Below are 56876 nucleotides of genomic sequence, written 5' to 3'. Positions count from 1 at the left end.
CGTCAACCACTACGACATGCTCCAGCCCGGACCCTTGGCGCAGATCATGCGCATTGTCGCGGAAAAACTCAGGAAGGACTGAAGAGATGACCAATCCCTTCGACAACGAGAACGGCACCTTCATGGTCCTGGTGAATGACGAAGGCCAATACTCGCTCTGGCCGAATTTCGCGGAAATACCCGAGGGATGGACCGTCGCGCACGGTGAGGCCACCCGCCAGGAATGCCTCACCTTCATCGAGGAGAACTGGACGGACATGCGACCCAAGAGCCTGGTAGAGGAAATGCGCTGAGCGCGGATGGACACCGAGTCCATCGCGGCCGTCGCCATCGGCGACGTCGCCGTCATCGTCGTCGCCTCACGGCTCCTCGGCGGCCTGGCCCGGCGCTGCGGTCAGCCCGAGGTCATCGGGCAGATCATCGCCGGGATCGCGCTCGGGCCCACCCTGCTCGGGCGGCTGCCCGGCAACCCGACGGACCGTCTCTTCCCGGAAGAGGTCCTGCCGTTCCTCACGGTGCTGTCCCAGGTCGCCGTCGTGCTCTTCATGTTCGTCGTGGGGTACGAGATGGACCCACGGCAGCTGCGCCGGGGCGGCAGAGCCTCGACGACAGTGGCGCTGTGCGCGTTCCTGGTCCCGGCGAGCCTCGGGGCGGGCCTCGCGGGAGGCTTCCCCGGGGTGTTCGCCGCGGTCCGGCCGGACGGCGGCGACGGCGCGGCCGGCCGGCCGTTCTGGATGTTCATGGCGGTCGCCCTGTCCGTCACCGCGCTGCCCGTCCTCGCCGCCATCGTCCGTGAGCGCGGACTGGCGGGCACCCCGGCGGGCAGCGTGGCCACCGCGGCCGCCGGGCTCATGGACGTGGTGGCCTGGCTGGTGCTGGCCGTCGCGCTGGTCGGCACCGGGCACGCGACCGGGCCCGCCTGGCCGATGACCCTGCTGCTCAGCGCGGTGTTCGTGGCGGTCCTGTTCCTTGTCGTACGGCCACTGCTGGCACGGTGGCTGAAACGGTCGGGCGCGCTGCAGGCCAACCAGCGCACCCTCGCCCTGGCCCTCGCCCTCGGCAGCGGCTGGGTCACCGCGGAACTCGGCCTGCACGCCGTCTTCGGCGGCCTGCTCGCCGGCATCGCCATGCCCCGCAGGAACGGCGTGCCGGACGCCGACGTGCTCAGGCCCATGGAGGAGAGCGCCGGCCTGCTGCTGCCGCTGTTCTTCGTGACGACGGGCCTGTCCTTCGACATCGGCTCCGTCGACGGCGGCGGCGCCGGGCTGCTGGCCCTCGTCCTCGCCGTGGCCATCCTCGGCAAACTCCTGCCCGCCTACGGCGCGGCACGTGTCAGCGGCATGGACCGGCACGAGTCGGCGCTCGTCGCCGCGCTCGTGAACACCCGCGGCCTGACGGAACTGATCGTCCTCAACGTCGCCCTGGACGCCGGGATCATCGGCGACGAACTCTTCACCATCCTCGTACTGATGGCGCTGGTGACCACGTTCCTGACGGGGCCGCTGATCTCACTCGTCGAGCGGTCCCAAGGGAAATGGACACGCTTGACGGTCGAACGCGGTAATTACGAAACTCATTCAAGAAGTCGGAATTCCACGGCCGGGCGGGACGATTCCCCGGTGCGTGAAAACGCGAACAAACCTGAAGGGGGATGACCTTGGCGGAATCCGAGGAATTCGACGTCGTGGTCGTGGGCGGAGGACCCGCCGGATCGACCCTGGCCGCACTCGTGGCCATGCAGGGACACCGAGTACTGGTCCTGGAGAAGGAGTTCTTCCCCCGCCACCAGATCGGCGAGTCCCTCCTGCCGTCCACCGTGCACGGCGTGTGCCGGATGACCGGGGTCGCGGAGGAGCTCGCCAAGGCGGGCTTCCCGCGCAAGCGCGGCGGCACCTTCCGCTGGGGCGCCAACCCGGAGCCGTGGACGTTCTCCTTCTCCGTCTCCCCGCGCATGTCCGGACCGACGTCCTACGCGTACCAGGTGGAGCGGTCCCGCTTCGACGAGATCCTGCTGAACAACGCCCGCCGGGTGGGCGCCGACGTTCGCGAGGGCTGCGCCGTCGTCGACGTCGTCGCCGACGACGAGCGGGTCCGCGGCGTGCGGTACACCGACGCCGGCGGAGCCGAACGCCGGGCCCTCGCCTCGTTCGTCGTGGACGCCTCCGGCAACAAGAGCCGGGTGTACCAGCGGGTGGGCGGCACGCGCGAGTACTCCGAGTTCTTCCGCAGCCTCGCCCTGTACGGCTACTTCGAGGGCGGCAAGCGACTGCCCGAACCCAACTCGGGCAACATCCTGTCCGTCGCGTTCCCGAGCGGCTGGTTCTGGTACATCCCGCTCAGCGACACCCTGACCAGCGTCGGCGCGGTCGTACGGCGCGAGATGGCGGACAAGATCCAGGGCGACCGGCACAAGGCGCTCATGGCCCTGGTCGACGAATGCCCCCTCATCGGCGAGTACCTCGCGGACGCCCGGCGCGTGACGAGCGGCCCGTACGGCGAACTCCGGGTCCGCAAGGACTACTCGTACCACCACACCACGTTCTCCCGCCCCGGCATGGTGCTGGTCGGCGACGCCGCCTGCTTCGTCGACCCGGTGTTCTCCTCCGGCGTCCACCTCGCCACGTACAGCGCGCTCCTCGCGGCCCGCTCCATCAACAGCGTGCTCGCCGGACTTGTCGACGAGCCCCGGGCGATGCGGGAGTTCGAGGCCCGCTACCGGCGTGAGTACGGCGTCTTCTACGAGTTCCTGCTCTCCTTCTACGAGATGCACCACGACGAGGACTCCTACTTCTGGCAGGCCAAGAAGGTCACCCGGACCGACCGGCCCGAGCTGCAGTCCTTCGTCGAACTCATCGGCGGGGTCTCCTCGGGCGACCAGGTCCTCACCGACGCCGACGTCGTCGCCAAGCGCCTCGCGGCGGGCTCCGCGGAGTTCGCCGACGCGGTCGGCACGCTCGCCGGGGACGCCGACGACAGCATGGTGCCGCTGATGAAGTCGTCGGTCGTGCGCGAGGTGATGCAGGAGGGCGGCCAGGTCCAGATGCGCGCGCTCCTCGGCGCCGACGCCGAACCGGAGGCGCCCCTGTTCAGCGGGGGTCTGGTGCCGTCCGCGGACGGCATGTTCTGGCAGGAGACGAGCCGGGCCGCGCGCACCGCCGACGGCGCGGGCGAGTGAGGGGGACACGCGCATGGCGCGGCCGACGGACCTCTCGATGCACAACCGGCGCGACCGTCTCGACCCCCTGCCCGAACTCACCCGGCTGAGCGCCACGGCACCGCTGACCCGGACCGGCCTGACGGAGGACCCGTCGGCCGACACCGGCTGGCTCGTCACCGGGCACGACGAGGTGCGCGCGGTCCTGGGCGACACGGAACGGTTCAGCACCCAGCTGCCCGGCGACAGCGGGCGGCCCGCCCAGGTGGGCAACCTCGTGCAGTACGACCCGCCCGAGCACACCCGGCTGCGGCAACTGCTCGCACCCGAGTTCACCGTCCGGCGGATGCGGGGCCTGGAACCGGCCGTCGACCGGATCGTCGAGGACTGTCTGGACTCCCTGGAGAAGGCCGGACGGCCCGCCGACTTCATGCGCCACGTCGCCTGGTCCGTCCCGGGCATGGTGATGTGCGAGCTGTTCGGCGTACCGCGCGACGACCGCGACGAGCTGGCCCGGCTGCTCAAGGTGGGCCGCCCGGCGTTCCGGGGCCGGCGCACGCAGGTGACCGCGGGTGGCGCCTACCTCGCGTACATGGGCCGGCTCGTGGCGCGCAAACGCCGCGAACCCGGCGACGACCTCCTCGGCAGGGTGGTGCGCGAGCACGGCGCGGAGGTCAGCGACGAGGAGCTCCTCGGTCTCGGCGCGTTCGTCATGGGCTCGGGCGTCGAGAACGTGGCGGCGATGCTGGGCCTCGGCGTCCTCACCCTCCTGGAACACCCGGCACAACTCGAACTGCTGCGCGCCCGACCGGAGTTGACCGACCGCGCGGTGGAGGAGCTCATCCGCTACCTCTCCGTGATCCCGACCGCCAGCCCCCGGATCGCACGCGAGGACGTCACGCTCGGCGGACAGGTGATCAAGGCAGGTGACCGGGTCGCCTGTTCACTGATCGCCGCCAACCGCGGCACCCCGGAGGGCACCTCGGACGGCCTCGACATCACCCGGGACGCCACCACCCACGTGGCGCTCGGCCACGGCATCCACTATTGCATCGGCGCGTCCCTCGTCCGCATGGAACTGCGCAGCGCCTACCCGGCGGTGCTGCGCCGCTTCCCCGAGCTGCGGCTCGCCGCACCTGCGGCGGAGATCCAGTTCCGGCCGCAGGCCCCGTACGGCGTGGAAACACTGCCCGTCACCTGGTAGCCCGTCACCTGGCAGGAGGAGCCATGTCCCAGGCAGCCACACCCCGCGCGGAGACACCGGCCGCGTCCCGGGCGGCCGGCCGCGGCGCCACCGAACCCCAGCTCGTCTACGCACGCCGCGACCGATACGCCCCGGCGACCGCCCTGCGCGAGCTCGCCGCCCACGGCCCGGTCACCAGGGTCGAGGTCGGGCCGGGCACCGACGGCAGGTCCGTCTGGCTGGTCACCGGCTACGCCGAGGTCCGTCAGGTCCTCGCCGACCACGTGCGCTTCTCCACCCGCCGCCGCTTCGGGTCGAGGACCGCGACCGGCCGCGCCGCCGGGGTCCGGCCCGACCCGATGGTGGGCCAGCTCATGGACTACGACCCACCCGAGCACACCCGGCTGCGGCACCTCCTCACCCCCGAGTTCACCCTCCGCCGCATCCGCAGGCTCCGGCCGTGCATCGACACGATCGTCGGCGAACGCCTCGACGCCCTCGCGGCGGCCGGCCCGCCCGCCGACCTGGTGCCGGCGTTCGCGCTGCCCGTGCCCGGCGCCGTGCTCTGCGAGCTCATCGGGGTGCCCCGCGACGACCGCGACGAGTTCCTGCGCCGCGCCCATGGCTTCCTCGCCGCCGGCCAGGGACGCGGCCGGCGGGCAGCGGTGGGGGAACTCCTGTCCCGGTACATCGCCGCGATGGTGGAACGGCAGCGCCGCGACCCCGACGACGGCTTCCTCGGCATGCTGGTGCGCGAGCACGGCGACGAGATCACCGACAAGGAACTGCGGGGCGTGTGCGTCCTGCTGGTGCTGGCGAGCCTCGACAACCTCTCCGGCATGCTGGGCCTCGGCACGCTGCTGCTCCTCGAACACCCCGACCAACTGGCGGCCGTACGCGACGACCCCGGCGCTGTGGATGGCGCGGTCGACGAACTGCTCCGCCACCTCACGGTGCCGCACGCGCCGACTCCCCGGATCGCCCTCACAGACGTCACCGTCGGAGGACAACTCATCAAGGAGGGCGAGTACGTCCTGTGCTCGCTGCCGATGGCCAACCGGGATCCCGCCCTGCTGTCCGAGCCCGACCGCTTCGACATCACCCGGGAGCCCGCCTCCCACGTCACCTTCGGGCACGGCATCCACCACTGCCTGGGCGCGCCCCTCGCCCGCATGCTGCTCGGCGTCTGCTATCCGGCCCTGTTCGGGCGCTTCCCGGGGCTGCGGCTCGCCGAGCCCGCGGCCACGGTCCCGTTCCGGGTGCACGCGCTCGCCCATGGCGTGGACCGGCTGCCCGTCACCTGGTGAGAGGGGATGAGGGACATGAACGAGACGGGAGTCCGAACGGCCGGGCCGCGCGTCGAGGTCGACCGCAACCTCTGTGTGGCCTCCGGTCTGTGCCTGGCCCACCTACCCGCCGTCTTCGACCAGTCGGACCGGGACGGCAGGGTCCTGCTCGTCGATCCGGCACCCCGGGCCGGCCTGGTGCCGGCGGTGCGGGCGGCCGCGGACCGCTGCCCGTCCGGCGCGATCACCCTGCACGAGCCCGGCCGACCGGGCCATGACCTGGAGGAGGAGTGATGGAACGAGGTGCCGTGAGCACCGAGGAGGCGACCGTGACGGCGGTACGGGACGTCGTCGCGCCCCTGTGGTGCGAGGCCTTACAGGTGCCCGAAGTGGCCGACGAGGACGACTTCTTCGCACTCGGCGGCCATTCACTGGCGGCCCTGCACGTGATGACCACGATCGAGCAGACGTACCAGGTGGAGCTGGGCGGCGTCCGCGACATCTGGGAGAACCCGACCCTCGGTGAGTTCGTCGCGGCGGTCGCGGCGCTCGTCACCGGCACCGCCGAGTAGGCCCGGCCGTGCGGGCGGAAGGCGCGCAAGACATGGGGGGCGGCTGTACGCCGGCACTGCTGCCGGCGCTGCGGGAGGGCCGGGCCCGCATCGACGTGGCCGGGCGGCGCCTCGAAGGAGACGAACTGACGGGCGCCGTCGGCGCGCTCGCCGGGTCCGTGGCCGGCGCCCGCAGGGTCGCGGTCGTGGCCCACCCGAGCATCGCCACAGTCGTCGCCGTCGCCGGTGTCCTGACGGCCGGGGCCACCGCCGTCCCGCTGCACCCGGAGGCCGGCGGGCGCGAACGCGCCCACGTCCTGCGTGACGCAGGGGCCGACCTCGTCCTGGACGAGCCCGACCTCACCGCCCGCGCCGCGCCGCCCCCCGAACCACCTCCGGACGAGACACCCGCCCTCATCCTCTACACCTCGGGATCCACCGGGCCCCCCAAGGGCGTCGTCGTCCCGCGCCGCGCGATCGCCGCGAGCCTCGACGCCCTCGCCGACCTGTGGCGGTGGACCCCGGACGACGTACTCGCCCACGCGCTGCCGCTGTCCCATGTGCACGGCCTCGTCTTCGGTTCCCTCGGCCCCCTGCGCATCGGCTCCCCGCTCGTGCACACCGGCCGCTACCTCACGCCCGTACCGCACGCCTCGGTCTACTTCGGGGTGCCCGCCCTGTGGGGGTCGATGGGCGCGGCCGACCTGCGGGAACTGAGCTCGGCGCGGCTGCTGGTGTCCGGCGCGGACCGGCTGCGCCGGGCGGTCACCGAGCGCGTGCACCGGCTCTCCGGACACCGCATCCTCAACCGGTACGCCATGACGGAGACCCTCGCCATCGCCTCCCCCCGGGCGGCGGACCTGCACACGGACTCACCGGCGGGCTCCGTGGGACACCCGGTCCCGGGGATGGAGGTGCGGCTCGACGGCACGGACGTGGTGGGCTCGGGCGGCGAGGTCCGGGTGCGCGGCAGCGGGCTGTTCTCCGGCTATCTGGGGCGCGACCCCGCCGTCGACGACGACGGCTGGTTCGGCACCGGAGACCTCGGTGAGTGGCTGCCGGACGGATCGCTGAGGCTGCTCGGCCGCAAGGACACCGACCTGATCAAGAGCGGCGGCTACCGGATCGGCGCGGGCGAGGTCGAGGACGCGCTCCTCGCCCACCCGGCCGTCGTGGAGGCGGCCGTGATCGGCGTGCCCGACGACCGGCTCGGGCAGCGCGTCGCCGCGTGGATCGTGGCGGACGACCCCGACCGCGCCCACCTCATCTCCTTCCTCGCCGCCCGACTCGCCCCGTACAAGCTGCCGCAGGAGATCCACGTGGTGGACGCCCTGCCACGCACCGCCCTGGGCAAGGTGCACAAGAGCCTGCTCGCGACGGAGTCCCGACCCCGATAAGTACCGGACCACCCAATGGAGTTGGCAGGCCATGCCGCAGTCCTTCACATCGCGGTCCCTGACGCCGCAGTCCTGTACGCCGCCGGCCGCGCACCGTCCGCTGGAGCTGCCGGTGCGCGAGCCCAAGCCCCGCACCCGCGGGCGGACCATGGTCATCGACACCGGGGCACCGCTCCGCTGGTTCGAGGACGTCGTGGAGAGTGCCGGAGACCTCATCGACCTGGTCAAGTTCGGCTGGGGGACGGCGCTCGTCACCACCGGCATCAAACACAAGACGGAGGTGCTGCGGCAGCACGGCATCTCCTACATGTTCGGTGGCACCCTCTTTGAGAAGTACGTGCTGCGGGGCCGGTTCGAGGACTACCGGGGCCTGTGTCTGGAACACGGCTGCGACCGCGTGGAGGTGTCCGACGGCACCATCGACCTCGCCCCGGTGGACAAGAGCCGGTACATCACCCGGCTCGCCGCGGATTTCGAGGTGGTCTCCGAAGTGGGGTTCAAGGACCCGCACCGCTCCGAACTGTTCGCGCCGAGCCAGTGGATCGCCGGGATCCGACGCGACCTGGACGCCGGGGCACGCTCAGTGATCCTGGAGGCCCGCGAGAGCGGCACCAGCGGCATCTGCCGGGCCGACGGAGAGCTGCGGTTCGGACTCGTCGAGGACGTACTCGACGCCGGGCTCGACACCGACCTGCTCGTCTTCGAGGCGCCCACGAAAAAGCTCCAGACCTATTTCGTGAAGCGGGTCGGCAGCGACGTGAATCTCGGCAACGTCGCCTTGTCCGACATCATCGCCCTGGAAACACTGCGGCTCGGACTGCGCGCCGACACATTGCTGGACATGGAAGAGTCGAAGGTGACCCGGTGAGGAATTCCGCGGACGCATTTCATATCGCGGTGCCGACCCGCGATCTGGACGCCGCCGCACGGTTCTACAATGAGCTGCTCGGCTGTCCGGTCGCCCGCCGCTATGCCGACCGAGTCACATTCGACTTCTTCGGCGACCAACTCGTCTGCCATTACTCACCTGACGAACCGGTCCCGGACCGTCCACAGCTGTATCCACGGCATTTCGGGGTGACGTTCCGGGAGCCCGCCGACTTCGACGCGCTGCTGCGCCTGGTCGAGGTGCGGAAGGTGCCGGTCTTCCAGGAGGTGCGGTCCCGGTTCGGGGGAACCGTCGAGGAGCACCGCACTCTGGTCCTGATCGACCCGACCGGCAACCTCCTGGAGTTCAAGCACTACACCGACCCGCGGATGATGTACTGACTCACGGCAGCCGCACCGCCCGCACCTCCTGCGCCCCGGCCGGCGAGGCACAGCCGGCCAGTCCCAGCGCGTCGCGCAACTCCTCCGCCAGCAGGTCGAGCACCCGCCGCGCCCCGGCTTGCCCGCCCGCGGCGAGCCCCCACACCGGCGGCCGGCCCACCAGCACCCCGGAGGCACCCAGGGCCAGCGCCTTGAGCACGTCCGTGCCGCTGCGGACCCCGCCGTCCACCAGCACCTCGCACGACTCCCCGACCGCCTCGGCCACGGCGGGCAGCGCCTCGACAGCGGGCAGCGCGCCGTCGAGCTGACGCCCGCCGTGGTTCGAGACCACCACCGCTTGAATCCCGAGTCGGGCCGCCCGAACCGCGTCCTGCGGCGCGAGGACCCCCTTCAGGACGATCGGCAGCCGCGTCACCGACCGCAGTGCCTCCACGTCCGACCAGGTCAGACCGGGGGAGAACGCAGCCGCCGTGTGCGCGGCCACCGCGGAGCCGTGCGTGGCGGTGCGGTGGGCCGCCGACGGGGCACCGGAGTCCAGATGCGCGGCCCGCACATGACGAGGCAGGGCGAACCGGTTGCGCACATCGCGCGGGCGGCGCCCCATCCACGGCACGTCCACCGTGAGCACCAGCGCCTCGCAGCCCGCGTCCTCGGCACGACGGGCCAGGTCCAGGGACCGCCCACGCTCGCGCAGCCAGTACAGCTGGAACCACACCCGCCCGCCGGCCGCCGTCACCTCCTCCACGGGCACGCTGCTCAGCGTCGCGACGGTGAAGGGCACCCCCGCGTCCCGCGCGGCCCGGCCGGCGGCCAGCTCCCCGTCGGGGTGCACCAGCCGCTGGTAGGCGACCGGCGCCACCACCACCGGCATCCGCGCCGGCCGCCCCAGCAGCGTCGCGTCCGTCGTGCACCCGGAGACGTCCCGCAGCACCCGCGAGGTGAGGAAGACCCGGTCGAAGGCGGCGCGGTTGGCCGTGAGGGTCAGCTCACGGCCACTGCCGCCGGCGATGAAGTCCCACACCTCCCGGGGCAATACGGCCGCCGCGGCCCGCTCGACGTCGTCCAGGTCACGCAACTCCTGCGGGCCGGACGGGGCGTCGAGCGCGCGGGACGTCCCCGCGGCGTGCGCCCCGCCCGGCCCGCCCCCGTCAGTACTCGGCACGCCGCCCCGCCCGCTCCAGCTCCACGGCCTCGTACAGGGCCTTGATGTTGGAGCTGCCGAACGTCCGCGCCCCCTTGCGCTCGATGACCTCGTGGAAGAGGGTGCGGCGCGGGTGCGTGGAGGCGGTGAAGACCTGGAACAGCTGGCCGCCGTGGTCCTCGTCGACCAGCAGGTTCGTCGACCGCAGGTCCTCCAGGGTGTGCGCCTGCAGGCCGATCCGCTCGCCCAGCAGGTCGTAGTACGTCCCCGGAGTGCTGAGGAACTTCACACCGCGCCCCGACAGCGCCCGCACCGAGCGGACCGCGTCCTCGCTGGAGAACGCCAGGTGCTGGACGCCGGGACCGTGATGGCTCTTCAGGAACTCGTCGATCTGCCCCGGCTGTGCCTCGGGGTCGGGCTCGATGAGCGTGAGGGTGACCGCCTCGGACACGGCGCTCTGCACGACCTTGGACTCCATCGCCTGGGCGCCGACGACGATGCGCTCCTGGTAGCTCTCCCGGAAGCCGAGGGCGCGTTGGTAGAAGCGGGCCGTCCTGTCGAGCTCACCCGCGTCGAGGCACACCGCGAGGTGGTCGATGTCCAGGAGCCCCACCTCGCCGCCGGTGGTGTCCCGCGCGCCAGGGACCGGCACGAACCCGGCCGGCAGCCCGGGGCCCTCACCAGGGGCCCGCTCCACGAGCGTGTGTACCACGTCGCCGAAGCCCGACACGACGGCCGTGACGCGCGGCCCGTCGCCCTCGTGCCGGGTGGGCGGGCGGACCGGTTCCGCACCGCCCGCCACCGCGGCGGCGAAGGCCGCGGACACGTCGGCGGTGCGCAGGGCGATGTCGGCGACGCCGTCGCCGTGCGTGGCGACGTACGCGGACGCGGGATGCCGCGCCGAGGCCGCCTCGGTGAGCGCCAGGGTCGTCCGCCCCTGGCGCAGGGCGATGCCGCGGTGCTCGGCGAAGTCCCCGGTACCGACGACCGTGAAGGCGTAGCCGTCGACCCAGGCGTTCACCGCCCGGTCGAGGTCGTCGACATACAACTCGACGTAATCGATGGTGAGATCGGTCAGTAAATCCGTCATGAGAGTCCTCGCGCGGAGAGGGTGCGGATTTGAATTCCTCGGACCACCGCCCGAACACGCCACGCGGACTTGGCTGTTCCATTTCCCTGGGCGCCTTTACCGCCGGACGGCGAGGTCGAATACTTCTGATGCGGACCCGATCGTACGGAGGTCGGCTGAATACCGCAGCTGTCAAAGATGAAGGACTCAAGGATGAAGGACTCAGGTGATGGAAATCCTGAATTCCGAGATCATTAGGGCAGAGTTGCCCGCGACCACCTTGCACGCCTCGCTCGGCGACGCGTCGATGGCGTCCATGACACTCCTCAACGAGATCGCCGGCACCTATCCGGACGCGATCTCCTTCGCGGCGGGCCGCCCCTACGAGGGCTTCTACGACGTGTCGCTGGTCCACGAATACCTGCGGACCTTCTGTGACCACCTGCGCACCGAACGGGGGATGAGCGAGCCGGAGGTCGCCCGTACGCTCTTCCAGTACGGCGACACCAAGGGGATCATCCGCGACCTCGTGGCGCGCAGCCTCGCCGAGGACGAGGGCATCGAGGCCGACCCGGCGTCCGTGGTCGTCACCGTCGGCTGCCAGGAGGCGATGTTCCTGGTGCTGCGCGCGCTGCGGGCGAGCGACCGGGACCTGCTGCTCGCGCCGAGCCCGACCTACGTCGGGCTGACCGGCGCCGCGCTCCTCGCCGACCTGCCCGTCCTGCCCGTGCGCACCGGCACGGACGGCATCGACCTCGACGACCTCGCGGACCGGCTGCGCGAGGCGCGTGCCGCGGGCCACCGCGTCCGCGCCTGCTACGTCACGCCCGACTTCGCCAACCCGGTCGGCGTCAGCATGTCCCTCGCCGACCGTCGGCGGCTCCTCGAACTCGCCGCCACCGAGGACCTGTTGCTCCTGGAGGACAACGCCTACGGATTACTGAACAGCGCGGCCGAGCGGCCGCCCACCCTGAAGTCGCTCGACCGGCGCCAACGCGTCGTCTACCTGGGGTCGTTCGCCAAGACCGGCATGCCCGGCGCCCGCGTCGGCTACGTCGTGGCCGGGCAGCGGGTCAGCGGGGCCACCGGGGGCGACTCGCTCCTCGCCGACGAGCTGTCGAAGATCAAGAGCATGCTCACGGTCAACACGGCGCCCATCGCCCAGGCCGTCGTCGGCGGCAAACTCCTCGCCCACGACTACAGCATGGCCCGCGCCAACCGCCGGGAGGCGGAGGTCTACGGCCGCAACCTGCGACAGGTGCTCGACGGCCTCGACCGGCGCCTCGGCGGACGCACCGACATCTCCTGGAACGCCCCCACGGGCGGCTTCTTCGTCGTGCTCACCGTCCCGTTCACCGTCGACGACGAACTGCTCGCCCACGCGGCCCGCAAGCACGGCGTGCTCTTCACACCCATGCACCACTTCTACGGCTCCACCGCCGGCCACCGTCAACTGCGCCTGTCCATCAGCACGTTGACACCCGACCGGATCGAGGAAGGCCTGGACCGGCTGGCCGCGCTGATCGGCGAGCGGCTGTCCGAGGAAGAGCGCGCGGGGGAGACCCTCCCGAGTGGTGCGTCGTGACCATCCGCACGCTGGCAGTCGTCGGCACCGGCCTCATCGGCACCTCCGTGGCGCTCGCGGCGAGCAGGCACCGGGTGACCGTCTATCTCTCCGACCGGGACGAGACCGCCCTGCGCGCCGCCGCGGCCCGGGGCGCCGGCCGGCCCGAACCCCCGCCCCACCCGGTGGACCTGGCGGTCCTCGCCGTGCCGCCCAGCCAGATCGCCCCGGTCCTGGCGCAGGAACAGGCGCGGGGCCTCGCCCGCAGCTACACCGACGTGGCGAGTGTGAAGGCGCGCCCCGAACGCGAGATCCTCGCGACCGCTCCCGATCCGTCCTCCTACGTCGGCGGTCACCCCATGGCCGGCCGTGAGCGGTCGGGGCCCCTCGCGGCCCGCGCCGAGCTATTCAGGGACCGCCCCTGGGTGCTCACCCCCACGCGGTTCACCACCAAACTCGCCTTCGACCGGGCCGTCGGGCTGATCGCGCTGTGCGGCGGGGTGCCCCGTGTGATGCGAGCCCGTGCGCACGACGACGCGGTCGCCCTGACCTCCCACGCGCCGCACCTGCTGGCCAGCCTGATGGCGGCGCGACTTCGGGACGGCCCGGTGCCCGCGGCCCGCCTCGCCGGGCAGGGGCTGCGCGACGTGACCCGGATCGCCCGAGGCGACTCGCGGCTGTGGGGCGACATCGTGGAGTCCAACGCGGGGGCGGTCGCGGACGTACTCACCCGGCTCCAGGAGGAGTTGGCCGGCGTGGTGGCGGCCCTGTACGACCTCGCCGCACCGGACGGCGACGGGCCGGGCCCGGAGACCCGCGGCAAGAGCAGGCACACCCTGGTGGACCTGCTGGAGCGGGGCATCGCCGGGGTGGGGGAACTGTCCGAGGACCGGGCCGACGGCGGGGAGCGCTGACGGCCATGACACGGGGCGGCAGTCGGCCGGCATGTACACGGGTGCGCAAGGAGCCTGTATCCGAGGCGTCTGTTGTGTCCGCGCTGTGACCGCCGCCCCCGTAGAACTTGGCCCATGCCCACTACTCACAAGCGAACCGCTTCCACCCTGCTCGCGGTGTCCGCGCTGCTCACCGGCGCGTTCCTCACCGCCTGTTCCGACGACGGCTCGTCGTCCAACGAGGCCAAGGCGCCCGCCGGGGCCGAGGCCTCACCCACCAGCCCCGAGGACCAGGCCCTGGCCTTCTCGAAGTGCATGCGGGACAACGGCGTGGCCGCCTTCCCCGATCCGGAGCCCGGCGGCGGTCTGGCGCTCAGCCCGGACAGTGGTATCGACCCCAACTCCGCCGAGTTCCAGCAGGCGTTGCAGGCCTGCCGCGACAAGATGCCCCAGGGCCAGGTCGGCGGCGGGCCCGGCGGCGGGGAACTCGACTCCACGAAGGTCGCCGCCTGGGCGAAGTGCATGCGGGAAAACGGCCTGCCGGAGCTTCCCGACCCGGAGATCAACGGCGGCAGCATGAGCATCGACTTCGCGGCCAGCGGCATCAATCCCGGCGGCGAGAAGTGGAACAAGGCGCGGACAGCCTGCCAGGACAGGTGGCCCGGCGGTGCTCTCACCGGCTCGGGCGGTGGCCAGTGACCGCACCCGACGAGACCCGCGAGCGGGAGCACGGGACGGACCCCGAAGCGTCGGTGCCGCACCCACCCGGCGACGACACCTCCGGCCCGCCGGGCGCCGCGGGCAACGGCGGCGCCCCGGACCCCTCCGCGGAGCTGGAACTGCGCAAACCGGGCGAGGTGTCGCCGCCCGGCACGGGGGACCTGGAGACGAGGACCACGGCGGCACCGGACGTCGCCACCCGCCCCGGCACGGACGTCGACACCGCGACCACGCAAACCGCGCCCGACGGGGCGGGTGGTGACGAGGCGTCGGCCCCGGCGGCCTCCCGTCGGCGCCGCCCCTGGCGCACCGCGGGCCTCGTCGCCCTCGCGATCGCGGTCGTCGCCGGAGCCGGGGCCGCGAGCGCCGGCGTCCTCGGCGGCGACGGCTCCGGCGCGGACGTGTCCGCGCCCGACGCCCCGCCCAGCACCACCGAGGTGAAACGCACGACGCTCACCCGCAACGAAACCGTGGACGGCAGCCTGGGCCACGGCGACGTGTCGGCCGTACAGGCACCGTCCGGTCAGCAGGGCGGCTCAGGAGTCGTCACATGGGTGCCCGCCGACGGCGACGTCATCAAGCGGGGCGATGCCGTCTACCGGGTCGCCGAGCAGGAGGTACCGCTCCTGTACGGCTCGATCCCCCTCTACCGGCAGATGCAGGAGGGCAGTGAGGGCGCCGACGTGCGGATGCTGGAGAAGAACCTCGCCGCACTCGGCTACACCGGCTTCGACGTCGACGACGAGTACACGTCCGGCACCGCGGACGCCGTACGCGACTGGCAGGACGACCTCGGCCGCGAGGAGACCGGCACCGTACGGCCCGGCGACGCCGTGATCGCCGAGGGCGCCCGGCGCGTCGCGGACGTGAAGGCGCTGCCCGGGGCCCCGCTCGGCGGCACCGTGCTGACCTGGACCGGCACCGAGCGCGTGGTCAGTGTGGACCTCGACGCGCAGTACGAGGACCTGGTCCGCAAGGGCACCAAGGCCACGGTCACCCTGCCCGACGACACCACCGTGCAGGCCGAGGTCACCGACATCGGCACCCCGACCACCGGCCAGGACGGCGCCCCGTCCGGCGCGGGCTCGGACGACGGCGGCGACTCCGACAAGGCCACGCTGCCCGTCGAGTTGAAGGTGGCGGACCAGAAGAAGCTCGGCAGCTACCAGGCCGCCGCCGTCGACGTCTCCCTGAAGGCGGAGACCCGGGAGAACGTCCTTGTGGTGCCCATCAACGCCCTCGTGGCACGGCAGGGCGGAGGCTACGCCGTTGACGTCGTCGAACCCGACGGCGAGGTGCGGCGCACGCCCGTCGAGGTCGGCATGTTCGCCGACAGCATGGTCGAGATCTCCGGCAAGGGCCTCGCCGACGGCACGGTCGTGGGGGTGCCCAAGTGACCCTGACACCGGGCCCGGTGGTCGAACTCGCCGGGGTCTCCAAGACGTACGGTGACGTCCGCGCCCTGAAGGACGCCGACGTTGTCATCCACCGCGGTGAACTGCTCGCCGTCGTGGGCCCGTCCGGCTCCGGCAAGTCCACCATGCTCAACATCATGGGCACCCTCGACAGACCCACCACCGGCACCGTGCGCATCGACGGGCACGACGTGGCCCGCCTGACCGACCGGGAGCTGTCCGCGCTGCGCGCCCAGGCGATCGGGTTCGTCTTCCAGCAGTTCCATCTCGCCCCCGGCGTACCGGCGCTGGACTCCGTCGCCGACGGGCTGCTCTACAGCGGCCGTACCCGCGCCGAGCGGCGCGGGCTTGCCGAACGCGCCCTGCGCAGGGTCGGATTGGGCCACCGGCTGCACCACCAGCCGCACCAGCTCTCCGGCGGCGAGAAACAGCGGGTGGCCATCGCCCGCGCGGTGCTCGGCGATCCACCGCTGCTGCTCGCCGACGAGCCCACCGGCGCGCTCGACTCGCGCTCCGGCGCCGTCGTGATCGACCTGCTCCACGAACTGCACCGGGCGGGCACCACCGTCGTCGTGATCACCCACGACCGGGACATCGCCGCCGCACTCCCGCGCGAGGTGCGGATCAAGGACGGCGGCATCGAGTACGACACGGCGCGCGGGCACACCGGAGCGGTTCCCACGACCCCGGTCCTGGAGGAGGCCACGCGATGAGCCAGACGACACAAGGCCCGCCCCGGTCCCGGCCGGACACCACCGCCCGCCCCCGCCCCAAGCCCGCCCGGCTCCGCCCCGCCGACGTGCTGCGGGTCGGCGGATCCGGACTGCGGTCCAGGCCGCTGCGGGTGTTCCTGTCGGCCCTCGGCATCGCCATCGGCATCGCCGCCATGGTCGGCGTGGTCGGCATCTCCACATCCAGCACGGAGGACCTCGACCGGCGGCTCGCGGCGCTGGGCACCAATCTGCTCACGGTCACCGCGGGCCAGTCGTTCACCGGCGGCCCCGCCCATCTCCCGGACGAGTCGGTCGACATGATCGGGAACATCGACGGCGTCACCGCGGTGTCCGCCGTCGGCAGGACCGACGCCAAGGTCTACCGCAACGACCGCGTCCCGAAGCAGGAGACCGGCGGCCTCACGGTGTCCGCGGCCCGCACGGACCTGCCGAGCAGCGCGGGCGTCGAGGTCGTCGACGGCCGCTGGCTGAACGCCGCCAACGCGCGGTACCCCGCCGTCGTCCTCGGCCCCAAGGCCGCCCAGCAGCTCGGCGTCTTCCAGGCCGGCGCCGACAGCCGGGTGTGGCTCGGCGACCAGTGGTTCACCGTCGTGGGCCTGCTCGCCCCCAACGACCTGGTGCCCGAGCTGGACTCCGCCGCGCTCGTCGGCTGGCCGGTCGCGGAGGAGGAGCTGGGCTTCGACGGCTACCCGACGACCGTCTACACCCGCACCGAGGAATCGGCCGTGACCGACGTCCAGTCCGTCCTCGGCCCCACCGCCAACCCGGAGAACCCCAGCGAGGCCAACGTGTCGCGGCCCTCCGACGCCCTGGAGGCCAAGCAGGCCACCGACGACACACTGAGCGGCCTGCTGCTCGGGCTCGGCGCGGTCGCCCTGCTCGTCGGCGGGGTGGGCGTGGCCAACACGATGGTCATCTCCGTACTGGAACGCCGCTCCGAGATCGGCCTGCGCCGCTCCCTCGGCGCGACGCGCGGACAGATCCGCACCCAGTTCCTCTGCGAGGCCCTGCTGTTGTCCGCGCTCGGCGGCCTGGGCGGCGTCCTCCTCGGCATCGCCGTCACCTCCGGATACGCCGCCTACCAGGGCTGGCCGTCGGTGGTGCCGACCTGGGCGATGGCGGGCGGCGTCGGGGCGACCCTCGTCATCGGCGGCCTGGCCGGGTTCTACCCCGCCGTCCGCGCCGCCCGCCTGCCGCCCACGGAGGCGCTGGCCACCACCTGACCCCCGGTACCGCGGTGCCCCCGCCGCCTCCATCCCCCGTCGGCGGCGAGGGCACCGCTCGGCCATGCCCGAGCACCTGGGCGGGCGCGTTCGTGTCCCCCTGGACAGCGACCTGCTCCCGTACGCTCGCCGCATGACAGAGCGATCAGCGAAGCCCGGCGACGAGGCCCTGTTCCAGCTGCTCGGTCAGCAACGGATCGGCACGCTCGTGACGTTGAAGCGGGACGGCCGCCCCCAGATGTCGAACGTCGGCTACGCCTACGACCCGGAGGCTCGCCTCATCCGGCTCATGGTCACCTACAACCGCGCCAAGACCCGCAACCTGCGCCGCGATCCACGCGCCAGCTTCCTCGTCACCAGCCCCAACGGCTACGCCTACATGATCGCCGAGGGCGAGGCGGAGCTGACGCCCATCACGACGGACCCGCACGACGCGGTCGCCGACGAACTCGTCGTCGTCTTCCGGGGGTTCCAGGGCGACCACCCCGACTGGGAGGGCTTCCGCAACGCCATGGTCGCCGAACGGCGCCTGGTCGTCAGGCTCCCCGTGGACCGCGTGTACGGGGCGGCCGGCCGCCGCCTGAGCGGCAGCCCCCGCACCGGTTCCGCGCCGGCGGGCGGACTGACGCCGGGTACGGCCTGACCGGCCGGCGCCAGCAGGGAGCAGGGGCGCCTCGCAGGGCGGCTCAGCGCACGACCAGCGGCCGGCGTACCCCGGGCGGCAGCGATCCCACCCGGTGATGCCCCTCGACCACCACAGTCGTCCCGGGCGCGATCTCCGTGAACCCGGCGTCCCGCACCAACGGCAGCCCCGCGGTGGTCAGTTCACGCCAGCGCTCCGGCTCCGCGGTCCGCACGGCCAGCGCGAACCCCGCCGCGCGCCAGGCATCCCGCTCCTCGTCCGACAGCTCCCACCAGGCGATCTGTGCCGCGTGCCCCGCCTGCGCCATCGTCTTGCCGGCCGACATGTCGAGTCCGGGATTCACCCAGAGCACGGGCGCCGACGGATCGGCGGCCACTGGCGGCCGAGGATCGTCGAGGTCGGTCCCCGACACCTGGAGCTTCGCCAGCTCCTTTGGCCACCCGTCCAACGGCACGGGCGGAAACACCCGCACCTCGGCCGACTCACCGGTGACGGTGATCCCCGGCAGCTTTTCGGCCCGCCGCCACTCGGCCCCACGGGCCCGCCGCACGACCTTGCGGATGCGGGCGTCCTCCCAGTCCCGCAGGGCCTGAGCCCACTCACCGTCGCCGACGGACCGCTCGTCACTGAGCATGATCAGTACGGCGCGGGCGGCGGTCTCCAGCGCGTCCGTCCGGGCCGGGGGATCGCCCCGCTCGATACGCACGACGAGGGGGAGAACGAACTGCGGGGCGTGATCGCGGGTGCCGGGTTCGGATCGGAAAGGGCTGTCCTGTGGGGCGGGGCTGTCGGAACTCACGGCCCCCAGTCTGCCAGGACGAGGATCTGCGCGAAGATGCTGCCATGCAACGCGATCTTCGTCTGGACAACGTGGGCCGCCGCTACGGCCTGCGCGGCCCATGGGTCTTACGAGGCATCCACCTCACCGTGCCCCCCGGCGCCCTCATCCGCATAGAAGGCCCCAACGGCACCGGCAAATCCACCCTTCTGCGCCTCCTGGCCCGCATAGACGCCCCCTCGGAAGGCCGCGTCAGCGGAGCACCCCGCACCGCATACGTCCCCGAACGCTTCCCCACCGCCCTCCCCTTCACCGCCCTCGGCTACCTGACCCACCTCGGCACGGTCCACGGCCTGTCCCGGCCGGCGGCCACCCGGGCCGCCCTCGAGTGGCTCGACCGCTTCGGCGCCGCCGCCTACGCCCGTACGCCGATGGCCCAGCTGTCGAAGGGCAGCAGCCAGAAGGTCGCCGTCGCCCAGGCGCTGCTCGCGGACCCGGAGTTGCTCGTCCTGGACGAGGCGTGGACCGGGCTCGACGCCGATGCCCGCGCGGAGCTGGAGCGTGCCGTCGCCGAGCGGACCGCCGCCGGCACCGCGGTCGTCTTCGTCGACCACGACCCGCGCCGCCTCGCCGGGGCACGCGACGCGACGTACACCGTGCACGACGGCGGCCTCAACCGCCGTACGGAACAGACCGCGTCGCCGCACAACGGCCCGCACACGACGGTCGTCGTCCAGGGCCGGAGCGGCGCGACCCTTCCTGCGGAGGCCCTCCGTATCGCCACCGGAGCGGACGAGACCGCCCCCGGCACCCACCGCCTCACCGTCCCCGCGTCCCACTCGGACGTCGTCCTGCGCGCCCTGCTGACCACCCGCCCGCCCTGGCACGTGGTGAGCGTGAGCCGGGAGACACCCGTCCCTTTCGAAGCCGAAGCCGAGAGTCGCCGATGACGTCGATGAGAGCCCTCCTCCGCTACCAGGCCGCCCTTCTCGCCCGATCGCAGCGGTGGCTGCCGCCGTTCATCCTGTACGCCGCCTTCCTCGCCGTCGGCGTGCAGAGCGGCCAGCCCGTCCTCGACTCGCTCGGCTACGCGGCTGCGGCACTGCTGCCCGTCGCCGCCTGGCTGGTACGGATCTGCGTCAGCAACGAGCCGCCCGCCGCCCGCAGCTGCGTCTCCGCGGCGGTCGGCCCGGGACGGGCGCACCTCGCCGCGCTGCTGGTGGCGCTGGCCGCCGCGGCGGCGCTCGGAACGGCGGCGATCGTCGTCGTCACCCTGATCAGCGACCCGGTCGGCGCCGACCACCAGGCCCGGGTGCCACGGCTGCCCGCGGGCGCCGCCGGTCTGCTCGCCGCGCTGGCCTGCGCCCTGCTCGGGACGGCCGTCGGCGCACTCACCGCATGGCCGGTGCTGCGCTCGACCGGCCGCGCGGTCCCGGCGATGCTGCTAGCGGCGCTGCTGTCCGTGGTGGTGACCGGCTCCCCGGCCCAGGCGGCGGTCAGCGGCCTGGTCACGGGCTCCCGCTCGGGCACCGTCCCGATGCCCGTACTGCCCCTGGCGGCAGCGGCCCTGCTCACGGCGGCGGCGACCGCCGCGGCCTGCGCGCTCACGTCCCGCAGGTCAACCTGACCACCGGCGGTTCATCCTGAACAGGCCGTGCGCTGCGCCTCCTGCCACTCACACACCGGGCAGAGGGTGATCCCCTTGTACGACTCCGGGTACTCCGTCGGCTCCCGGCACAGCACGCACTCCGCGTAGGGCGGCCCATCCGCCTTGGGCGGCCTGGTCGCGTCGATCAGGCAGTAGTCGTCGTCGCTCATACCTTCAGCGTACGAGCCTTACCGCCGCCCGCCCGAGGCCCCGATCAGCTCGCTCACCTTCACGAACCGGAACCCCTTCGCGCGCAGCTCGGGCACGACGGTCCGGACGACCCGCTCGGTCGTGGGAGCGGCACTGAGTGTGCAGTGCATGACCACCACGGACCCGGCCCGCACCCCGTCCAGCACCCCCTGGGCGACAGCGTGGGCGTCCGTCGCGAAAGCGTCCCCGCTCACCACGTCCCACTGCACGGCCGTGACGCCGGCCGCGCTGAGCGCTCTGAGGGCACGCCGGTCGTAGCAGCCGCCGGGAAACCTGAAGTACGGCATCGCAGCCCGCACCCCCACCTTCTCGAACAGGGTGTACGCCCGCTCGACATCCGCCCGCATCCGGCCCGCGTCGATGGTCGGCAGCCCGTAGCAGTCGTCGGTGAAGGCGTAGTGGCTGTACGAGTGGTTGGCGACCTCGAACAACGGGTCCCGCCCGATGGCCCGGGCCTGCCCGGGATACTCCTCGGCCCACCGCCCCGTCATGAACACCGTCGCCGGCACCCTCAACTCCCGAAGCGCCGCGACCAGCCCCGGATTGTCGAACCGCTCACCACGCGCCGCCCGCGGCCCCTGGTCGGCGGTCATGTCGGCGTCGAAGGTCAGCGCGACGGTCTTGTCCCCGGTCCGGGGACCGTGCTCGAAGACGGGGGTCAGACCGGCGGGACCGGGGGCGAGGGTCGGTGGCCCGGTCGCCGTGGCGGCGGGAGAGACGGCGGAGGCGCTGGGCGCGGGGCGGGGAGCGCGGTGCTCATCGGCCGGGGAGCAGGCGGCGAGCGCGGCGCCCAGGACGCAGACGGCGGTGACGCGTCGTACGAGAGAGATCACCGCAGGAAGATATGAGGATCAAACAGACAATACGGTTGTGTTGATGGGTGTGCCGAGTCGGTGTCACCCACCCGGCGGGACCGGCCCTCTCAGTCGGCGCGCGTGCAGCGGCCCGTCGGGGCGGTGGCCGGAGGGCGGCACTGGAGGGCGAAGTCGGACGCGTTCTGGCTCAGGTAGCGGCCGATGCAGGTGCTCGGAGTGGTCCGGCCGCGCTCGGCGCAGAAGGCCAGGGCGGCGTTGCCGTCGGCGAAGGGGCCGGGGGCGTAGAACACCCAGTAGCCCGGGCGCAGGGAGGGGTAGTCGCCGCTGCGCAGCACGGCCGCCTCCGGCACCATTCGGCGGATCGTGGCCAGGCGGCTGTCGCGGGCGGCGGCGCCCGTGGCGATGGGTTCGGAGTGGAGTTGGGCGATCCAGCGGCCGCCCTGGGCGGGGATGGGAGTCGGGGAGGGCGAAGCGCTCGTGGGGGTGGGCGACGGTGAGGCGGTGATCGGCTTCTGTCTCGCCGGGCTGGGAGCGGACGTCGTGGCTCTCGGGCTGGTCGCGCCACCGGCCTTGTCCTCGCCCTCGGTGCCACCGGGGAGCAGCGCGAACACCAGAGCCGTGGCCGCGCCGATCACGAGCGCCGCGGTCGCGGCCACCACCAGAGGCGTACGGCGCCGAGAGCCCCGCAGCGGCTCCGGAACCGTCGGGCGCGGGGTGTCCAGTTGGGTTGGCGTTGGTGGCGTCGGTTGGGGTACGCCCGCCGTCAGCGTCGGCTGCGTCCAGTGCGGCGTCGCCCCCGCCTCGACCTGCGCCAGCATCGCGTCCAGCCGGGCGGCGGCCGGGCGGGCCGCCGGGTCGCGTACCAGAACGGCGTCGAGCACCGGGGTCAGCGGGCCTGAGCGGGTCGGCGGCGGCAGCGGGTCGTCGAGTACGGCGGCCAGGGTGGCCAGCGTGGTGGGGCGGCGCAGTGGGCTGACGCCCTCCACGCACACGTACAGGACCACGCCCAGCGACCAGAGGTCGGCCGCCGGATCGTCCTCGCGGCCCCGGATCCGCTCCGGAGCCATGTACTCGGGTGAACCGACGAGTTCGCCGGTGGCCGTGAGGCCCGTCGTGCCCTGCAGGGCGGCGATGCCGAAGTCGGTGAGGACGGCGTCGCCGTCGGGGCGCAGGAGGATGTTGGCGGGTTTGACGTCCCGGTGGTGGATGCCCGCCGCGTGTGCGGCCCGCAGCGCGGCGAGCACCTGGCGGCCGACGCGGGCGGCCTCAGCCGGGGTCAACGGGCCGTCGACCAGCCGCTGCTGGAGCGAGGCGCCCGGCACCAGCTCCATCACGATCCAGGGATGCGGGTCGGCGTCCACGATCTGATGGACCGTCACCACATGGGGATGGCTGAGCCGGGCCAGCGCCCTCGCCTCCCGCATCACCCGCTCGCGCATCACGCCGACGGTGTCCGCGTCGGACCGCACCGCCTTGAGCGCGACCTCGCGGTGCAGCACCGTGTCGCGAGCCCGCCACACGGTGCCCATTCCTCCGCTGCCGAGCCGCTCCACCAGCTCGAAACGGCCGTCGACGAGATCCCCCGGTTGGTTCATGCCGCAAAGGTTAGATGACGCACCGGAGAGCAGGCTTCCGCTCCGGTACGGCGGCCGCGACGGCTACCTGCGCCAGGGTCCCGTCACCGCGAACGTCGTGCCCGGCGTGTAGCAGTTCACGTACATCGTCCCGCCGTCGGGCGAGAAGGTGACCCCGGCGAACTCGCCCCACTCCGGCTCCTGTGGGGTACCAAGGTTCTGGGCGTTGCGCGCCATCGCGTACACCTCGCCGCCCCGCGTCACGCCGAACACGTGCTGGGCGCCGTTGCCGTCCTCGCACACCATCAGCCCTCCGCTGGGGGCGAGGCAGATGTTGTCCGGGGACTCGCCCGGGAGCTGCACGTCCGTGTCCGGGCCGAAGACGATCACCAGGGTCAGGCGGCGCGCGGCGGGGTCGTAGCGCCAGATCTGGCCGTAGTGGTCCGCCGCCGAGCCCTCCGCGCTGCGGGCGAAGGACGAGACGAAGTAGACGGACCGGCCGCCCCAGTAGCAGCCCTCCAGCTTCTGCGCGTGGGTGATGCCCTTCGGGCCGAAGTCCTGGAGGCGGATGGGCGTCCGGGTGGCGAGCGGGTCCGGTACGTCGACCCACTCGATGTTCTCGAAGCTCGCGCCCGTCTCCTGGATCGAGGACAGGTCGGGGACGCCCGGCACCCGCATCGCCTGCAGGCGGCCGCCCGCGCGCAGGGAACCGAGGCCGCCGTGCGGCGCGTTTGGCAGGAAGCGGTAGAAGAGGCCGAAGGGCCTCTCGAAGGCGTCCTCGGTCTCATAGACGATGCCGTGCCGGGGGTCCACCGCGACCGCCTCGTGCTGGAAGCGGCCCATCGCGGTCAACGGGACCGCGCCGGAGCGGTACGGGTTCGCCGGGTCGACCTCGAAGACGAAGCCGTGGTCCTTGGCGTAGCCGTTGGTGCCCGCCCTGTCCTCGGTCTCCTCGCAGGTCAGCCAGGTGCCCCAAGGCGTGGGGCCGCCCGCGCAGTTGACGGCCGTACCGGCGATGGCGACCCGTTCGGACAGGACGCGGCCCCGCCGGTCGAGGGTCAGGCTCGTACAGCCGCCCTTGCCCGCCGGGTCGTAGGTGAGGCCGGCGACGGTCGGGACGGGGATCCTCGCGGTGGTGCGGTTCTCGTGGTTGCGGACCAGGTGGACGCGGCCGTTTGCGCCGGGCAGGGCGGTCATGCCGTCGTGGTTGGAGGGGACGGGGCCCTCGCCGGAGCGGAGCGGTTCGCCTTCGCGGGACAGGACCCGGTAGCGGAAACCTTCCGGCAGGTCGAGCAGGCCCTTGGGGTCGGGGACCAGCGGGCCGTATCCCGTGTGGCCCAGGTGCTGTGCGGCGGCGGTTCCGGCGAAGAGTTCGGTGAGGTTCCCGGCGAAGGCGATCGACACGCCCAACGCACCGGTACGGGAAAGGAGTTGGCGACGGCTCGGACGGCCGTCGGTCGTGTTCTCGGGCATGGGGAAACCTTCCTGCTGGCGGACAGGAACTGTGACCCCGCCGTGTCTATCACCTGCTATGAGCCACGGGAACCACGCGCGTAGCGTGTGTCACTTCTCTGTGGCGTCCTCGATGATGTCCTCGACCGTCCGCTCGACGTCCCGCTCTGCCGGGGGCTCGACGGCCGGATGAGCGTTTTTCTCCGCGGAGCCCTCCAGGGCGTGACCCGCGTCCGGCTCCCGAGTGCGCTTCACGTGTTGCTCGTGGTCCTCGCCCCGCTCCAGGAAGCGCAGCAGCTCCACCGGGATGGGCAGGACCAGCGTGGAGTTCTTCTCCGCCGCCACCGCCATCACCGTCTGGAGCAGGCGCAGCTGGAGCGCGGAGGGGGCGTCGGCCATCTGGTGGGCGGCCTCGGCCAGCTTCTTGGAGGCCTGGAGCTCGGCGTCCGCGTTGATGATGCGGGCCCGCCGCTCGCGGTCCGCCTCCGCCTGCCGGGCCATGGAGCGCTTCATCGACTCCGGCAGCGACACGTCCTTGATCTCGACGCGGTCCACCTGGACGCCCCAGCCGACGGCCGGGCTGTCGATCATCAGCTCCAGGCCCTGGTTGAGCTTCTCGCGGTTGGACAGCAGGTCGTCCAGGTCGCTCTTGCCGATGATCGACCGCAGTGATGTCTGCGCCATCTGCGAGACCGCGTACTTGTAGTCCTCGACCCTGATGAGCGCGTTCGCGGCGTCGATCACCTTGAAGTACACGACCGCGTCCACGCGCACGGTCACGTTGTCCCGGGTGATGCCCTCCTGGGCCGGCACCGGCATCGTGACGATCTGCATGTTGACCTTGTGCAGCCGGTCCACGATCGGAACGATCAAGGTGAATCCGGGTGGCCGTACGTCTCCCACCAGCCGTCCGAGCCGGAGCACCACCCCGCGCTCGTACTGTTTGACGACCCGCGCCGCCGCCGCGACGTACACCGCTCCCGCGGCAGCCACTCCCACGGCCGCGCCCAGCAGTTCCTCGACCATGACGACCTCCTCGCGGAGAGGCCCGTTGCGCATGCTCCTGTAACGATATGCCCGGTGTCTGGTCCGGGGCCATGGACGGCCCCGGACCGGGTCACACCTCAGCGGGAGTCATACGTCGGTCAGGGATGCGCCGGTCAGGGCGCGGTGACCCGCACCGGTTCCGTGCCGGCCGCGCTGTGCCGCTCGGCCCAGCTCTCCAGGGCCGTGCGGCAGGCGTGGTCGAGGTGGTGCAGTCCGGACAGGTCCAGCTCCACCGGGCGGTCCTGAGGCAGGGCCTCCAGGCTGTCGAGGATCTTCGGCAGCCTCAGGAAGGTCGCGTTGCCCGACAGGTACGCCTGGATGGGTCCGGCGCCCTTGTCTATGACCTCCAGCTTCACGTGCGAGGCCTCCCAGGCGGTCTTGGCGACCGACAGGGCCAGACCGATCAGCACGCCCTCGAACATGTTCACCGCGACGATGGAGACGGCGGTGACCACGAGGATCAGCGCCTCGCCCCGGTGGCCGCGCCACAGGGAGACGATGCCCCGGAAGGGGATCAGCTTCCAGCCGGAGTAGACCAGGATGCCGGCCAGCGCGGGTATCGGGATCAGAGCCAGCGTGGCGGGCAGCAGCGCCGCGAAGAGCAGCAGCCACACGCCGTGCATGACACGGGACGCCTTGGTCTTCGCACCCGCCTGGACGTTGGCGGAGCTGCGCACGATGACCGCGGTCATCGGCAGCGCGCCGAGCACACCGCAGACGGTGTTGCCGGCGCCCTGCGCCATCAGCTCCTTGTCGTACTCGGTGCGCGGCCCGTCGTGCAGCCGGTCCACGGCCGCCGCGCTGAACAGCGACTCGGCCGACGCGATGAGCGTGAAGGCGACGATCGTGGCGAGCACACCGACGTCCGCCAGTTCGCCGAAGGCGCTCAGGGACGGCGGCTGGATGGATCCCAGCAGGCCCTTGACCTCGACGGTGGCGACCGGCAGCGAGAAGGCCGCGGCGACCAGCGTCGCCAGGCCTACCGCGGCGAGCGGACCGGGAACCGTGCGCACCTTGCGCGGCATCCGCTTCCACAGCACTAGCACCGCGATGGTGCCGGCGCCCAGCGCGATCGAGGCCAGCGCCTCGGTGTTCTGCACGGCCTGGACCAGTGCTCCGGGGAGCCCGATTATCTTCTCCAGGCCGGACGCGGGCGCCTTGGCGTCCGCGACCGAGTAGAGCTGCCCGGCGATGAGCACAAGGCCGATACCGGCCAGCATGCCCTCGACGACGGAGACCGAGATGGCCCGGAACCAGCGCCCCAGCTTCAGGGCGCCCATCAGGAGCTGGAGCACGCCGGTGGCGAGCACCAGCACGCCGAGCACCGGCAGTCCGAACTCCTGCACGGCCTCGAAGACCAGCACGGTCAGACCGGCGGCGGGTCCGGAGACCTGAAGGCTGCTGCCGCGCATCATGCCGGTGACGATGCCGCCCACGATGCCGGTGACGAGCCCGAGCTCGGCCGGGACTCCGGAGGCGACGGCCACGCCGACGCACAGCGGCAGCGCGACGAGGAAGACGACCAACGAGGCGGCGAAGTCCTGCCGCAGGTGAGGGTATTTGGTCATCATGGCGATCACAGGGCCTCGAACGCGTCGGTCTCGGCGCTGTGGGCGCGCACGGCGCCCTTGTGGACCTCGTAGTACCACGCGTGCAGGGTCAGTTGACGCTCCTTCAGCTTCTTCTCGATGAACGGGTACGAGCGCAGTCGCAGGATCTGGGCCAGCACGTGGGCCTGGACGCCCTCGGCGACCTCCGGGTCCTCGACGGCACCGGTCGGGCGGGGGCTGGCCTGCGCGAGCCAGTCGCGCACGGCCGGCACGGCGTCCAGGTCGTCGCCGCGCACCAGCGCGCCGACGGCCCCGCAGTGGGAGTGGCCGCAGACCACGATGTCGCTGACGCCGAGGACCTCCACGGCGTACTCGATGGTGGCCGCCTCGCTGGTGGGGTGCTCGGAGGCGTACGGCGGAACGATGTTGCCCGCGGTGCGCAGCTCGAAGAGCTCGCCGGGCCGGGCGCCCGTGATCAGGGCCGGAACGACCCGGGAGTCGGAGCAGGTGATGAACAGGACCTGCGGGGACTGCCCTGCGGCCAGCTTGGCGAACTCCTCAGGGCGCTGTCCGAACATACGGGCGTTGTCGATGAGGGGCTGCATGTGTGGTGACTCCTCCTGGCGCGCCTCGGTGGCGCGTCGGGGTTTACATGACAGGGGTGGGGGGACTGCTGTGCTTCTCAGCAGCGGAAGACCTGCAGCGCGGCCGGAGTGTGCGACGCCGGGGGTCTCGACGTGCGCTGGTGCGCGGTGCCGGATGTGACCGGCTCGTGCTGGGCCGCGGGGTCCCGGGTGAGCAGGGGCCGGTAGGGCGCCTCGGGCCCGGAATCGGCGACGCGCATACGGTCACGGGTGCGCAGCGGACCGGTCGGGTCCCCATCGCCCGACGGTATGCAGTGGCGTGCCGTGAGGGTTTCGTCGCGCAGCGCCTTTTTGGAGAGCTTGATTCCGGGCTGGGCCTTGGCCTCTGCCTGACTGACCGTGTGCGCCTTTGCGAAGGACGCGGTGGGTGCGAAGAGCTGGAGGGCGACCAGGACGGCGGCGAGGATCGAAATCGCGGTCCGGGCCGTCGTACCTCGGAACATGCGCCCCCCTCCAGTCAGTCCACACCTCTTGCGCGAGCCAACACTTGGTCAACCGTTGGTCAAGAAACACATTAGCCCGGCAAAGTTGTTTGCAGGGTTAACTTAACGTTTCGACCTGAAGAGAGCCTGAAATGCGAGGGTGAGATGGCTTGAACTCCCCCTTGACCAGGGGGAGTAGACAAGTTAGGGGCGTCAGGCGGTGACGAGGCCCCTCGCGTCGCGCGCCAGGGCGGTGAGACGCGAGATGGCGCGGAAGTACTTCTTGCGGTAGCCGCCCTTCAGCATGTCCTCGCTGAAGAGCTTGTCGAAGGGCAGTCCCGAGGCCAGAACGGGGACTTCGCGGTCGTAGAGCCGGTCGGCGAGCACGACGAGACGCAGGGCCGTCGACTGGTCGGGAATCGGCTGCACATCGGTCAGACAGACCGCCTTGAGCCCGTCGGTCAGCGCGCCGTAGCGGCTGGGGTGGACCCGGGCCAGGTGGTCCAGCAGGTGCGGGAAGTCGTCGAGCGAGGCGCCCTCGGTGGCGTACGCCGCCTTCGTCACCTGTTCGTCGGAGTACGGCGCCGGCGCCTCGGGCAGGCCGCGGTGGCGGTAGTCCTCGCCGTCGATGCGCAGCGGGCGGAAGTGCGCCGACAGGCCCTGGATCTCGCGCAGGAAGTCGGCCGCCGCGAAACGGCCCTCGCCGAGCTTGCCCGGCAGGGTGTTGGAGGTGGCGGCGAGCGCGACGCCCGCGTCGACCAGCTTGCCGAGCAGGGTGGAGACGAGGACGGTGTCGCCGGGATCGTCCAGCTCGAACTCGTCGATGCACAGGAGGCGGTGGCCGGAAAGGGTCTGCACCGTCTGCTGGAAGCCGAGGGCGCCGACGAGGTTCGTCAGCTCCACGAAGGTGCCGAAGGCCTTGAGGGAGGGCTCGGCCGGGGTGGCGTGCCAGAGGGAGGCGAGCAGATGGGTCTTGCCGACGCCGTAGCCGCCGTCGAGGTAGACGCCGCGGGGCCCGGCCGGGGTCTTGGGGGCCTTGGACCGGCCGAACCCGAGGAAGCCGCGCCTGCCGGTCTTCCCGGCACCGCTGGCGTGCGCCCCGCCGAGCCCGCCCGCGAAGGACTCCAGCACGCCGACCGCCTCGGTCTGGCTGGGCTGGTTCGGGTCCGGGATGTACGTGCTGAACCGGACCGAGTCGAAGCGCGGCGGCGGCACCATCTCGGCGACGAGGCGGTCCGCGGGCACGTGCGGCTCACGGGCGCACAGGGACGGCGGGCTCGCTTCGGCTATCGGGTGCGGACCGGAGGCGGCGGAGGAGGACGACACGGTTCACCATGGTAAGGGCCGTGCCACACTCCATGACATGCGACGCCTGTTCCCTGTGATTGACGAAACAGCAGCGAGGGCCTCCGGCGGTTCCCCCGGGGACGACGGGAGTGGAGCTGCCGAAGGGGGGCTTGTGACCGGTGCTCCCGGTGGGGGCGCTGAGAGTACGGACCCCGGCGCGTCCGGTGGTGGACCTGTGGGCCGGGTGGCCGGGGACGGTGGCCCGGTGCAGCCCGGCGCCGACCTGGTCGACCGGGAGTGGAGCCTCGCCGAGCTCGCCGTCGCCTACGCCTATCCCCGCCCGGCGCCCGGCGGCGGCCAGCCCTGGCTGCGGGCGAACATGGTGTCCACGCTGGACGGCGCCGCCCAGCACGACGGGCGTTCGCAGCCCATCTCCTGCGCGGCCGACATGCGGATCTTCGGCACGCTGCGGGCGCTGGCGGACGTCGTGATCGTGGGTGCCGAAACGGTACGTCAGGAGGGGTACCGTCCGGCACGCGCGCGTGCGGAGTTCGCGGAGGCGCGCCGGGCTGCCGGGCAGGAGCCCGCGCCGGCCATCGCGGTGGTCAGCGCGAGCTTGGATCTGGACTACACCCTTCCGCTCTTCACCTCGCCCGCCGTGCCCACGCTGATCCTCACGGGCGCCGCCGCGGCCCCGGACCGGATCGCCGCCGCGGAGAAGGCGGGTGCGACACAGGTGGTGATCGCCGGTGACGGCGTCGGCGTGGACCCCGTCCGTGCCGTCCAGGCCCTCGCCGAGCTGGGCCACACCCGGCTGCTGACCGAGGGCGGGCCACGGCTGCTCGGCCAGCTGGTGGCCGCCGGTGTGCTCGACGAGCTCTGTCTGACGATCTCCCCGATGCTCACTGCCGGCGACGCCCAGCGTATCGCCGGCGGGCCCTCGGTGGCGGTCCCCAAACGGTTCGAGCTGGCGTCCCTCATGGAGGAGGAAGGCTTTCTGTTCGGTCGGTACCGGCGGAGGTGAGGTTGGTCCGGACATGGGTTCCATCGTCGCCGTGGTCCTGAAAACGGCGGAATCCACCGTTCCGTTTAGCTTCCGCCGGGCACACTAAAAATCGCAGCCCCCGTGCGAGCACGGGGCAGGATGGTTTCCTCAGAAGGGGCGCCCGGTGTTCACAAGCGTTTTGATGATCGAGAAGGCCCTGACGTCCGCCGACGTGGAGTTCGTCACCACCTTGCACGGGGACGAGGAAGTCTCCTTCCACGTGCTGCTCCAGCCGCGCGGCGAGCAGGCCGACAGGCTGCTGCGCGCCATCGACGACATCGCCCTCGGCGAGCTGGACGAGGCCGTCCGGGAGGGGAGGACGCCGGAGGGCGAGGAGGCGATGAGCACGGGGGAGCGGGCGCTGGAGGTGTCGCTCACGGCGTTGCGCTCCGCTGGGGCTGCGGCGGAGGGGCGGTTGCTGGAGGACCATCCGCTGGATGCGCTGAAGGCTGTGGTGGACGAGGTCGGTGCGGATGAGGTGATCGTGTTGACCGACCCCCATTACGTGGAGGAGTTCTTCCACCGGGACTGGGCGTCGAGGGCTCGGCACAAGGTGGGGGTGCCGGTGTTGAAGCTGTTCTCGCACAGCAAGGTTTAGGGATTTTCGGGAGAGCGCCGTAGGGGCTTCTGGGATCTGCCGGGTGCGGGTTGTGTGTGGCTGGTCGCGCAGTTCCCCGCGCCCCTGGGGTGGCGCAGGTCCCGGCGTCCCATGGGCGAGGTCGGCCTCAGCACCCAATAGGCTGAGGGCTCACCGTCGTATCGCACGTACCGCACTCTGGGGAGAACACGCATGGCACCCGGCATTCCCACCGCCATGGACCGACCGCACTTCATCGGCATCGGCGGCGCCGGGATGTCGGGGATCGCGAAGATTCTCGCGCAGCGTGGGGCCAAGGTCGCCGGGAGCGACGCCAAGGAGTCGGCGACCGCCGAGGCGCTGCGGGCGCTGGGTGTGACCGTGCACATCGGGCACGCGGCGCAGCACCTCGCCGACGACGCCAGCTGCGTCGTGGTGTCGTCGGCCATCCGCCAGGACAATCCGGAGCTGGCCCGCGCCGCCCAGCTGGGCATCCCGGTGGTGCACCGCTCCGACGCGCTCGCCGCGCTGATGGGCGGGCTGCGTCCGATCGCCGTCGCCGGCACGCACGGCAAGACGACCACGACGTCGATGCTGGCGGTCTCCCTGTCCGAGCTGGGCCTGAAGCCGTCGTACGCCATCGGCGGCGACCTCGACGCCCCCGGCTCGAACGCCCTGCACGGCGACGGCGACATCTTCGTCGCCGAGGCGGATGAATCGGACCGCAGCTTCCACAAGTACGCCCCCGAGGTCGCGATCGTCCTGAACGTCGAGCTCGACCACCACGCCAACTACGCGTCCATGGACGAGATCTACGAGTCCTTCGTGACGTTCGCCGATCGCATCGTCGACGGCGGCACGCTGGTGATCTCGGCCGACCAGGACGGGGCGCGGGAGCTGACCCGGCGAGTGGCCGACAGCGTCCGGACGGTGACGTACGGCGAGGCCGAGGACGCCGACGTACGGGTGCTGTCCGTGCTGGCGCAGGGGCTGAAGAGCCAGGTCACCGTCCTCCTGGACGGCCAGGAGCTCACGTTCACGGTCTCGGTCCCCGGCCGCCACTACGCGCTCAACGCGGTCGCCGCCCTCGCGGCGGGCGCGGCGCTGGGCGTCCCGGCAGCCGAGCTGGCCCCGGCGCTGGCGGCCTACACGGGCGTGAAGCGGCGGCTCCAGCTGAAGGGCGAGGCCGCGGGCGTCCAGGTCATCGACTCCTACGCACACCACCCGACCGAGATGACGGCCGACCTGGAGGCCATGCGCGCGGCCGCCGGTGACGCCCGGATCCTGGTCGCCTACCAGCCCCACCTGTTCTCCCGCACCCAGGAGCTGGGCAAGGAGATGGGCGACGCCCTCGCCCTCGCCGACTCCTCGCTGGTCCTGGACATCTACCCGGCCCGTGAGGACCCGATCCCCGGCGTCACCAGCGACCTCGTCATCGAGGCGGCCCGGGCGGCCGGCGCCGAGGTGACGGCGGTGCACGACAAGAGCGAGGTGCCCTCGCTCATCGCGGGAATGGCCAAGCCCGGTGATCTCGTTCTCACCATGGGCGCGGGCGATGTCACCGACCTCGGCCCGCTCATCCTGGACCGCCTGTCGAAGTGAGGGACGAGGACCCATGTCGTACGACGTCGAGAAGCCGGACGAGCAGTGGCGCGCGGAGCTGACCCCGTCCGAGTACGCCGTCCTCCGCCAGGCCGCCACGGAGCCCGCCTTCACCGGTGAGTACACCAACACCAAGACGAAGGGCGTCTACTCCTGCCGCGCCTGCGGCGCCGAACTCTTCACCTCCACCACCAAGTTCGAGTCCCACTGCGGCTGGCCGTCCTTCTACGACCCCAAGGACACCGACGCGGTGGAGCTCATCGAGGACCGCTCGCACGGCATGGTGCGGACCGAGGTGCGGTGTGCCCGGTGCGGTTCGCATCTCGGGCATGTCTTCGAGGGCGAGGGCTATCCGACGCCGACCGACCAGCGGTACTGCATCAACAGCATCGCGCTGCGGTTGACGGCGGACGAGGACTGACCGGCCGCGCTGGCACCGGGGATCCGGGTGTTCCTAGACTCGTAGGAGATGTCCGGCCCCGGCGGTCGGTCCTGCGGTGCGGGAAGGCGGTGTCGGTGTATGCCGTACGTCGCTGTGAGTGCGATCAGCCATCCCGGGCTGCTGCGTGAGCGGAACGAGGACAGTCTCGTCGCCGGGCCGTGGACGCTGTGCGCCACCGTGACCGAAAATCCGCAGACCCTGATCTTCCCGCTCGGCACGCCCCTGGTCGTCGCCGTGGCCGACGGGCTCGGCGGACATCCCGGCGGGGATGTGGCCAGCGCTCTGGTCGTCCGGCAGATCGCGTCCCTGGGGCCCGCGCTGAGCAGCGAGGTCGCCGTCCGGGAGGCGCTGAACGTCTGCAACCGCGCCGTGTTCCAGGCCGCCGGTGGTGAGAAGGGAGCCGACCTGCTCGGCATGGGGTCGACGATCGCCGGGGTCGTCGTACAGCCCGGCTCGCTGTTCGTGTTCAACGTGGGCGACAGCCGGGTCTTCGCGGCCTCCCCCGACGGGCTGCGCCAGCTGAGCGTCGACGACAGCCCGCCGCACCCGGCCGGGCAGACCACGGCCCTCGTCACCCAGTGCCTGGGCGGCTCGCCCGCCTACCGCGCCGTCGACCCCCATGTCACGTCCGAGACCATGGCACCCGGCGAGCGCTACCTCATCTGCTCGGACGGCCTGACGGACCCGCTCACCGAGGATGTGCTGGACGAGATCCTGCGCAAGCACGACGACGGCCGCGCGGCCTTCGAACTGTGGAAGGCCGCCATCGAGGCGGGCGGGCCCGACAACATCACGGTGGCGGTCGTGCGGGTCGAGGAGGAGTAGCGGGCGGACAGGCCGAACGGTCCGGGAGGACGGCGTGCCGCTCGGGACCGGGCGGCTGCTGTACGACGAGACGGCCACGGTCCGGGGTGGGTCAGATGGCCTTCGGTGACGCCTCGCGTGCGAGGGCGAGCACGAGCCGGGCCGTGGAGTTCACGAGCTCCGTGTCGATGGGCGTGCCCGGCACGAGCACCCGGTAGTACAGCGGGCCGAGCAGCAGATCCACCAGGTGGCCGAGAGCCCGGTCGTCGACGGTGAGCTCCGGGTCGCGGGCGAGGAGTTCGCGCAGGCCGGCCACGTCCCGGTCGCGTTGCTCCTTCAGGAACCCCGCGCGCAGTGCCGCCGCCGTGTCGCTCTCCAACTGCGCGTGGCCGAGCAGCGCCTGGAGGACACGGCCGGCCGGCTCGTCGAAGAAATCGGCCGTGCGCCGCAGCTGCGCCGCCAGGTTCTCCTCGGTGCCCGTGGCCTCGTCCGTGCGCCACTGAAGGGCCTCGCGGGCGTCGTCGGCGAGGGTGTCCAGGAGGATGTCGACCTTCGACTTCCACCAGCGGTAGATGGTCTGCTTGGCCACGCCCGCGCGCTGGGCGATGCCCTCGATGGTCAGCCCCGCGAACCCCTTCTCGACGAGGAGGTCGTCCGCCGCGTGCAGGACCGCCAGCCGGACGCTCTCGCTGCGGTGCGGGCCGGTCCGGCTGACGACCGTGGTCCGTTCGCCGGCCTGTCGTGGTTTCCGCGTGGCGCTGATGGTCCCGTCAACCTTTCGAGTCGTACGTTCGCTGAGATTCTGGCACAGGGGTGCGCCGTGAATCGGGGTGCTGGGGGCCCGGATCAGGCGGCCTTCCCGCGGGTTCGCACCAGGCTGAGCAGTACGCCGAGACAGAGCGCGGCGACCACCGCGCTGAACGTCTCACCGGCCGGGCGCAGGCCGGTCTCGCGGATCAGGACGCCCACGCCGATCGCGGGCACCGCGAGCATCGAGTACAGGATGGCGAAGAAGGTGGACACCGCCGCGCCCCGGTGCTGGGGAGCGCTGCGCGTGGTGATGCCGCCGATGCCGTGGCCGACCGCGATGCCGGTCGCCAGCCCGTTGACGGCGGCGCCGGCGAGCAGGGGTGCCAGAGCGCCGGTGGCCATCGACAGGGCGATCAGGCAGGCAGCGGCGATCAGCCCCGCGCAGGCCGCGGGCAGGGCGGTGGGGCGCCTGAGGGCGCGGACCAGGAGCTGGCCAAGGGCGGTGCAGGCGAAGGCGACGAAGACGACGAGGCCGGCCAGCGCATGGCTGGACTCGTGCCGGACCGTGCCCAGGAAGAGACCGGTGACGGCCGTGAGGACGCCGAGCACCGCGAACCCCGATCCGGCCGCCATCGCGCAGCGCAGGAAGTCCGAGCGGAACTCGCCGGGGACGTGCAGCGGCTGGAACCGCGGGGAGAAGCCGGACCGGTGCGTGGAGCTCTCCCCGTTCACCAGGACGCCGAGTACGCCGATGGTGGCCAGGGCGAGCATGACGACCCAGGGTGTGCGCAGTGGGGACGGGGCGACGTCGGCCAGGATGCCGGCCAGCAGCGTGCCGCAGGCGAGGCCCCCCATGTTCGCGAACAGCGCGATGGTGGCGGGCTTCACGCGCGCGTGTGGCCCGAGCCGCTCGGCGAGGGAGGCGGTCGCGGCGCCGGTCACCAGGGCCGCCGAGAGGCCGGAGACGACCCGGGCGACGAGCATGGCCCCGACGTTCTCGGCGACCAGGAAGACGCCTGCGGCGACCGCGGACAGCAGCGTGGCCGCGATGAGCACCGGGCGGCGTCCCACCTGGTCCGACAGTCGGCCGAAGACCAGCAGCCCGAGGACGACGCCGAGCGCGTACACGGCGAAGACCACGGTCACGGTGAAGGGCGTGAAGCCGAACTCCTCGCCGTAGAGCGGGTAGAGGGGGGTGGGTGCGGTGGTGCCGGCCATGGTGATCCATAAGGCGAAGGCCACGCTGCACGCGGCGAGTCGGCCGCCCTTCCCTCCCTCAGGCGTGGTGGGTGGATCGATCGCGCGGGCGGTTGGGTTCCTCACGGTGTGTCGCCTCTCATGAGCGGTCGCGGCTGGAAGACGCGCGGCAACCCCGAAACAAAGACAAGACTTACCGTTGCGTCTTGTCTGGAGACTAGACCACACGTTGCGTCTATTCAAAGGCGGCAGGTTCCTGACCGGCTCAGAGCATCTTGCGCTGGACCATGATCGACAGCACCAGCGCGCCCGGCAGCAGGGGTACCCAGACCGTCAGGACGCGGTAGCCGATGACCGTGGCCGCGGCGAGGCCCGTCGGGGCGCCGAAGGTGACCATCATGAACACCAGGGCCGCGTCCACGGGACCGATGCCGCCAGGCGCGGGCACGGCGCCCACGGCGGTGCTGGCGAGGAGGAGGGCGAGGGTCACCTGCGTCCAGGACAGCGGCAGGCCGAGCGCGAAGCCGACCGAGGCGATCACGCTCGCCTGGAGCAGCGGGGTGGCGGCCGCCCCGCCCCACAGGGCGAGGACGCGGGAGGGCCGGGTGTGCAGGATCCGGGCGTCCGTGAGGGCGGTGCGTACGAAGCAGACGAGGGGGCGACGGAGCGGTCGTACGGCCGCCGCGAGGATGCCCGCCGTGGCGAGGGCCGCCGTCACGCCGACGGCCACGAGGGCCAACGTCCGCCTGTCCGGGATGAGTTCGCCCAGGTGCAGCAGGTCGGGGAAGGCCACGAGGAAACCGAGCAGGACCGCCGTCTTCGCGATCGGCTTGACCAGCGAGTACAGGGCGAGCGAGGCGGTGCCCCGGGCCAGGGGTATGCCCTGGTTCTGCAGGAAGCGCAGGGTGACGGCGTGGGCGCCGATGCTCGCCGGCAGCACATGGTTGGCGGCGCCGGCCGCGAACTGCGATGCGAGCAGCGGGCCCGGCGGCAGCCGTTCCGGCAGGGCGCCCTGGCGGACGACCGCGGCGATCACCCAGCCCGTGCAGGTGAAGAAGAGGCCGGACAGCAGCCACCACGGGTCGGCGGAGGCGAGCCGGGCCGCCCCGTCATGGAAGGTGCGCCAGTCGGCCGCCGCCCATGCGCCGACCAGCAGGAGCGGGAGCAGGGTCAGCGCGTGGCGGGTGAGGTGTGCGGGGGCGAAGGGGGAGCGGGCCGGAGCGGGGGTGGCCGTGGCGGGCAGCGATCCGGGGAGATCGCTGAGCGGGAGCGAGGACACAGCGCGGTCGTCCTTCCGCGTCCCACCCGCGCGGACGCGGGGCGGACGGCTAGAGGGCGAGGCAGGAGGGGACGACCGAAACGTGCCCGTTCGACGTGACGCCGTGGTGTCCGGAAGCGGAAGCGGCGTCGGCGGGCGGGCGACGCGGCCGGGGGCGTTGGCCTGCCGTTACCGGCGGCGAGGTGTTTGTGGTGCTGCTGGGGTGCAGGGGGTGGTTGTCGTTCGTTGTCCGATTGGTTCCGTTACGGGTGCCGAACCCGTCGGCCGTGTACGCCCCTCCCGCCGCACCCGAGCCCCCGCCCTCACCGCATCCAGTGCCCGTCGGTACTCCACCCCAGAAAACGCCGAGCGCGCCCGCCGTCCGCCGTTCCGGCGGGGCCGAACGCGCCGCCCTCGGCGACCAGGAGCAGACCCGCCAGCGCGGGGGCCAGTCGCGCCGTGACGTGGGCGGGGTGGCGGGCGGCCTCCTCGTCCAGGCCGGCGACGACCCGCCGCTGTTCGTCGGGCGTGCACAAGGACAGGTGGAACACCATCTGGCGCCACGCGTACGCCGCGTCCTTGATCGTGGCCAGGGGGCGCGGGTTGTGGTGCACGCGGGCGGTCAGCCGGCCCACCGTGCCGAAGGCGTGGCGCGCCAGGTCGGCCCAGCCGGGCCGCGGGGCGATGCCCACCCGGTGGACCAGCGTGGCCAGGTTGTGCGTGGTGAGGATCTGCGCCTGCTCGATCACCGTGCCGTTGGCCGCCACGGACCCAGAGGCGGCCCCGGACGCATGGCCGGCCCGCTCGGCGCACAGCCGCGCGAACCCGGGGGACGTACGGGCGCCGTATGTACGGCTCAGCGCCGCGCCCGTCTCGGCGATCGCCAGGTTGCGGATTGCCTTGTAGTCGATGCCGTAGTAGCGCTCGTACAGCGTGCCGCCGAGCAGCTCGCCCGCGATCCGCGCCGCGGTGAGGAACTTGGGGCTGAAGGCGCCCATGAAGATGTCGGCCGCCAGCTCCTCCACGAACGGGGCGCCCAGATCGCCCTGGCGGGCGAGCACGCCGAGCTCGCGGACGAGCGGGTTGGGCAGGATCGTGCCCGGGAACGCCTGCACGGCCAGCTCGCCGAGCTGCCGCAGCACGGCGAGCGCACCGTCGCCGTCCGGCTGGCCCAGCACCGCGGCGCGCTGCCCGGACACCGCCCGTACCCAGGGCAGTTCCTCGACCCGCACCTGCCGTTCCAGGTTGAGCAGGAGCAGGGAGCGGCGGTTGCGGAACGCCCGGTAGTTCGCGGCCATCAGCGTCCGCAGCGCCTCGTCGCGGAAGGCCTGCGCCGTGGTGGCGGCGACCAGCTGCGGTACCAGCTCGGTCATCACCTCGGCGGACGGGACGACGCCCCGCTCCACGAGCGTGCCGATCGGTGCGCTCAACGCGGCCTCGACCACCTGGCGGATCGCGGGCGGTACGGCAGCCCCGGCGGGCAGGCCGGTCTCCTGGCTCTCCTCCCGTGTGACCGCGGTGACGACGGGGCCGACATCGGCGATACCCGTCTCCTGGGGGAGTGCGGCGAGCCGGCTCAGCACCAGTTGGGCCAGGGCGTGGTGGGAGGGAAGCGCCGCCTGCGCGGCCTGGTTCCGGCGCAGGGCCGTGTGCGCTGCGGAGCCGGGCAGACCACGCCGCCGCACCATGGACGCCACGGCGTGCCGCAGCAGGCCGAGGCGGCGCGCGTCGAGTGGCCGTCCGGCGACGGTCTCCTCCAGCGCGCCGCGCAGAATGCCCAGGTTCTCCTTGGGGTTGCGGTGCTTGGTGCAGCGGGTGTGCTCCGCGGCCAGGGCCCGGTAGCGGTCGAGCAGGGCAGCGCCGCGTGCCGACCAGCCGAGGTCCGGGGCGAGTGCGAGCACCCGGCCCTCCCGGGCCGTCTCCAGCCAGTGGACGAGCAGTTCGTCGCCGAACGGCTGCCATACGGCGAGTGCCTCGCGCTGGGTCTCGACGGCCACGTGGGGCCGCCGCCGCACGAGGGTGTCGACGGCGTCGGAGACGGTGAGCCGGTGGACGGCCGTGCCGGCGTCCGCCGCACCGGCCTCCGGCGCGGGTCCGTCCGCCGGGCGGGGAAGGAAGCGCAGCCGGTCGGCGAACGGTTCCAGTTCCGCCGCGAGGTCCAGCGCCGCGTCCGTCTCCCCGTTCCGCACCAGCCAGGCCATGGTGAGCAGCGCGGCCTCCTCGGGCACCGCGATCTCGTAGTGGCCGCTGTCCAGCCGGGCCCACAGCCACTCGAGTCCCGCCTCGGTCAGACAGTGCGCGAAGAGCGCGCGCCGCTCGGCCGGCACTCCGAAACTCCGCGCGACCTCGGTCTCGTACGGCTGGAGCGGGCCGCCCGCGCCCGCGGTGCCCGTGGCGAAGCCGCCCCGCATCACCTCCGGGGTCACCCAGGCCGGCAGCCCGGCCACGGGGGTGCGGGAACCGACCGTCAGCCGACCCGCCGCCATCCCCGCGAGCACCGCCCGCCAGCGCTGCCCTCGCACCTCGGCGCGACGCCGGGTGTCGGCGTCCTCATGGGCCAGTGCGGTCGTGAAGGCCCTGGCCAGCTGGGCCGCCGCATAGGACGGGTCCGCGGTGAGGGGCTGCTGCTCAGCGTTGTCGTTCATAGCCGGCGTGGCAGGTTCCGCCCCTGCGCCCTCCGGGTCTCAAGCCCGGTGCTCTGCTGCTGAGCTACACGCCGATGAAGGACGACGGTAGACGTCGGGATGATCGCCGGACAACCGGATTTTCACAGCTGACCAGCTGCTGAATCAGCCATCCATCAGACGGTTGACTTTCGGCTGACCGAGCCAGAGCATTGCGGGGGTGAGCCACTTCGAGCATGTCTCCCTCGGGCCGACCACCGCGCTCCGCGCCGACCTGGACGAAGCCGCCCACCGCTGTCTCGTCGCCGGGTTCGACGGGGCCGCGAGCGTGCCGGACACCCTCAAGGAGCTCATCGACCGCGGCCTCGGCGGGGTCATCCTGTTCACCCGCAACGTCCGCGACGCCGAGCAGGTGCGCCGCCTCACGGACGAACTGCGCGCGATACGCCCCGACCTCCTCGTCGCCATCGACAACGAGGGCGGCGGCATCGGCCACCTGGTGCGCGCCGGCGCACCGGAGGTCCCCGGCTCCTACGCCCTCGGCGTCGTCGACGACCCGAACCTCACCGCCCGCTGCGCCGACGCGCTGGCCGGCCACCTCGCCACCCTCGGCATCACCGCCTCCTACGCCCCCGTGGCCGACCTCCAGCACCGGCCGGACAACCCGATCGTGCGCACCCGTTCCTTCGGCGCCGACCCCGAGCGCGCCGCCCGCCATCTGCGCGCCTGGATCACCGCCACCGAGGCCCGCGGCATAGCCTCCTGCGCCAAGCACTTCCCCGGCCACGGCGGCACCGTCACCGACAGCCACCACGGCATGGCCGTCGACCCGAGGCCGTACGACGAACTGCGCGCCGACCTCGAACCGTTCCGAGCGGCCGTCGCCGCGGGTGTGCCGATGCTGATGAGCGCCCATGTCGTGTTCCCGGCGCTCGACCCGAACCGGCCCGCGACCCTCAGCCGCCGCATCCTGGGCGACCTGCTCCGCCACGATCTCGGCTTCGACGGCGTACTCGTCAGCGACGCGCTGGAGATGAAGGCGATCGCCGACCGCTACGGCGAGGCGGCCGGCGCGCGCATCGCCCTCGCCGCCGGGGCCGACCAGGTCATCGTCGCCGTGGCGGACCTGGACACCACGCTGGCCTGCCGGGACGCGGTGCTCGACGGGCTGCGGACCGGAGTGCTGGCCCAGGAGCGGATCGAGGAGGCCGCGGGGCGGGTGCGGCGGCTCGCCACGCGCTATGCCACCCCGCCCGCCGACGTCGCCGACTGGGACGCCGAGGCCGGTCTCGCGGCCGCGCGTCGCGCCGTACGCAGCCGGGGCGTACCGGCCGCCGTACGCGGCGCCCATGTCGTCGACCTCTTCCCACCGCCGCACCCCGCGCTCAACTGGGGCGGCGAGGACCTGCTGACCGAGATCCGCGCCGCCGACCCCACGGCGACGGGGACCGCGGTGACCGGGGAGTGCGGCGCGGACCCGGACGCCCTCGTCGACGGCATCCTGCGCCGCTGCGGGACCGCACCCCTGGTCGTCGCCAGCTGTGACGCCGGGCTGCACCCCTGGCAGGCGCGGCTGCGGGACGGCCTGCTGGCCCGGCGCCCGGACGCGGTCCGGGTGGACACGGGACTGCCCGAGGGCGGTGTGCTGTGCTCGTACGGGCGCGGGCGGGTGAACCTGCGGGCCCTCGCCGAGCTGCTGACGGGCGTCACCGGCGGCTGACCGCCGGCCGGGGCCGTGCTCAGAGCGGCCGTACGACCTCCTTGATTCCCCGGGCCGCCAGGTACTCCGCGTCGTCCGCCCGGTCGGCCAGGACCACCGCCGGCCGGACACCATCCGTCCGCAACCCCATCCACGCCTCGAAGTACGCGCCGCCCGGACCGGACACCGACCGCGTGCCCGGCGTGCAGTCCAGGAGGAGAGCGGTGGCGCGGGGCTGGGGCGAGTGGGGCTCGGCGCGCAGGTCGGCGACCGTCTCCGCGAGGGCCTCGGCGATCGGCTTGGGGCGGCCCACGGGGTCGAACAGGCCCAGCGTGTACTCCAGTTCCGGGAAGTCGGCCAGCGAACGGTCCACGTCGTGTGAGCACCACCAGGTCACGCCCCACAGCCCCGTGCACTCCGCCGCGTTCCGTACGGTGGCGCGCGCGAAGTCCGGCGCGTCGGCGGCCGGGATGTGCGGCTCGGGCGCGCCCGTCTCCTGGACCCAGACGGGGCGGGCGGGGTCGGTGGCGTAGGCCTTGGCCAGCTCGGTGCCGTACTCGGCGAGGTGGCGCACCTGCGGGGAGCGCGGGCCGTAGCGGCGGGCGCAGGCGCCGGAGAACACCCAGGGGTGGACGGTGGTCAGATCGCCCTTGCGGGCGGAGGCCTCGGGGGTGAAGGGGTGGTCGTCGCCGTACCACGCTGCGTCGTACGCGGAGTGCGTGACCAGGCCGCCGTGCGCGCCGAGGCCGTCCCGGGCGGCGGTCAGCAGGGTGTCGAGGTAGCGGTCGACCTCGTCCGCCGTCACCGGGTTGTGCTCGACCAGGTTGTTGAGCTCGTTTCCGAGCTGGAGACCGAGGAGGTTGGGGCGGCCCGCGAGGGCGCGGCCGAGGGTGCGCAGGAGGGCGGCCTGGGCGTCGATGGCCTCGGGGTCCGTGAACACGTTGCGGTGGTGCCAGCTGCGGGTCCACTCCGGATAGAAGTCGAAGCTCGACAGGTGGCCCTGCACGCCGTCCACCATGACGTCGAGACCGGCCTCGCCGGCCAGGTCAACGAGGTGCGCCAGCTGGTCGACCGCGGTGGTGCGGACGAGGGTGCGGTTCGGCTGGAGCAGCGGCCAGAGGTGGAAGACGCGGACGTGGTCGAGGCCGAGCCCGGCTATCGCCTCCAGGTCGGCACGCGCGTGTGCCGGGTCGAAGTCGTGCCAGGAGTGGAACCAGCCGTGGCGGGGCGTGTAGTTGACGCCGAAGCGGAGCGTGCGGATGGGATCCTCCTCGGGTCCGGGCGTGTCCTCGGTCAGGGCCTGGCTCTTGTCCGTCGCGAATGTATCAACCACCATGGTCGCCAATGAATAGTGATTTGAACCAAACTTCGTCCGGTCGGGTACCGGCGTACGTCGTCGGCCTGGACGCCGGCGGCACCCGCACCCGCGCCGTCCTGGCGCCCCTGCGCGAGGGCGAGCCCGAGGGCGAGGGCGTCGGCGGGCCGGGCAACGCCCTGACCGTGCCCGGCGCGCAGCTCACCGAGCATCTCGTCGAGGCTGTCGCGGGCGCCGTTCCGGAGGGGCTGCGCGGCCGTGTCGTGGCCGTGGCGGGCGGGTTCGCCGGCGCCTCCCGGACCGCCCCGGACGAGCCGGGCCGGGTCAAGGCGCATGCCGCGCTCACCGTCGCGCTGCGTCGGCTCGGCATCGCCGCCGGCTCGGTCGAGATCCACAGCGACATCGAGGCCGCGTTCGCCTCCGCGCCCGGCAGCCCCGCCGACGGCCTCGCCCTGGTGGCCGGCACCGGCGCGGTCGCGGCGCGCATCACCGCACGCGCGTGCACCACGACCGCCGGCGGCGACGGCTGGCTGCTCGGCGACGACGGTGGCGGCTTCTGGATCGGGCGCGAGGCGGTGCGGGTGGCGCTGCGCATGGCCGACGGGCGGGGCGGGCCGACGGCGCTGGCCGCGTCGGTCGGGCGGGCGCTGGGCGTACCGCAGGACGTCCTGCCGGGTGAGGCTCCGGGACCGCACGCCCCAGGGCCTTGGACGCGGGCCCGGCGTGAGGCCTACCGCATGCACCTGCTCCCCGCCGTCATGGAGCGACCGCCGGTCCGGCTCGCCGAGTTCGCACCGCTGGTCGCCGAGGCCGCCCGGCACGAGGACGCCGTGGCCGAGGGGATCCTCGACACGGCCGCCGACCATCTCACCGGCTACGTCCGCGCCCTCGATCCCCGGCCAGGGGAGCGGGTCGTCGCCACGGGGGGCCTGCTCGGCCCCGAAGGACCGCTGACGGCGCCCCTCACCGTCCGTCTGCGGTCGCTCGGACTCACCCTCGACTGGGTCGCGGACGGCTCCTGGGGGGCGGTTGCTCTCGCGCGGCTCGCCGTCTGAACGCACCGACTGCCGGCCCGGAACGCTCGCACAAACCGCCCACCCGAACCGAACGCACGAAAGGGACCGGCCGCATGCCGACTCCGCGACACGGTGCCACCGAGGCCGAGCCCCAGCGTCTCGACGACAGCAACAGCCGCGACGGCCATCCGCAGGACGGCCCCGCCCCGCTCTACCGCGACCCCACCGCCCCCGTCGACACCCGAGTCCGCGACCTCCTCTCCCGCATGACCCTGCGCGAGAAGGTCGGCCAGCTCAACCAGCGCATGTACGGCTGGAACGCCTACCGCCGCACCCCCGACGGCGGCTACCAACTCACCGACGCCCTGTACGCCGAGACCGACCGCTTCGAGGGACTCGGCGCCCTGTACGGGCTCCAGCGCGCCGACGCCTGGTCCGGCGTCGACCACGGCGACGGCCCCGGTGCCGAGGACGCCGCGGCCCTCGCCGACCTGGTGCAGCGGCATGTCGTCGAGCGCAGCCGGCTGGGCATTCCCGCCCTGTTCGTCGAGGAGGTGCCGCACGGGCTCATGGCCCTGGACGCCACCGTCCTGCCGGTCAACCTGGCCGTCGGCGCGACCTGGGACCCCGAGCTGTACGAGCGGGCCGCCGCGCACGCCGCCGCCGAACTGCGCGCCCGGGGCGGGCATGTCGCGCTGGTCTCGGCACTCGACATCGCCCGCGACCCGCGCTGGGGACGTACGGAGGAGTGCTTCGGTGAGGACCCCTACCTGGCCGCCCGGTTGACGGAGGCCGTGGTCCGTGGCATGCAGGGCGCGGGGGAGCGGTTCGCCGCCGACAAGGCCCCCGTCGTCCTCAAGCACTTCGCCGGACAGGGCGCCACCGTCGGCGGCCGTAACTCAGCCGAGTCCGAGCTGGGGCTCCGGGAGCTGCACGAGATCCACCTCCCCGCCGCCCGCGCCGGAGTCCGAGCCGGTGCCGCCGCCGTCATGGCCGCGTACAACGAGGTCGACGGCCTGCCCTGCGCCGGCAACCGCACGCTGCTCACCGAACTTCTCAGAGAGCGCTGGGGGTTCGAGGGCCTCGTCATGGCGGACGGGCTCGCCGTCGACCGGCTGGCCCGCATCACCGGCGACAAGGTCTCCGCCGGGGCGCTCGCGCTGGCGGCCGGCGTCGACCTGAGCCTGTGGGACGAGGGCTTCACCCGTCTCGAGGAGGCCGTCGAGCGGGGCCTGGTGAGCGAGGGGACCCTCGACGCCGCCGTCGCCCGCGTCCTGCGCCTGAAGTTCCGCCTGGGCCTGTTCGACCGGCGGCAGGTCACCACCCCACCGCCCACCGGAGGCAGGGAGATCAGCGGTGCCCTCGCCCGGGCCGCCGTCACGCTGCTCCGCAACGACGGCGTCCTGCCGGTCCCGGCCTCCGTCTCGCGTATCGCCGTACTGGGCCCCCAATCGGCGATGACGGCCCACCAGTTGGGCGACTACACGGCTCCGCAACACCGCACCACGGGCACGAGCGTCCTCGACGCCCTGCGCACCCTCGCCCCACCCGGCGTCGACATCCGCCACGCCCCCGGCTGTGCCCTGACCGGCGCCGACCTCTCCGGCGTCCCCGAGGCCGTCGCCGCGGCCGCCGCCTCCGACGTGGCCGTGCTCGTGCTGGGCGGCAGCAGCGCCCGTACGCCCGACACGGAGTTCGACGCCAACGGAGCCGCGCGGACCGCCGTTTCCCACATGACCTGCGGTGAGGGTGCCGACCTGGCGGGGCTGGAGCTGGGCCGCGCCCAGTACGCACTCCTGGACGCCGTGGTCGCGACGGGCACGCCGACGGCGGTCGTCCTCGTCCAGGGCCGTCCGCACGTCGTGCCCGACACGGCCGGAGCGCTGCTCACCGCCTGGTATCCGGGGCCGTGGGGCGGCACGGCGATCGCCGAGGTGCTGCTCGGGTTCACCGAGCCCGTCGGCCGGCTGCCCCTCTCCGTACCTCGCTCGGCCGCCCAACTCCCCGTCTACTACAACCACAAGGACATCGAGTACGGCGGCTACGTGGACGAGAACGCCGAGCCGCGGTACTCCTTCGGGGACGGGCTGTCGTACACGACCTTCGCCTACGGTCCGCCCCGGCAGTCAGGGCGGACCGTCGAGGTCGACATCACCAACACAGGGCGGCGCCAAGGCCGTTCCGTCGCTCAGCTCTACCTGCGCCGACTGCGGACTCCCGTGTGGCCGCGCACGCTGGAGCTGTGCGGCTTCCAGGCCGTCGACCTGGCGCCGGGCGAGACCCGCACGGTCACGTTCCCGCTCGGTGCCGAGCTGCCCGGTACGGGCACCGTGGTCGAGTTCCGCGTCGCCGAGTCGGCACGGGCGGCACTGACCGCCATACCGACTCAGAGCTTCACGGCCCCCGAGGAAACCCCCCGGTAGAACCACCGCTGCGTGATCACGAACAGCACCAGCACCGGAATCACCGAGATCACCGACCCCGCCATCACCAGCCGCTGGTCGTACCCGAACGACGACGTCTGCAGCCGGGCCAGCCCCAGCGTCAGCGTGAAGTGCTCCTCGGAGCGCAGCACGATCAGCGGCCAGAGGAAGTCGTCCCAGGCGCTGATGAAGGTGTTGATGGTGACGACCAGGATCGCGCCGTAGGCGGAGGGCAGGTACAGGTGGCGGAATCGCTTCCACTCGCCCGCGCCGTCCAGCATCGCCGCGTCCTCGATCTCGCGCGGGACGGCGAGGAACGCGGCCCGCATGATGAGGACGTTGATGGCGGCGACGAAGCCGGGCAGCCAGACGCCGACGAGGTTGTCGACCAGACCGAGGTCCCGGATGCTGAGGAACAGCGAAACCATGATCGACTCGAACGGGAACATCATGGACGCCATCAGCAGCACCCACACCAGCTTGCGGCCCTTCCAGCCGGGCTTGGACAGCATGTAGCCGGCCATGGTGGAGAACACGAGCTGGCTGGTGATCGAGATGACCGCGACGAACAGGCTGTTCCTGATGTACGTCCACACCGGCACCTGGTCGAACACCTCGCGGTAGGCCCGCAGGGTCGGGTGGTGGGGGATGAGCGAGGCGCCCGCGCCGAAGACGTCCTCGCCGGCGCCCTTCAGGGACGACAGCACCTGCCACAGCAGCGGGCCGACGGTGATGAACAGGACGAAGACCAACAGCACGTAGCGGACGACGAGTTCGCGGGGGCGGCCGTAGTCGCGCCAGCGGGGCATCAGGCGTCGGCGCTGCACCGGGGCCGGCGCGCTCGTCACGCCCTCCGAAGCGGTCGTCATGCCTCGTCCTCCTTCGTGAGGCGCTGGGCGAGCAGCGTGAGGCCCAGGGTGAGTGCGAACAGAGCGACGCTGACCGCCGCGCCGTAGCCGGCGTTGCCGGTGAGCGGGTCGAGGCCGACGTCCCGGATGTAGAACGGGAGGGTGCGGTCGGCGCCGCCGGGGCCGCCGGTGGAGCCGCCGAGCATGTAGATCTCGGTGAAGACGCGCAGCGAGCCGATGCCGGTGAGGGTGCCCACCAGCATCATCGAGGTGCGTACGCCGGGCACGGTGACGTGCCAGAAGCGGCGTACCGCGCCGGCGCCGTCCACCGCCGCCGCCTCGTGCAGTTCCCTGGGCACGTTCCCCAGCGCGGCCAGATAGAAGATCATGTACCAGCCGAGGCCCTTCCACAGCGTCAGGCCCATCGCCGACAGCAGGATCAGCCACGAGTCGGAGAGGAAGGGAATCGCCTCGCGGATGAGGTGGGCCTTCTGGAGCCAGGTGTTGACCAGGCCCTGGTCGCTCAGCAGCCACTGCCAGCTCAGGCCGACGACCACGCTGGAGGCGAGGACCGGGGTGTAGAAGGCGAAGCGGAAGAAGCCGATGCCGGGGAGGTTCTTCTCCACCAGGACCGCGAGCAGCAGCGGCAGCAGGACCATCAGCGGAACGACGATCACCGCGTAGAGGATGCTGTTGCGGGTGGCCAGCCAGAAGTCCGAGTCCCCCAGCATCCGGGTGTAGTTGTCCAGGCCCACCACGTCGTACGCGCCGCCGAGCGGCTTGGCGTCGGTGAAGGACACCAGGATCGTGTTGAGGAACGGGAACACCCCGAAGACCGTCGTGCCGACGATCGCCGGGAGCATCCACAGCCAGGGCAGCCACCAGCGGCGGTACAGCGCCGCGCCCCCCGCGTCCGCCGTCGGGCCGGGGGTGACGGTGCGAAGGGCGCGGCGCAGGAACCCCGGCGGAGGGGGCGTCGGGGAAGCGCCGGGGCGCGGGGCGCCCGCCCCCGGGGGAGCGGGGACGGGCGCCTTGGCGGGTGCGGTGCGCTGAGCCATCGTCAGCTGCCCTGTTCGATCAGCTCGTTGGCCTTCGACTGGGCCTCGTCGAGGGCGTCCTGCGCGCTCTTCTTGCCCTGCATGGCGAGCTGGATCTGGGCGGAGACGGCGTTCAACTCGCCCGGCGTGAGGGCGATCTCGTCCGCCGTGGCGGTCTGCCGGTCACCGGCGACGATCTTGCGGGCCTCGGCGAACGGGTCGCCGCCCTCCACCTTCTGGAAGAACGGGTCCTTCAACGACTCCGTCGTCGAGGGGAAGATGACGACGTTCGGGTCCTTCGCCCACTCCAGCTGGTTCTCCGCGTTGGTCAGGAACTGTGCGAAGGCGAGTGCGGTCACCGCGTTCTTGCTGGTGGACGCGGTGCCGATGTACTGCGGGGCGCCGACGGTGTGGCCGAGGTCGTCCAGCATGTAGCGGGCGACGCCCGTCTTCTTGTAGATGGACGGGTTGTTCTGCTCGATGAAGCGCAGGAAGTTGGGGTTCGTCGAGCCGTAGACCAGCTTGCCCTGGCCGTACACGTTGGACGGGTCCTGGTTGGAGGACAGGGAGTCCTTCGGCATCGCGCCGGCCTTGTAGAGCCGGGTCATGCCCTCGACCCACTGCACGGTCTTCGGGTCGTCGGCGAAGGTGAACTTCTTGCCGTCGTCGGCGAGGACCTTGATGCCCATCTGCTGCCAGTCGGCCGGGATGCGCAGCGAGGGGTTGGCGAGGAAGGCGTAGTACTCGCCGTCGGAGGCCTTCGCTATCTTCTCGGCGTCGGCGAACAGACCGAGGATGGACGTCGGAGGTTTGGCCGGGTCCAGGCCCGCCTTCTTCATGAGATCGGTGTTGAAGGTCTGCACGATGCCGCCGGAGTACCAGGGCAGCACGCTGTGCACCTTGGTGCCGTCGGCCTCGGCGTAGGTGCTCGACTCCCACATCGACTCGGTGAACGGCTTACCCGCGTCGGGCGCCTTCTTGTCGAGGTTGAGCAGGTAGCCGTTCTTGGTCAGCGCCACCGCCGTGTTGACGTTGATGTTGACCACGTCCGGCAGCGTGCAGCCCTGCGCGTCGGCGACCAGGCGCTGGGTGAAGGTGGCGTCGCCGGGGTCGTCGATCCACTTCACCTTCGTGCCCGGGTGCTCCTTCTCGAAGGCGGCGATGACGCTGTTGAAGTAGCCACCGAAGTCTTTCTTCAGATTGGTCGTCTGGAAGGTGATGTCGCCCTTGATGTCCCCGGTGAGCGCCCCGTCCCCGACGTTCGCCTTGTCGACCTTGCAGCCGCCGGCGGTGGCCTCGCCCTCGTCGGAGCCGCCGCCGGAGAGGCCGCAGCCGGCGGCCGCGAGTGCCAGGGCGAGGAAACATGCCAGGGATCCGGGAAGTCTGCTTGCGCGCATGGGTGCCCTCCTGCGGCCGAACTGGGCGGCTGGTTCGCTGGTGTTCGCCGATAGTGGCTGGTTCAAATCACCAACTTGGACTTGGATTGATGAAAAGATGGACCAGGATTCATCGGAGGTCAATGGGTTGCCGTGTTGCTTTTACGTTCCGTTCAGTGCCGGTGCTCGTGGTCCTGGTGGGTCGGGTCGCCCGGGTGCTCGTGTCCTGGGGCGTACTCGACGCCGGTCCGCGCCTGGTCCAGCCAGGCGAAGAACGCGTACCGGGCTGCCGCCTGGCGCAGGTCCTGCGCTATGCCCTCGCGGGCCCCTTCGTACGGGAGGAAGTCCGCCGGGGTGGCCGATGTGCCATAGGGGTCGACGCCGCGCCTGAGGGCCTGCGGGGTGAGGTAGCGGTCGCGGTTGCGGTCGTAGTAGTCGCGTACGGCCTCCTCGGGAATGTGCTGCTCGTTCTCCAGCGTGGTGAGGAGGAGGCGTGCGGCGGGGGAGTGGGCGAGGGCTGCGGCGACGATGCTGCCGAGGTCGGCGACGTCTGCCTCCGGCACGGTGAGCGTGGTAGGCGGTTGCATCTCTGATGGGGTTGGCAGGCCGCGCTTCGTGCAGGTGCGGCGGGCGAGTTCGTCTATCAGTACTACTTGCGTTGCCCAGCGTCGGCGTTGGCGTTCCATCGAGAGTGCCGCGTTGTGTCGTCGTTCGGCTGCGGGTGCGTTGTGGCTGGTCGCGCAGTTCCCCGCGCCCCTTGGCGGCGTTGCCGAACCGCCTCTCAAAAAGGCCTCCACGCGTTCCTTCCGGATCTCTTCGCCGTGGACGCGAGCCGCGTAGTCGCTCGTCATGGCGTCACCTCCAGCTCCACCGCCGCCGTGTACGCCACGCACCCGTGCCAGCCGGCCTTCGCCATCAGCCAGTACGAACCCGGCGGTGCCGCGCCGCCGTCCACCTCGATCGCGTACTCCCCTTGCTCCCCTCCTGCCACGGTGAAGCCCTGGCAGCCCGGGGTCACGCCCGCCCAGGTTCCCCAGGAGGAGACGGCCCAGAGGGTGCCGTTGATCGGTCCTCGGGTCGTGTTGTGGAGGGTGACCGGGACGTGGGCCCGTTCGCCATGGCGTACGACGATCCGCTCAACTCCCAACCCCATCCGCAGCGTTGGGCCCCTGTGCCCGTCGCCCGCATCCAGCGGCACGACGTCCTCGTACGTCTGCCCGCCGTACCTCAGCCGGGCGGCGAGCCAGTGCCGCCCCGGCTCGGGGTCGGGCGGTGGTGTCACCGTGACCTCCGCGACCGTGAAACCGCCCGGCCCCAGCGCGTACGGCAGTTCGGCCGGCTCGACGGACCAGCCGGGCGGGACGTGCAGGCTGACCGTGCCCGACACCGGCGCGTCGGTCAGTTCCGAGCCGACCCGGACCGTCGCCGTGACGGGGCCGTCGGCGACGGTGAGCGTGGTCGGGGAGAGGTACACCGCGACCGGCATGTTGCCGCGCGGGGCGGGGCCGGAGTTGTGGAGCCAGTAGCGGGTCGCGATGGGCTGGGCGGGTTCGTGGGCGGCGATGCCGGGGCCGGGTGAGGTTTCACCCTGGGCGGTGGCCAGGACGGTGGCCACCTCGAAACCGGTCAGGTCGAGTTCGAGTGTCCCTTGATCGCCGGGCGTCAGTGGATCCCCCCGCCGCTCCAGTACATCCGCCCGCGCACCCTCCGTCCACTCCCGCGGCCCGCGTACCCGCGCCCGCACCGGCCGGCCGTTCACCTCGTGCACCCGTACGACGACCCCGCCGGCCGGATCAGCGGCTGCCACGCTCCCTCGTGCGAGCGGCGAGCCGGCCGCCTTGAGCGCGTCGAGCAGCACCTCCCCGGCGGGCTCGAGGCCCAACAGCACGGCCTTCCTGGGCAGTACGGCATCCTCGGCGGCCGTGTCCCTCAAGCGCGCCGTCAGCGGATGGTTGAAGGCGTGCCCGGCCTGCGGCAGCCGCAGCTCCCGCCAGTCGCCCGGGCCCGCGACCACGGCGTACTCGAAGGTGTGGGACCAGCGCTGGAGCTGGAAGCCGGAACCGTCGGGTGCCGTGCGCCTGGGCGGGTCGACCCAGAGGCCCGAGGGCCAGCCGGTGCAGGAGCGCATCAGGGACATGTAGAGGTCGCCCGACGAGGTGACCACACAGCCCGGCGTGCCCCGGTTCAGGACCGCGAAGCTGCGTCCGTCCCACGCGTCGCCGGGCGGAAGTGCTTCCCCGCCGCCCGCCGCCGTGGCCCGCAGGACCGCGTCGTCCAGGTCGGCGATCAGCGCGTCCACGGCCTTGGCGTCGTCCTCGGGGCGGGCGCCCGCCACCACGAGCAGCGGCAGCCGTTCCAGGTCGCGCAGGTCGGCGCCGGGCACCCACTCCTCGCGCAGCGAGGCGCGCGGTGCGACCCAGACGGCGGCCACGCCCCGTTCGGCGAGCTGCCGGCGCAGTTCCCGCCCGGCCGCCGGGTCCCAGCCGAGGGCCTCGGCGACCAGCGTGTTGCGCTCGGGCGCGCCGACCGCGATCCGGATGTCGGGCAGGTTGGAGTCGACCTCCAGGTCGCCGTAGCGCGGGCCCCCGGCGATCGTCGAGGTCGCCGTCACGCCCACGCGCACCAGGGCCGCCGCGAGCCCGGCGCCCAGCTCACCGGCGTCGTCCCAGGAGGCGTACACCAACTCGGCGACACCGATGGACCGTTCGCCGAGCGGCCGGCCGGAGCCGTCGGCGACCGCGACCCGGGCGGTGGAGCCCAGCCCGAACCAGGTGTTGGCCGGGTTGTCCAGCGTCCACGGGAACCTCTCGCTGTCGACTTCCACGAACCCGAAGCCGCGTCCGATCACCGCGTCCGCGACCTCGTGCACCGGCAGCCCGCCGCGCACGTCGGAGGGCCAGCGGACCCGGATGAGGCGGTCGGCGCCGTCGTAGCCGTCGATGGTCGTGGTGAGGTCGAGGCGGTCGACGCCCTTCCAGAGGGTGAGGCGCTGGGTGTAGTGGAAGAGGCCGAGGTCGGCGCGGACGGTGATCCGAGATCCGGCGGGGGAGTGCTCGACATCGATGTCCGCGGTGACGTCGCGGCTGCGGGCGGCCGTCGTGCCGGTCGGCGTGAGGTGCCAGGGGCCCTCGCCGAAGCGCGGGTGGCGTGCGTACTCCTCCTGCACGACCAGCTCGTTGCCGATGTCGCCGGGGCGCAGGAGTTCCCGGCCGTTCTCCGCCAGGGCGCGCAGGCCGCTGACGGCGCCGCCGCGCGCGGGGTCGACCGTCACCTCGTAGAACTCGTTGCGGATGGTGGTGCCTTCGCCGGGTGTCCACTCGGGGACCGTCCCCTCGGCCAGCGGTAGCGCCTTGAGGCCCATGCCGGGCACCTCCGGTACGACGACCCGGAGTTCGCCGTCCTCCCGCACGGCGGGCAGCGGCAGTCCGGTGTCGTCGAGGGGGACGAGCCCCGGGTCCTCGACCGCCAGGACGTCCCGCCGCTCCCAGGTCGCCGCGTTGAAGACCACCAAGTCCGGTGCACCGCCGGGTAGTTGGGCGACCTTGCGCGCGAGTGCGTCGGTGGCGTCAGCGTGTACCGTCTCGGCGAGGTCGTACAGCTCCCGCCAGCCGGTGAGCAGGTCGATGTAGACCTGGTCCGACTCCGAGCCGGTGATGGCGTCGTGATGGGCGCCGTAGATCAGCTGCCGCCAGGCCTTGTCGAGCGCCGCGTCCGGGTAGGGGTGCCCGGTGACGAGCGAGGCGAGTGTCGCCCAGGCCTCCGCGTCGGCGAGCAGCGTCTCGCCGTGGCGCTGGGCCTGCTTGGTGTCGATGTAGGAGACGTCCTTGCCGGTGTAGACCGGGTTCATGTCCCGCGTCTGCGGGGACGCCTTGCGGCCCTCCGCCGTCAGCTCCGAGCGCACGGCGGCGAAGAAGTCCCGGGGGATGCCGCTGATGAAGCGTGGCCAGACGTACCGGGCGTTCCAGTCCCGGTGGATGGCCATCACCCAGCGGCACGGCGGCGCGTAGTCACCGCCGACCGGCAGCAGGACGTTGCGGGTGAGCGCGACCTGCTTCAGCCCCTTGAACAGCCTGAGCGCGGCCGCCTCCGCCTCGGGGAGCGTGGGCGCGTTGTCGATCGCCCAGCCGGCGCCGTAGTGGTTGACCATGTAGGCGGTGAGGATCCCGCGCCCCGAGGGGGCGATCCAGTCGAACTCCGCCGGGAACTGCATCCGCTTCGGATCCCGGGGCTCCTCACCGAACACGGAGAGGGTGGGGCCCCACTGGTGGAAGGGCCCGCGCGCCCAGGAGCTGGAGCTCACACCCGCGTCCGCCATCAGCCCGGGAAACTGCGGATCGTGCCCGAACGCGTCCAGCTGCCAGGCCGTCTGAGGGGACGCCCCGATGATCCCGCGCTGGAAGCCGTCGCCGTACAGCGCGTTGCGTACGGTCGCCTCGGCGCCGGTGAGGTTGGTGTTCGGCTCGTTGTAGGTGCCGCCCATGATCTCGACGCGGACGGTCCGGATCAGCTGGCGCAGGAAGGCGCGCTCTTCAGGGAAGGCGTCCCAGTAGGGCTTGAGGTAGTCGACCTCGGCGAGCACGAAGGTGTACGCCGGGTCGCGCCGCGCCAGATCGCAGTGCGCCCGCACCAGGCTCATCCCGGACTGGCCGCGTGAGTCGAAGGTGCGGGCGGGCAGGCCGGTCGTGGCGGGGTCGTCGGCGACGTCCCAGGTCTCGGTGTAGGCGCCCTGGGTGTTCCACCAGACGGGGTCGTAGTGGAAGTGGCTGACCATGAACATGGTCCAACCGGGTTCGGCGGCCGTGAACGCGGCGGAGTTCTCCGCGGTGCGCGCCGGGTCGCCGGCGTCCTCCGCCGTGACCCTGACGTGCGTACGGTCGCCGGGGGCGAGGTCGGTCGTCACCGGTATCTCGGCGCGTGCGCTGCCGTCGTCTCCCGTGGCCACCTCGGCGGTGCCGTGGACACCCGGCCCCTCGACGGTGAGGCGTACCGTCCGGCCGGGGGTGTGTCCGACTTCGACGGCCACCACCTGGTGCGGATCGTCCTCGGTACCGACGAACAGTTCGGTCGACTCGACAGAGATGACGCGCATGGGGCTCCTACGAGTGCTCGTGGGGAGCCCCATCCTGGCACCGAAGGGATGATTCAAACAACCATCTCTGTGGCTTGTTGGTGGTTCATCCATGCAGTCCCGTACGGGTGCCGGGGCGGGAGCGCGGGCGGGCTCAGCGCGCCCGGCGCGACTTCACCGCGTGCTGCGGGGTGATGTGGTCGGTCAGCGCCAGGGAGGCGCTGGCGCGCTGGTAGGACACCTGGCCGACCCGGACGTAGAGGCAGTCGACGATCATCAGCACGGAGTGCCGGCCGCCGATGCTGCCGGTGCGGAAGCTGGTCTCCGAGGTCGCCGAGATGAGCCGGATGTCGGCGGCCTTGGCCAGCGGCGAGCGTGGGTCGGTGGTGATGGCGATGGTGGTCGCGCCCCGCTCCCTGGCCATCTCGAACGGTTCGAGCGTCTCGCGCGTGGCGCCGGAGTGGGAGATGCCTATGGCCACGTCGGCCGGGGTGAGCAGGGCCGCGGAGGTGGCCGCGCCGTGCACCTCCGTCCAGCCGCGGACCTGGCAGCCGATGCGGAACAGCCGGGTCTCCGTCTCCTGGGCCACCGCGCCGCTGCCGCCGACGCCGTAGACGTCGATGCGGCGGGCGCGGGCCAGGGCCTGGGCCGCCCGCTCCAGCGCGTCCAGGTCGATCCGGTCGATGGTCTGCTGGATCGCGCGCAGGTCCGCGCTGCCGACCACCTGGACGACCCGCTCGAGGCTGTCGTCGGGGGAGATGTCCGGGCCGATCTCGGCGGTGCCCCAGTCGGAGACCTCGCCGCGGCCGCGCTCCTGAGCCAGCTCGATCAGCAGATGCTGGTAGGAGTCGAGGCCGATGGCCCGGCAGAAGCGGGTCACCGTCGCCTGGGAGGTGCCGGTGCGGCGGCCCAGTTCGGCGGCCGAGCAGTGGGTGACGGCGGCCGGATCCTCCAGGATCAGCTCGCCGACCTTCCGTAGGGAGCCGGCCAGCCGGGGCAGCTCGGTTCGGATCAGTGTGGTGACGTCCGTCGGGGGCATGCAAAGAAGGTATCAGCCACCGTTTTTCCCTCAGATTGAATACCAGGACCGGGCGGGGCCCGGGCTCGTCGGCGGCGGCTCATTGCCCCTGCCATCCGGTGTGTGATTTATTGATTCATCGATGGAGGAGTACCAGGTGGTTCAATCCACCAGTGGGGAAGTGACGCGTGTCCGACCACTCCGTGAGCGCCCGGCGCTTCGCACACGAGAGCATGGCCGTCCTCGACCGCCTGACCGAGTCCGCCCGCGACGACGTGACCCGCGCCGCCGGGCTGATCGCCGACTGCGTGCGCGCGGACGGCGTGATCCAGGCCTTCGGCACCGGCCACTCCCAGGCCATCGTCCTCGAACTCGCCGGCCGGGCCGGCGGGCTGGTGCCGACGAACCGGCTGAGCATCGCCGACCTCGTCCTGTACGGCGGCGACTCCCCGAGCGTCCTCGACGACCCGCTCCTGGAGCGGCAGGCCGGCGTCGCCGCCCGCATCTACGACCTCGCCGTGCCGCGTCCCCAGGATCTCTTCGTCGTGATCTCCAACTCCGGGGTCAACAACGTGATCGTGGAGATGGCCCTGCACGCCCGGCACCACGGCCACCGCGTCCTCGCGATCACCTCCCTCACCCACACCCGCGCCGTCCCCGCCGGACACCCGAGCGGCAAGAAGCTCGCCGACCTCGCCGACGTCGTCCTCGACAACGCCGCACCGCGCGGCGACGCGCTGCTGGACCTCCCGGAGGGCGGCGCCGTCTGCGCCCTGTCCACGCTCACCGGCGTGATGCTCGTCCAGATGGCCGTGGCCGAGGCCTCCGCCCAGCTCATCGCCGCCGGGGAGCGCCCGCCGGTGTACGTCTCGGCCAATGTGCCGGGGGGCTTCGAGGGCAACCTGGAACTGGAGAAGCGGTACGCCGGACGGATCCGGCGCACCGCGAGCTAGGCCCTGTGGTCAAATTCCCGCCTGCCCGGCGACGCCTGGCACGCACTCCCCCAGAGGGGGGACCCCCAGCTGCGTTGCCGAACCGCCCACGTGGCTCCTCCCCCACGCTCGAACCGAGCTTCGCTCGGCTCGCGCGGGGGCACCCCCATCGAGGG

Annotated in this window: 52 protein-coding genes and 1 tRNA gene (1 of these 53 running past the window's edge); 29 read left to right on the top strand and 24 right to left on the bottom strand. The window is 72.3% G+C overall.

The genetic code is table 11. From position 1 onward, the window contains the following. The 11 genes in view from IF78_RS44225 to IF78_RS0136690 are tightly spaced (at most 32 nt apart) and all read left to right on the top strand, a layout consistent with a single transcriptional unit that may run on beyond the window. On the top strand, nt 1-82 hold the end of the coding sequence (locus IF78_RS44225; RefSeq protein WP_051828466.1) for an amino acid adenylation domain-containing protein. 6326 nt of this gene lie to the left of the window's left edge; only the last 82 of its 6408 coding nucleotides appear in the window; its start codon lies off the left edge, out of view; the stop codon is at nt 80-82. 4 nt (nt 83-86) lie between these two features. Continuing rightward, nucleotides 87-293 (top strand): MbtH family protein, encoded by a 207-nt coding sequence (locus tag IF78_RS0136735; RefSeq protein WP_031487069.1) that lies wholly within the window; start codon nt 87-89, stop codon nt 291-293. 6 nt (nt 294-299) lie between these two features. After that, nucleotides 300-1655: a cation:proton antiporter gene (locus tag IF78_RS0136730; RefSeq protein WP_078662722.1), complete on the top strand. Its 1356-nt coding sequence runs from the start codon at nt 300-302 to the stop codon at nt 1653-1655. Nucleotides 1656-1657: 2 nt separating this feature from the next. After that, nucleotides 1658-3175: a tryptophan 7-halogenase gene (locus tag IF78_RS0136725; RefSeq protein WP_425314639.1), complete on the top strand. Its 1518-nt coding sequence runs from the start codon at nt 1658-1660 to the stop codon at nt 3173-3175. Nucleotides 3176-3188: 13 nt separating this feature from the next. After that, nucleotides 3189-4358 carry a cytochrome P450 gene (locus IF78_RS0136720; protein ID WP_031487066.1) on the top strand — a complete coding sequence of 390 codons (1170 nt, stop codon included), beginning with the start codon at nt 3189-3191 and terminating at the stop codon, nt 4356-4358. 23 nt (nt 4359-4381) lie between these two features. Next, on the top strand, nt 4382-5644 hold the full coding sequence (locus IF78_RS0136715) for a cytochrome P450 (protein WP_078662721.1): 1263 nt from the start codon (nt 4382-4384) through the stop codon (nt 5642-5644). A gap of 15 nt (nt 5645-5659) precedes the next feature. Next, nucleotides 5660-5917 (top strand): ferredoxin, encoded by a 258-nt coding sequence (locus tag IF78_RS0136710; RefSeq protein WP_051828462.1) that lies wholly within the window; start codon nt 5660-5662, stop codon nt 5915-5917. Next, the gene (locus IF78_RS0136705; RefSeq protein WP_031487063.1) at nt 5917-6195 is read left to right on the top strand and encodes a phosphopantetheine-binding protein; all 279 of its coding nucleotides are present in this window, start codon (nt 5917-5919) and stop codon (nt 6193-6195) included. Before IF78_RS0136710 ends, IF78_RS0136705 begins: the two co-directional genes overlap by 1 nt. Before the next feature lie 32 nt (nt 6196-6227). Further along, nucleotides 6228-7571, top strand: coding sequence for an AMP-binding protein (locus IF78_RS0136700; protein WP_051828460.1), 1344 nt, complete (start codon nt 6228-6230; stop codon nt 7569-7571). A gap of 31 nt (nt 7572-7602) precedes the next feature. Then, on the top strand, nt 7603-8439 hold the full coding sequence (locus tag IF78_RS0136695) for a phosphosulfolactate synthase (protein ID WP_078662720.1): 837 nt from the start codon (nt 7603-7605) through the stop codon (nt 8437-8439). Then, complete coding sequence (locus IF78_RS0136690) at nt 8436-8840, top strand: VOC family protein (protein ID WP_031487060.1); 405 nt, start codon at nt 8436-8438, stop codon at nt 8838-8840. Before IF78_RS0136695 ends, IF78_RS0136690 begins: the two co-directional genes overlap by 4 nt. Nucleotide 8841: 1 nt before the next feature. On the opposite strand, the gene IF78_RS0136685 is transcribed toward IF78_RS0136690, so the two are convergent. Next, a complete protein-coding gene (locus IF78_RS0136685; RefSeq protein ID WP_031487059.1) occupies nt 8842-9915 on the bottom strand; it encodes an alpha-hydroxy acid oxidase in 1074 nt (357 codons plus the stop codon). Between the two features lie 73 nt (nt 9916-9988). Next, nucleotides 9989-11071, bottom strand: coding sequence for a 4-hydroxyphenylpyruvate dioxygenase (gene hppD / locus IF78_RS0136680; RefSeq protein WP_031487058.1), 1083 nt, complete (start codon nt 11069-11071; stop codon nt 9989-9991). Nucleotides 11072-11279: 208 nt separating this feature from the next. Here hppD and IF78_RS0136675 point away from each other — a divergent pair, with 208 nt between their 5' ends. From IF78_RS0136675 to IF78_RS0136645, 7 genes are all read left to right on the top strand, one after another. After that, complete coding sequence (locus IF78_RS0136675; protein WP_107050090.1) at nt 11280-12635, top strand: aminotransferase-like domain-containing protein; 1356 nt, start codon at nt 11280-11282, stop codon at nt 12633-12635. Beyond that, the gene (locus IF78_RS0136670) at nt 12632-13528 is read left to right on the top strand and encodes a prephenate dehydrogenase (protein WP_051828458.1); all 897 of its coding nucleotides are present in this window, start codon (nt 12632-12634) and stop codon (nt 13526-13528) included. The genes IF78_RS0136675 and IF78_RS0136670 overlap by 4 nt, the downstream gene beginning before the upstream one ends. 114 nt (nt 13529-13642) lie before the next feature. Continuing rightward, nucleotides 13643-14206, top strand: coding sequence for a hypothetical protein (locus IF78_RS0136665; RefSeq protein ID WP_031487055.1), 564 nt, complete (start codon nt 13643-13645; stop codon nt 14204-14206). Further along, on the top strand, nt 14203-15624 hold the full coding sequence (locus IF78_RS0136660; protein ID WP_234439945.1) for a peptidoglycan-binding protein: 1422 nt from the start codon (nt 14203-14205) through the stop codon (nt 15622-15624). Before IF78_RS0136665 ends, IF78_RS0136660 begins: the two co-directional genes overlap by 4 nt. Continuing rightward, nucleotides 15621-16355: an ABC transporter ATP-binding protein gene (locus IF78_RS0136655; RefSeq protein WP_031487053.1), complete on the top strand. Its 735-nt coding sequence runs from the start codon at nt 15621-15623 to the stop codon at nt 16353-16355. The genes IF78_RS0136660 and IF78_RS0136655 overlap by 4 nt, the downstream gene beginning before the upstream one ends. Beyond that, nucleotides 16352-17599, top strand: coding sequence for an ABC transporter permease (locus tag IF78_RS0136650; protein ID WP_037642098.1), 1248 nt, complete (start codon nt 16352-16354; stop codon nt 17597-17599). The genes IF78_RS0136655 and IF78_RS0136650 overlap by 4 nt, the downstream gene beginning before the upstream one ends. A gap of 133 nt (nt 17600-17732) precedes the next feature. Continuing rightward, entirely contained in the window at nt 17733-18242 is a 510-nt protein-coding gene (locus IF78_RS0136645) for a PPOX class F420-dependent oxidoreductase (RefSeq protein WP_078662725.1), read from the top strand. A gap of 43 nt (nt 18243-18285) precedes the next feature. Here the strand turns inward: IF78_RS0136645 and IF78_RS0136640 are convergent, their stop codons facing one another. Then, a complete protein-coding gene (locus IF78_RS0136640; RefSeq protein ID WP_031487050.1) occupies nt 18286-19041 on the bottom strand; it encodes an aminoacyl-tRNA hydrolase in 756 nt (251 codons plus the stop codon). Nucleotides 19042-19085: 44 nt separating this feature from the next. Between IF78_RS0136640 and IF78_RS0136635 the strand changes: the two genes are divergently transcribed. Together IF78_RS0136635 and IF78_RS0136630 are read left to right on the top strand one after the other, a co-directional pair. Further along, on the top strand, nt 19086-19970 hold the full coding sequence (locus tag IF78_RS0136635; RefSeq protein WP_031487049.1) for an ABC transporter ATP-binding protein: 885 nt from the start codon (nt 19086-19088) through the stop codon (nt 19968-19970). A gap of 5 nt (nt 19971-19975) precedes the next feature. Continuing rightward, nucleotides 19976-20647 carry a hypothetical protein gene (locus tag IF78_RS0136630; RefSeq protein ID WP_031487048.1) on the top strand — a complete coding sequence of 224 codons (672 nt, stop codon included), beginning with the start codon at nt 19976-19978 and terminating at the stop codon, nt 20645-20647. An 11-nt stretch (nt 20648-20658) separates the two neighbouring features. Here the strand turns inward: IF78_RS0136630 and IF78_RS0136625 are convergent, their stop codons facing one another. From IF78_RS0136625 to zapE, 9 genes are all read right to left on the bottom strand, one after another. Beyond that, entirely contained in the window at nt 20659-20838 is a 180-nt protein-coding gene (locus IF78_RS0136625) for a hypothetical protein (protein WP_031487047.1), read from the bottom strand. Nucleotides 20839-20856: 18 nt separating this feature from the next. Beyond that, complete coding sequence (locus IF78_RS0136620) at nt 20857-21711, bottom strand: polysaccharide deacetylase family protein (protein ID WP_031487046.1); 855 nt, start codon at nt 21709-21711, stop codon at nt 20857-20859. A gap of 89 nt (nt 21712-21800) precedes the next feature. Continuing rightward, complete coding sequence (locus IF78_RS0136615; protein WP_031487045.1) at nt 21801-23288, bottom strand: serine/threonine-protein kinase; 1488 nt, start codon at nt 23286-23288, stop codon at nt 21801-21803. Between the two features lie 63 nt (nt 23289-23351). Beyond that, nucleotides 23352-24740, bottom strand: coding sequence for a PhoX family protein (locus IF78_RS0136610; protein WP_031487044.1), 1389 nt, complete (start codon nt 24738-24740; stop codon nt 23352-23354). 90 nt (nt 24741-24830) lie between these two features. Continuing rightward, a complete protein-coding gene (locus IF78_RS0136605; RefSeq protein ID WP_031487043.1) occupies nt 24831-25745 on the bottom strand; it encodes a slipin family protein in 915 nt (304 codons plus the stop codon). A 134-nt stretch (nt 25746-25879) separates the two neighbouring features. Further along, nucleotides 25880-27337 carry a SulP family inorganic anion transporter gene (locus IF78_RS0136600; protein WP_031487042.1) on the bottom strand — a complete coding sequence of 486 codons (1458 nt, stop codon included), beginning with the start codon at nt 27335-27337 and terminating at the stop codon, nt 25880-25882. A 5-nt stretch (nt 27338-27342) separates the two neighbouring features. Beyond that, the gene (locus tag IF78_RS0136595) at nt 27343-27921 is read right to left on the bottom strand and encodes a carbonic anhydrase (protein ID WP_031487041.1); all 579 of its coding nucleotides are present in this window, start codon (nt 27919-27921) and stop codon (nt 27343-27345) included. A gap of 77 nt (nt 27922-27998) precedes the next feature. After that, entirely contained in the window at nt 27999-28403 is a 405-nt protein-coding gene (locus IF78_RS0136590) for a hypothetical protein (RefSeq protein WP_031487040.1), read from the bottom strand. A gap of 192 nt (nt 28404-28595) precedes the next feature. Then, nucleotides 28596-29708 carry a cell division protein ZapE gene (gene zapE / locus IF78_RS0136585; protein ID WP_031487039.1) on the bottom strand — a complete coding sequence of 371 codons (1113 nt, stop codon included), beginning with the start codon at nt 29706-29708 and terminating at the stop codon, nt 28596-28598. Nucleotides 29709-29745: 37 nt separating this feature from the next. Here zapE and IF78_RS0136580 point away from each other — a divergent pair, with 37 nt between their 5' ends. From IF78_RS0136580 to IF78_RS0136555, 5 genes are all read left to right on the top strand, one after another. After that, the gene (locus IF78_RS0136580; protein WP_234439944.1) at nt 29746-30693 is read left to right on the top strand and encodes a pyrimidine reductase family protein; all 948 of its coding nucleotides are present in this window, start codon (nt 29746-29748) and stop codon (nt 30691-30693) included. A gap of 145 nt (nt 30694-30838) precedes the next feature. Further along, a complete protein-coding gene (locus IF78_RS0136575) occupies nt 30839-31312 on the top strand; it encodes a hypothetical protein (RefSeq protein WP_031487037.1) in 474 nt (157 codons plus the stop codon). 192 nt (nt 31313-31504) lie between these two features. Beyond that, a complete protein-coding gene (gene murC, locus IF78_RS0136570; RefSeq protein WP_031487036.1) occupies nt 31505-32893 on the top strand; it encodes a UDP-N-acetylmuramate--L-alanine ligase in 1389 nt (462 codons plus the stop codon). Between the two features lie 13 nt (nt 32894-32906). Continuing rightward, complete coding sequence (gene msrB, locus IF78_RS0136565) at nt 32907-33314, top strand: peptide-methionine (R)-S-oxide reductase MsrB (RefSeq protein ID WP_031487035.1); 408 nt, start codon at nt 32907-32909, stop codon at nt 33312-33314. A gap of 99 nt (nt 33315-33413) precedes the next feature. Beyond that, nucleotides 33414-34160, top strand: a complete 747-nt coding sequence (locus IF78_RS0136555) for a PP2C family protein-serine/threonine phosphatase (RefSeq protein ID WP_031487034.1) — start codon at nt 33414-33416, stop codon at nt 34158-34160. A 91-nt stretch (nt 34161-34251) separates the two neighbouring features. Here IF78_RS0136555 and IF78_RS0136550 read toward each other — a convergent pair whose 3' ends face one another. The 5 genes from IF78_RS0136550 to IF78_RS0136530 all read right to left on the bottom strand — a co-directional run bounded on the left by IF78_RS0136550 (nt 34252) and on the right by IF78_RS0136530 (nt 40063). Beyond that, nucleotides 34252-34806: a TetR/AcrR family transcriptional regulator gene (locus tag IF78_RS0136550; RefSeq protein ID WP_267882991.1), complete on the bottom strand. Its 555-nt coding sequence runs from the start codon at nt 34804-34806 to the stop codon at nt 34252-34254. A gap of 179 nt (nt 34807-34985) precedes the next feature. Further along, the gene (locus IF78_RS0136545) at nt 34986-36107 is read right to left on the bottom strand and encodes an MFS transporter (RefSeq protein ID WP_078662719.1); all 1122 of its coding nucleotides are present in this window, start codon (nt 36105-36107) and stop codon (nt 34986-34988) included. Between the two features lie 244 nt (nt 36108-36351). Further along, nucleotides 36352-37365, bottom strand: a complete 1014-nt coding sequence (locus tag IF78_RS0136540; RefSeq protein ID WP_031487031.1) for a lysylphosphatidylglycerol synthase transmembrane domain-containing protein — start codon at nt 37363-37365, stop codon at nt 36352-36354. A gap of 302 nt (nt 37366-37667) precedes the next feature. Continuing rightward, nucleotides 37668-39989 (bottom strand): coiled-coil domain-containing protein, encoded by a 2322-nt coding sequence (locus IF78_RS0136535; protein ID WP_031487030.1) that lies wholly within the window; start codon nt 39987-39989, stop codon nt 37668-37670. 2 nt (nt 39990-39991) lie between these two features. Further along, a tRNA-Ser gene (locus IF78_RS0136530) sits at nt 39992-40063 on the bottom strand. A gap of 125 nt (nt 40064-40188) precedes the next feature. Between IF78_RS0136530 and nagZ the strand changes: the two genes are divergently transcribed. After that, nucleotides 40189-41688 (top strand): beta-N-acetylhexosaminidase, encoded by a 1500-nt coding sequence (nagZ, locus tag IF78_RS0136525; protein WP_031487029.1) that lies wholly within the window; start codon nt 40189-40191, stop codon nt 41686-41688. A 19-nt stretch (nt 41689-41707) separates the two neighbouring features. Here the strand turns inward: nagZ and IF78_RS0136520 are convergent, their stop codons facing one another. Beyond that, the gene (locus IF78_RS0136520; protein WP_031487028.1) at nt 41708-43003 is read right to left on the bottom strand and encodes a glycoside hydrolase 5 family protein; all 1296 of its coding nucleotides are present in this window, start codon (nt 43001-43003) and stop codon (nt 41708-41710) included. An 8-nt stretch (nt 43004-43011) separates the two neighbouring features. Between IF78_RS0136520 and IF78_RS0136515 the strand changes: the two genes are divergently transcribed. Then, nucleotides 43012-44037: a BadF/BadG/BcrA/BcrD ATPase family protein gene (locus IF78_RS0136515; protein WP_051828455.1), complete on the top strand. Its 1026-nt coding sequence runs from the start codon at nt 43012-43014 to the stop codon at nt 44035-44037. 227 nt (nt 44038-44264) lie between these two features. Next, entirely contained in the window at nt 44265-46421 is a 2157-nt protein-coding gene (locus tag IF78_RS0136510) for a glycoside hydrolase family 3 N-terminal domain-containing protein (RefSeq protein WP_031487026.1), read from the top strand. Here IF78_RS0136510 and IF78_RS0136505 read toward each other — a convergent pair. The 6 genes from IF78_RS0136505 to IF78_RS0136480 all read right to left on the bottom strand — a co-directional run bounded on the left by IF78_RS0136505 (nt 46385) and on the right by IF78_RS0136480 (nt 55789). Further along, complete coding sequence (locus IF78_RS0136505; RefSeq protein ID WP_031487025.1) at nt 46385-47290, bottom strand: carbohydrate ABC transporter permease; 906 nt, start codon at nt 47288-47290, stop codon at nt 46385-46387. The genes IF78_RS0136510 and IF78_RS0136505 overlap by 37 nt on opposite strands. Further along, nucleotides 47287-48327: a carbohydrate ABC transporter permease gene (locus tag IF78_RS0136500; protein WP_031487024.1), complete on the bottom strand. Its 1041-nt coding sequence runs from the start codon at nt 48325-48327 to the stop codon at nt 47287-47289. Before IF78_RS0136500 ends, IF78_RS0136505 begins: the two co-directional genes overlap by 4 nt. 2 nt (nt 48328-48329) lie before the next feature. Beyond that, on the bottom strand, nt 48330-49703 hold the full coding sequence (locus tag IF78_RS0136495; RefSeq protein ID WP_031487023.1) for an extracellular solute-binding protein: 1374 nt from the start codon (nt 49701-49703) through the stop codon (nt 48330-48332). Between the two features lie 152 nt (nt 49704-49855). Beyond that, on the bottom strand, nt 49856-50245 hold the full coding sequence (locus IF78_RS50710; protein WP_324617301.1) for a hypothetical protein: 390 nt from the start codon (nt 50243-50245) through the stop codon (nt 49856-49858). A 284-nt stretch (nt 50246-50529) separates the two neighbouring features. After that, entirely contained in the window at nt 50530-54771 is a 4242-nt protein-coding gene (locus IF78_RS0136485) for a glycoside hydrolase family 38 N-terminal domain-containing protein (protein WP_031487021.1), read from the bottom strand. A gap of 133 nt (nt 54772-54904) precedes the next feature. Further along, a complete protein-coding gene (locus IF78_RS0136480; protein WP_031487020.1) occupies nt 54905-55789 on the bottom strand; it encodes a MurR/RpiR family transcriptional regulator in 885 nt (294 codons plus the stop codon). Between the two features lie 167 nt (nt 55790-55956). On the opposite strand from IF78_RS0136480, the gene IF78_RS0136475 reads away from it, so the two are divergent. Beyond that, complete coding sequence (locus IF78_RS0136475; RefSeq protein ID WP_031498637.1) at nt 55957-56721, top strand: sugar isomerase domain-containing protein; 765 nt, start codon at nt 55957-55959, stop codon at nt 56719-56721. Nucleotides 56722-56876 lie beyond the last annotated feature (155 nt).

Origin of the sequence: Streptomyces bicolor (assembly GCF_000719285.1) — a bacterium.
GTDB classification, from domain to species: Bacteria; Actinomycetota; Actinomycetes; order Streptomycetales; family Streptomycetaceae; genus Streptomyces; species Streptomyces bicolor.
The sequence above is the reverse complement of the archived record's forward strand: the minus strand, read 5'-3'. Positions and strand labels throughout refer to the sequence as shown.

Excerpts from the sequence above, each read along its gene's own strand:
- IF78_RS0136610 (WP_031487044.1), bottom strand. The coding sequence starts at position 24,740 with ATGCCCGAGAACACGACCGACGGCCGTCCGAGCCGTCGCCAACTCCTT.
- IF78_RS0136535 (WP_031487030.1), bottom strand. The coding sequence starts at position 39,989 with ATGAACGACAACGCTGAGCAGCAGCCCCTCACCGCGGACCCGTCCTAT.
- IF78_RS0136650 (WP_037642098.1), top strand. The coding sequence starts at position 16,352 with ATGAGCCAGACGACACAAGGCCCGCCCCGGTCCCGGCCGGACACCACC.
- IF78_RS0136520 (WP_031487028.1), bottom strand. The coding sequence starts at position 43,003 with ATGGTGGTTGATACATTCGCGACGGACAAGAGCCAGGCCCTGACCGAG.
- IF78_RS0136495 (WP_031487023.1), bottom strand. The coding sequence starts at position 49,703 with ATGCGCGCAAGCAGACTTCCCGGATCCCTGGCATGTTTCCTCGCCCTG.
- hppD (WP_031487058.1), bottom strand. The coding sequence starts at position 11,071 with ATGACGGATTTACTGACCGATCTCACCATCGATTACGTCGAGTTGTAT.
- IF78_RS0136710 (WP_051828462.1), top strand. The coding sequence starts at position 5,660 with ATGAACGAGACGGGAGTCCGAACGGCCGGGCCGCGCGTCGAGGTCGAC.
- IF78_RS0136580 (WP_234439944.1), top strand. The coding sequence starts at position 29,746 with ATGCGACGCCTGTTCCCTGTGATTGACGAAACAGCAGCGAGGGCCTCC.
- IF78_RS0136595 (WP_031487041.1), bottom strand. The coding sequence starts at position 27,921 with ATGCAGCCCCTCATCGACAACGCCCGTATGTTCGGACAGCGCCCTGAG.
- IF78_RS0136555 (WP_031487034.1), top strand. The coding sequence starts at position 33,414 with ATGCCGTACGTCGCTGTGAGTGCGATCAGCCATCCCGGGCTGCTGCGT.
- IF78_RS0136695 (WP_078662720.1), top strand. The coding sequence starts at position 7,603 with ATGCCGCAGTCCTTCACATCGCGGTCCCTGACGCCGCAGTCCTGTACG.
- IF78_RS0136510 (WP_031487026.1), top strand. The coding sequence starts at position 44,265 with ATGACCCTGCGCGAGAAGGTCGGCCAGCTCAACCAGCGCATGTACGGC.
- IF78_RS0136720 (WP_031487066.1), top strand. The coding sequence starts at position 3,189 with ATGGCGCGGCCGACGGACCTCTCGATGCACAACCGGCGCGACCGTCTC.
- IF78_RS0136515 (WP_051828455.1), top strand. The coding sequence starts at position 43,012 with ATGAATAGTGATTTGAACCAAACTTCGTCCGGTCGGGTACCGGCGTAC.
- IF78_RS0136675 (WP_107050090.1), top strand. The coding sequence starts at position 11,280 with ATGGAAATCCTGAATTCCGAGATCATTAGGGCAGAGTTGCCCGCGACC.
- IF78_RS0136630 (WP_031487048.1), top strand. The coding sequence starts at position 19,976 with ATGAGAGCCCTCCTCCGCTACCAGGCCGCCCTTCTCGCCCGATCGCAG.
- IF78_RS0136480 (WP_031487020.1), bottom strand. The coding sequence starts at position 55,789 with ATGCCCCCGACGGACGTCACCACACTGATCCGAACCGAGCTGCCCCGG.
- IF78_RS0136700 (WP_051828460.1), top strand. The coding sequence starts at position 6,228 with ATGGGGGGCGGCTGTACGCCGGCACTGCTGCCGGCGCTGCGGGAGGGC.
- IF78_RS0136645 (WP_078662725.1), top strand. The coding sequence starts at position 17,733 with ATGACAGAGCGATCAGCGAAGCCCGGCGACGAGGCCCTGTTCCAGCTG.
- IF78_RS0136605 (WP_031487043.1), bottom strand. The coding sequence starts at position 25,745 with ATGGTCGAGGAACTGCTGGGCGCGGCCGTGGGAGTGGCTGCCGCGGGA.
- IF78_RS0136715 (WP_078662721.1), top strand. The coding sequence starts at position 4,382 with ATGTCCCAGGCAGCCACACCCCGCGCGGAGACACCGGCCGCGTCCCGG.
- IF78_RS0136735 (WP_031487069.1), top strand. The coding sequence starts at position 87 with ATGACCAATCCCTTCGACAACGAGAACGGCACCTTCATGGTCCTGGTG.
- IF78_RS0136600 (WP_031487042.1), bottom strand. The coding sequence starts at position 27,337 with ATGATGACCAAATACCCTCACCTGCGGCAGGACTTCGCCGCCTCGTTG.
- IF78_RS0136635 (WP_031487049.1), top strand. The coding sequence starts at position 19,086 with ATGCAACGCGATCTTCGTCTGGACAACGTGGGCCGCCGCTACGGCCTG.
- IF78_RS0136615 (WP_031487045.1), bottom strand. The coding sequence starts at position 23,288 with ATGAACCAACCGGGGGATCTCGTCGACGGCCGTTTCGAGCTGGTGGAG.
- murC (WP_031487036.1), top strand. The coding sequence starts at position 31,505 with ATGGCACCCGGCATTCCCACCGCCATGGACCGACCGCACTTCATCGGC.
- IF78_RS0136545 (WP_078662719.1), bottom strand. The coding sequence starts at position 36,107 with ATGGCCGGCACCACCGCACCCACCCCCCTCTACCCGCTCTACGGCGAG.
- msrB (WP_031487035.1), top strand. The coding sequence starts at position 32,907 with ATGTCGTACGACGTCGAGAAGCCGGACGAGCAGTGGCGCGCGGAGCTG.
- IF78_RS0136730 (WP_078662722.1), top strand. The coding sequence starts at position 300 with ATGGACACCGAGTCCATCGCGGCCGTCGCCATCGGCGACGTCGCCGTC.
- IF78_RS0136500 (WP_031487024.1), bottom strand. The coding sequence starts at position 48,327 with ATGGCTCAGCGCACCGCACCCGCCAAGGCGCCCGTCCCCGCTCCCCCG.
- IF78_RS0136485 (WP_031487021.1), bottom strand. The coding sequence starts at position 54,771 with ATGCGCGTCATCTCTGTCGAGTCGACCGAACTGTTCGTCGGTACCGAG.
- IF78_RS0136705 (WP_031487063.1), top strand. The coding sequence starts at position 5,917 with ATGGAACGAGGTGCCGTGAGCACCGAGGAGGCGACCGTGACGGCGGTA.
- IF78_RS0136665 (WP_031487055.1), top strand. The coding sequence starts at position 13,643 with ATGCCCACTACTCACAAGCGAACCGCTTCCACCCTGCTCGCGGTGTCC.
- IF78_RS0136590 (WP_031487040.1), bottom strand. The coding sequence starts at position 28,403 with ATGTTCCGAGGTACGACGGCCCGGACCGCGATTTCGATCCTCGCCGCC.
- IF78_RS0136505 (WP_031487025.1), bottom strand. The coding sequence starts at position 47,290 with ATGACGACCGCTTCGGAGGGCGTGACGAGCGCGCCGGCCCCGGTGCAG.
- IF78_RS0136625 (WP_031487047.1), bottom strand. The coding sequence starts at position 20,838 with ATGAGCGACGACGACTACTGCCTGATCGACGCGACCAGGCCGCCCAAG.